This is a genomic window from Occultella gossypii, assembly GCF_019947135.1.
GTDB classification, from domain to species: domain Bacteria; phylum Actinomycetota; class Actinomycetes; order Actinomycetales; family Beutenbergiaceae; genus Occultella; species Occultella gossypii.
This window is the reverse complement of sequence record NZ_JAGSHT010000007.1, coordinates 57672-113821: the sequence shown is the minus strand read 5'-3', so window position 1 is coordinate 113821 and position 56150 is coordinate 57672. Positions and strand designations below refer to the sequence as shown.

49 protein-coding genes (2 of these 49 cut by a window edge) are annotated in these 56150 nt (G+C 71.9%); 34 read left to right on the top strand and 15 right to left on the bottom strand.

Annotated features, from left to right (window positions below; all coding sequences use genetic code 11):
- The 3 genes in view from KCQ71_RS07170 to KCQ71_RS07160 are tightly spaced (at most 36 nt apart) and all read left to right on the top strand, a layout consistent with a single transcriptional unit that may run on beyond the window.
- Positions 1-841, top strand: partial view of a carbohydrate ABC transporter permease gene (locus tag KCQ71_RS07170; protein ID WP_223404326.1) — the 3' portion only. It extends 140 nt beyond the left edge of the window; 841 of the gene's 981 nt are visible here — the last part of the coding sequence; the start codon falls outside the window, past its left edge; the stop codon is at positions 839-841.
- Positions 842-877: 36 nt separating this feature from the next.
- Positions 878-1657, top strand: a complete 780-nt coding sequence (locus KCQ71_RS07165; protein WP_223404324.1) for a ThuA domain-containing protein — start codon at positions 878-880, stop codon at positions 1655-1657.
- The gene (locus tag KCQ71_RS07160; RefSeq protein ID WP_223404322.1) at positions 1654-2802 is read left to right on the top strand and encodes a Gfo/Idh/MocA family protein; all 1149 of its coding nucleotides are present in this window, start codon (positions 1654-1656) and stop codon (positions 2800-2802) included. Before KCQ71_RS07165 ends, KCQ71_RS07160 begins: the two co-directional genes overlap by 4 nt.
- Positions 2803-2953: 151 nt before the next feature.
- On the opposite strand, the gene KCQ71_RS07155 is transcribed toward KCQ71_RS07160, so the two are convergent.
- Entirely contained in the window at positions 2954-3508 is a 555-nt protein-coding gene (locus KCQ71_RS07155) for a GNAT family N-acetyltransferase (RefSeq protein ID WP_223404320.1), read from the bottom strand.
- A gap of 120 nt (positions 3509-3628) precedes the next feature.
- On the opposite strand from KCQ71_RS07155, the gene dapA reads away from it, so the two are divergent.
- On the top strand, positions 3629-4543 hold the full coding sequence (gene dapA / locus KCQ71_RS07150; RefSeq protein WP_223404318.1) for a 4-hydroxy-tetrahydrodipicolinate synthase: 915 nt from the start codon (positions 3629-3631) through the stop codon (positions 4541-4543).
- The gene (locus KCQ71_RS07145) at positions 4540-6225 is read left to right on the top strand and encodes a ribonuclease J (RefSeq protein ID WP_223404316.1); all 1686 of its coding nucleotides are present in this window, start codon (positions 4540-4542) and stop codon (positions 6223-6225) included. Before dapA ends, KCQ71_RS07145 begins: the two co-directional genes overlap by 4 nt.
- A gap of 64 nt (positions 6226-6289) precedes the next feature.
- Here KCQ71_RS07145 and KCQ71_RS07140 read toward each other — a convergent pair whose 3' ends face one another.
- Positions 6290-6856 carry a TetR/AcrR family transcriptional regulator gene (locus KCQ71_RS07140; protein ID WP_223404314.1) on the bottom strand — a complete coding sequence of 189 codons (567 nt, stop codon included), beginning with the start codon at positions 6854-6856 and terminating at the stop codon, positions 6290-6292.
- Between the two features lie 76 nt (positions 6857-6932).
- Here KCQ71_RS07140 and KCQ71_RS07135 point away from each other — a divergent pair, with 76 nt between their 5' ends.
- Positions 6933-7352, top strand: a complete 420-nt coding sequence (locus tag KCQ71_RS07135) for a hypothetical protein (RefSeq protein WP_223404312.1) — start codon at positions 6933-6935, stop codon at positions 7350-7352.
- A gap of 348 nt (positions 7353-7700) precedes the next feature.
- Positions 7701-10253, top strand: a complete 2553-nt coding sequence (locus tag KCQ71_RS07130; protein ID WP_223404621.1) for an FtsK/SpoIIIE family DNA translocase — start codon at positions 7701-7703, stop codon at positions 10251-10253.
- 83 nt (positions 10254-10336) lie between these two features.
- Here KCQ71_RS07130 and KCQ71_RS07125 read toward each other — a convergent pair whose 3' ends face one another.
- A complete protein-coding gene (locus KCQ71_RS07125) occupies positions 10337-11668 on the bottom strand; it encodes a CapA family protein (RefSeq protein ID WP_223404310.1) in 1332 nt (443 codons plus the stop codon).
- Positions 11669-11737: 69 nt separating this feature from the next.
- Between KCQ71_RS07125 and pgsA the strand changes: the two genes are divergently transcribed.
- The 3 genes from pgsA to KCQ71_RS07110 all read left to right on the top strand — a co-directional run bounded on the left by pgsA (position 11738) and on the right by KCQ71_RS07110 (position 13346).
- On the top strand, positions 11738-12370 hold the full coding sequence (gene pgsA, locus KCQ71_RS07120; protein WP_223404308.1) for a CDP-diacylglycerol--glycerol-3-phosphate 3-phosphatidyltransferase: 633 nt from the start codon (positions 11738-11740) through the stop codon (positions 12368-12370).
- 5 nt (positions 12371-12375) lie between these two features.
- Positions 12376-12876, top strand: a complete 501-nt coding sequence (locus tag KCQ71_RS07115) for a CinA family protein (RefSeq protein WP_223404306.1) — start codon at positions 12376-12378, stop codon at positions 12874-12876.
- A 158-nt stretch (positions 12877-13034) separates the two neighbouring features.
- Positions 13035-13346, top strand: coding sequence for a helix-turn-helix domain-containing protein (locus tag KCQ71_RS07110; protein ID WP_154793605.1), 312 nt, complete (start codon positions 13035-13037; stop codon positions 13344-13346).
- A 69-nt stretch (positions 13347-13415) separates the two neighbouring features.
- Here KCQ71_RS07110 and KCQ71_RS07105 read toward each other — a convergent pair whose 3' ends face one another.
- Both KCQ71_RS07105 and KCQ71_RS07100 read right to left on the bottom strand, forming a co-directional pair.
- Positions 13416-17153: a CBM96 family carbohydrate-binding protein gene (locus tag KCQ71_RS07105; protein WP_223404304.1), complete on the bottom strand. Its 3738-nt coding sequence runs from the start codon at positions 17151-17153 to the stop codon at positions 13416-13418.
- A gap of 132 nt (positions 17154-17285) precedes the next feature.
- On the bottom strand, positions 17286-18443 hold the full coding sequence (locus KCQ71_RS07100; RefSeq protein ID WP_223404302.1) for a mandelate racemase/muconate lactonizing enzyme family protein: 1158 nt from the start codon (positions 18441-18443) through the stop codon (positions 17286-17288).
- A gap of 186 nt (positions 18444-18629) precedes the next feature.
- On the opposite strand from KCQ71_RS07100, the gene KCQ71_RS07095 reads away from it, so the two are divergent.
- Positions 18630-19643, top strand: coding sequence for a LacI family DNA-binding transcriptional regulator (locus KCQ71_RS07095; protein WP_223404300.1), 1014 nt, complete (start codon positions 18630-18632; stop codon positions 19641-19643).
- Between the two features lie 7 nt (positions 19644-19650).
- Here KCQ71_RS07095 and KCQ71_RS07090 read toward each other — a convergent pair whose 3' ends face one another.
- A complete protein-coding gene (locus KCQ71_RS07090; protein WP_223404298.1) occupies positions 19651-20436 on the bottom strand; it encodes a DNA-formamidopyrimidine glycosylase family protein in 786 nt (261 codons plus the stop codon).
- Positions 20437-20442: 6 nt separating this feature from the next.
- Complete coding sequence (locus KCQ71_RS07085) at positions 20443-25302, bottom strand: DEAD/DEAH box helicase (RefSeq protein ID WP_372453950.1); 4860 nt, start codon at positions 25300-25302, stop codon at positions 20443-20445.
- Between the two features lie 73 nt (positions 25303-25375).
- On the opposite strand from KCQ71_RS07085, the gene KCQ71_RS07080 reads away from it, so the two are divergent.
- Genes KCQ71_RS07080 through KCQ71_RS07065 form a run of 4 tightly spaced genes read left to right on the top strand, consistent with a single transcriptional unit; the run spans position 25376 to position 28290 of the window.
- Positions 25376-25606, top strand: coding sequence for a DUF3046 domain-containing protein (locus KCQ71_RS07080; RefSeq protein WP_223404294.1), 231 nt, complete (start codon positions 25376-25378; stop codon positions 25604-25606).
- A gap of 45 nt (positions 25607-25651) precedes the next feature.
- On the top strand, positions 25652-26572 hold the full coding sequence (locus KCQ71_RS07075; protein ID WP_223404292.1) for an ABC transporter ATP-binding protein: 921 nt from the start codon (positions 25652-25654) through the stop codon (positions 26570-26572).
- Positions 26569-27477 carry an ABC transporter permease gene (locus KCQ71_RS07070; protein WP_223404290.1) on the top strand — a complete coding sequence of 303 codons (909 nt, stop codon included), beginning with the start codon at positions 26569-26571 and terminating at the stop codon, positions 27475-27477. The genes KCQ71_RS07075 and KCQ71_RS07070 overlap by 4 nt, the downstream gene beginning before the upstream one ends.
- A complete protein-coding gene (locus KCQ71_RS07065; protein WP_223404288.1) occupies positions 27478-28290 on the top strand; it encodes an ABC transporter permease in 813 nt (270 codons plus the stop codon). It begins immediately after the preceding gene.
- A 6-nt stretch (positions 28291-28296) separates the two neighbouring features.
- On the opposite strand, the gene KCQ71_RS07060 is transcribed toward KCQ71_RS07065, so the two are convergent.
- Positions 28297-29142, bottom strand: a complete 846-nt coding sequence (locus tag KCQ71_RS07060) for an NAD-dependent epimerase/dehydratase family protein (protein ID WP_223404286.1) — start codon at positions 29140-29142, stop codon at positions 28297-28299.
- Positions 29143-29184: 42 nt separating this feature from the next.
- On the bottom strand, positions 29185-29709 hold the full coding sequence (locus KCQ71_RS07055; protein ID WP_223404284.1) for a hypothetical protein: 525 nt from the start codon (positions 29707-29709) through the stop codon (positions 29185-29187).
- 69 nt (positions 29710-29778) lie between these two features.
- Here KCQ71_RS07055 and KCQ71_RS07050 point away from each other — a divergent pair, with 69 nt between their 5' ends.
- Entirely contained in the window at positions 29779-30273 is a 495-nt protein-coding gene (locus tag KCQ71_RS07050; RefSeq protein WP_223404282.1) for a MarR family winged helix-turn-helix transcriptional regulator, read from the top strand.
- A gap of 16 nt (positions 30274-30289) precedes the next feature.
- On the opposite strand, the gene KCQ71_RS07045 is transcribed toward KCQ71_RS07050, so the two are convergent.
- Positions 30290-31501 (bottom strand): hypothetical protein, encoded by a 1212-nt coding sequence (locus KCQ71_RS07045; RefSeq protein WP_223404279.1) that lies wholly within the window; start codon positions 31499-31501, stop codon positions 30290-30292.
- A complete protein-coding gene (locus KCQ71_RS07040) occupies positions 31501-31830 on the bottom strand; it encodes a PadR family transcriptional regulator (protein ID WP_156742562.1) in 330 nt (109 codons plus the stop codon). The genes KCQ71_RS07045 and KCQ71_RS07040 overlap by 1 nt, the downstream gene beginning before the upstream one ends.
- Positions 31831-32147: 317 nt before the next feature.
- Between KCQ71_RS07040 and KCQ71_RS07035 the strand changes: the two genes are divergently transcribed.
- The 5 genes from KCQ71_RS07035 to KCQ71_RS07015 all read left to right on the top strand — a co-directional run bounded on the left by KCQ71_RS07035 (position 32148) and on the right by KCQ71_RS07015 (position 35993).
- On the top strand, positions 32148-32897 hold the full coding sequence (locus KCQ71_RS07035; protein ID WP_223404277.1) for an IclR family transcriptional regulator: 750 nt from the start codon (positions 32148-32150) through the stop codon (positions 32895-32897).
- Positions 32898-32975: 78 nt separating this feature from the next.
- Positions 32976-34001 (top strand): thiamine pyrophosphate-dependent dehydrogenase E1 component subunit alpha, encoded by a 1026-nt coding sequence (locus KCQ71_RS07030; RefSeq protein ID WP_223404276.1) that lies wholly within the window; start codon positions 32976-32978, stop codon positions 33999-34001.
- Entirely contained in the window at positions 33998-35038 is a 1041-nt protein-coding gene (locus KCQ71_RS07025; RefSeq protein ID WP_223404274.1) for an alpha-ketoacid dehydrogenase subunit beta, read from the top strand. The genes KCQ71_RS07030 and KCQ71_RS07025 overlap by 4 nt, the downstream gene beginning before the upstream one ends.
- Complete coding sequence (locus tag KCQ71_RS07020; RefSeq protein WP_223404272.1) at positions 35035-35268, top strand: biotin/lipoyl-containing protein; 234 nt, start codon at positions 35035-35037, stop codon at positions 35266-35268. Before KCQ71_RS07025 ends, KCQ71_RS07020 begins: the two co-directional genes overlap by 4 nt.
- 167 nt (positions 35269-35435) lie before the next feature.
- On the top strand, positions 35436-35993 hold the full coding sequence (locus KCQ71_RS07015) for a GNAT family N-acetyltransferase (RefSeq protein ID WP_223404270.1): 558 nt from the start codon (positions 35436-35438) through the stop codon (positions 35991-35993).
- Between the two features lie 6 nt (positions 35994-35999).
- Here the strand turns inward: KCQ71_RS07015 and KCQ71_RS07010 are convergent, their stop codons facing one another.
- On the bottom strand, positions 36000-37454 hold the full coding sequence (locus KCQ71_RS07010; protein ID WP_223404268.1) for a GMC oxidoreductase: 1455 nt from the start codon (positions 37452-37454) through the stop codon (positions 36000-36002).
- A gap of 234 nt (positions 37455-37688) precedes the next feature.
- Here KCQ71_RS07010 and KCQ71_RS07005 point away from each other — a divergent pair, with 234 nt between their 5' ends.
- The 4 genes from KCQ71_RS07005 to KCQ71_RS06990 all read left to right on the top strand — a co-directional run bounded on the left by KCQ71_RS07005 (position 37689) and on the right by KCQ71_RS06990 (position 42265).
- A complete protein-coding gene (locus KCQ71_RS07005; RefSeq protein WP_223404267.1) occupies positions 37689-38870 on the top strand; it encodes a Gfo/Idh/MocA family protein in 1182 nt (393 codons plus the stop codon).
- A gap of 75 nt (positions 38871-38945) precedes the next feature.
- Positions 38946-39950 carry a sugar phosphate isomerase/epimerase family protein gene (locus KCQ71_RS07000; protein WP_223404265.1) on the top strand — a complete coding sequence of 335 codons (1005 nt, stop codon included), beginning with the start codon at positions 38946-38948 and terminating at the stop codon, positions 39948-39950.
- A gap of 225 nt (positions 39951-40175) precedes the next feature.
- Positions 40176-40811, top strand: a complete 636-nt coding sequence (locus KCQ71_RS06995) for a cytidylate kinase-like family protein (protein WP_223404263.1) — start codon at positions 40176-40178, stop codon at positions 40809-40811.
- Positions 40812-40846: 35 nt separating this feature from the next.
- Positions 40847-42265, top strand: a complete 1419-nt coding sequence (locus tag KCQ71_RS06990; protein WP_223404261.1) for a glycoside-pentoside-hexuronide (GPH):cation symporter — start codon at positions 40847-40849, stop codon at positions 42263-42265.
- A gap of 11 nt (positions 42266-42276) precedes the next feature.
- Here the strand turns inward: KCQ71_RS06990 and KCQ71_RS06985 are convergent, their stop codons facing one another.
- Entirely contained in the window at positions 42277-42825 is a 549-nt protein-coding gene (locus tag KCQ71_RS06985; protein WP_223404259.1) for a cob(I)yrinic acid a,c-diamide adenosyltransferase, read from the bottom strand.
- A gap of 298 nt (positions 42826-43123) precedes the next feature.
- Here KCQ71_RS06985 and KCQ71_RS06980 point away from each other — a divergent pair, with 298 nt between their 5' ends.
- From KCQ71_RS06980 to KCQ71_RS06950, 7 genes are all read left to right on the top strand, one after another.
- Positions 43124-43783, top strand: a complete 660-nt coding sequence (locus tag KCQ71_RS06980; protein WP_223404257.1) for a hypothetical protein — start codon at positions 43124-43126, stop codon at positions 43781-43783.
- Positions 43784-43796: 13 nt separating this feature from the next.
- Entirely contained in the window at positions 43797-44918 is a 1122-nt protein-coding gene (locus KCQ71_RS06975; RefSeq protein ID WP_223404256.1) for a CbiQ family ECF transporter T component, read from the top strand.
- A complete protein-coding gene (locus tag KCQ71_RS06970; protein WP_223404254.1) occupies positions 44915-46579 on the top strand; it encodes an ABC transporter ATP-binding protein in 1665 nt (554 codons plus the stop codon). The genes KCQ71_RS06975 and KCQ71_RS06970 overlap by 4 nt, the downstream gene beginning before the upstream one ends.
- On the top strand, positions 46576-47421 hold the full coding sequence (locus KCQ71_RS06965; protein ID WP_223404252.1) for an ECF transporter S component: 846 nt from the start codon (positions 46576-46578) through the stop codon (positions 47419-47421). Before KCQ71_RS06970 ends, KCQ71_RS06965 begins: the two co-directional genes overlap by 4 nt.
- Positions 47422-47489: 68 nt before the next feature.
- Entirely contained in the window at positions 47490-47735 is a 246-nt protein-coding gene (locus KCQ71_RS06960; RefSeq protein ID WP_223404250.1) for an AbrB/MazE/SpoVT family DNA-binding domain-containing protein, read from the top strand.
- A gap of 3 nt (positions 47736-47738) precedes the next feature.
- Entirely contained in the window at positions 47739-48143 is a 405-nt protein-coding gene (locus tag KCQ71_RS06955) for a type II toxin-antitoxin system VapC family toxin (protein WP_223404248.1), read from the top strand.
- Between the two features lie 158 nt (positions 48144-48301).
- Positions 48302-49495, top strand: coding sequence for an MFS transporter (locus KCQ71_RS06950; protein WP_223404246.1), 1194 nt, complete (start codon positions 48302-48304; stop codon positions 49493-49495).
- Between the two features lie 36 nt (positions 49496-49531).
- On the opposite strand, the gene KCQ71_RS06945 is transcribed toward KCQ71_RS06950, so the two are convergent.
- Positions 49532-50473, bottom strand: coding sequence for a helix-turn-helix domain-containing protein (locus KCQ71_RS06945; RefSeq protein ID WP_223404244.1), 942 nt, complete (start codon positions 50471-50473; stop codon positions 49532-49534).
- A gap of 408 nt (positions 50474-50881) precedes the next feature.
- Here KCQ71_RS06945 and KCQ71_RS06940 point away from each other — a divergent pair, with 408 nt between their 5' ends.
- The gene (locus tag KCQ71_RS06940; protein WP_223404242.1) at positions 50882-51532 is read left to right on the top strand and encodes a M15 family metallopeptidase; all 651 of its coding nucleotides are present in this window, start codon (positions 50882-50884) and stop codon (positions 51530-51532) included.
- Between the two features lie 60 nt (positions 51533-51592).
- Here KCQ71_RS06940 and KCQ71_RS27555 read toward each other — a convergent pair whose 3' ends face one another.
- Positions 51593-54169 (bottom strand): winged helix-turn-helix domain-containing protein, encoded by a 2577-nt coding sequence (locus tag KCQ71_RS27555; protein WP_223404240.1) that lies wholly within the window; start codon positions 54167-54169, stop codon positions 51593-51595.
- 383 nt (positions 54170-54552) lie between these two features.
- On the opposite strand from KCQ71_RS27555, the gene KCQ71_RS06930 reads away from it, so the two are divergent.
- On the top strand, positions 54553-56150 hold the 5' portion of the coding sequence (locus KCQ71_RS06930) for an arylsulfatase (protein WP_223404238.1). Its footprint extends 727 nt past the window's final position; the window shows 1598 of its 2325 coding nt (coding positions 1-1598); the start codon lies at positions 54553-54555; its stop codon lies off the right edge, out of view.

Here is a 56150-nt window from a genome sequence, read left to right as displayed (position 1 = left end):
GACGACCGCCCTGACCCTGATCGTGCTGGCCGTGCTCGTGCCGCTGTGGACGGTCGTGGTCACCAGCCTGTCCACCCAGGCGGCGATCAACGACGCCGGCGGCCTGGTCCTGGTGCCCGGTGAACTGACCTTCAAGGCCTACACCGACATCATCGCCGGCGGCGTGGTCACCCGCGCGGTCGGGGTGAGCGTGTTCGTCACCGCGGTCGGGACGGCGCTCAGCCTGGCGGTGGCGATCCTCACCGCCTACGGGCTGTCCCGGCCCGGGTCCCTCGGCCACCGGCCGATCCTGTTCATGCTGCTCATCACCATGTTCTTCGGGGCCGGGATGATCCCGACCTACCTGGTCGTGGCCGGGCTCGGCCTGATCGACTCGCTGTGGGCGCTGATCCTGCCCACCGCCGTCTCCGCGTTCAACATCCTGATCATGCGGAACTTCTTCATGAACATCGACCGGGGCATCCTCGACAGCGCCCGGATCGACGGCGCCAGCGAGTGGCGCATCCTCGGCCAGATCGTGCTGCCGCTGTCCAAGGCCGTGATCGCGGTGGTCGGCCTGTTCTACGGGGTCGCCTACTGGAACGCGTTCTTCAACGCGGTGCTCTACATCAACGACTCGGCCAAGTGGCCGCTGCAGCTGGTGCTGCGCTCCTACGTGCTCCAGGGGCAGGCGGTGCCGGGCACCACGTTCGACCCGTCCAGCCTCGACGGGGGCCAGACGGCCGGCCTCGCGATCCAGATGGCCGTCGTGGTGCTGGCCATGGTGCCGGTGCTGATCGTCTACCCGTTCGTCCAGAGGCACTTCTCCAGCGGCGTCATGATCGGCGCCATCAAGGGCTGAGCACGCTCGCCGGCCCGCAAACCGAAGGGAACACCCATGACCGAATCCGATACCCCGCTCCGCGTGCTCGTCTGGGGCGAGAACCGGCACGAGCAGCTCGAGGAGCATGTGGCCGCGCTCTACCCGGATGGGATGCACGGGGCGATCGCGGCCGGCATCACAGAACAGGCGCAGGTGCCCGTCGAGGTCGGCACCGCCACCCTCGACGACCCGGAGCACGGGCTCACCGAGGAGGTCCTCGCCGCCACCGACGTGCTCACCTGGTGGGGGCACAAGGCGCACCGGGAGGTCTCCGACGAGGTGGTCGACCGGGTCCAGCAGCACGTGCTGGCCGGGATGGGCCTGGTGGTGCTGCACTCCGGGCACTTCTCGAAGATCTTCAAGCGGCTGATGGGCACGACCTGCAGCCTGCGGTGGCGCAACGACGCGGAGCGGGAACTCGTCTGGACCGTCGCACCCGACCACCCGATCGCGGCCGGGGTGCCGCACCCGATCGTCATCGACGCCCAGGAGATGTACGGAGAGTTCTTCGACGTGCCGGTGCCGGACGAGACGGTGTTCCTGAGCACGTTCGCCGGCGGCGAGGTGTTCCGCAGCGGGCTGGTGTACCGCCGCGGGCGTGGGAAGATCTTCTACTTCTCACCCGGCGACCAGGAGTACCCCGTGTACCACCACCGCGACGTCCGCCGCGTGATCGCCAACGCCGTCGACTGGGCCCGCCCGGAGGTGTCGCAGCGAACGTTGCCGGGTCTGGTCCGGGTGGGGGAGCAGCAGGACTGGTCCGCCCTCACGAGCACGCCCGAGCCGGTGCGATGACCGCTACGTCCGAGCGCCGGGTGGTCGTGGCGGGCGCGGGCAACATGGGCCGCAAGTGGATCGACACCATCGCCGCGACCCCGGGCGCCCGCGTCGTCGGCATCCTCGACGTCGACGCGGCGGCCGCGGCCGCTGCGGCCGGGACCCTCGAGGGACCCGGCGTGCTGGTCGGCACCGACATTGCCGGTCTGGCCGACCTGATCGCGGCCACCGGCGCGGACGTGGTGATGGATGCCACCATCCCGGCCGCGCACCACGCCGTCACCGCCACCGCGCTGCGGGCCGGCTGCGCGGTGATCGGGGAGAAGCCGGCGGCGCAGACCCTCGCGCAGGCATTGTCCCTGTGCGCGGGTGCCGAGGTCTATGACCGGCTCGTGCTGGTCAGCCAGTCCCGCCGGTACAACCCGCACGTGGACGCGCTCGCGGCCCACGGCGCGAGCCTCGGCGGGCTCGGGATCGGCCAGACCGACTTCTACCGGGCACCGCACTTCGGCGGCTTCCGGGAGGAGATGGACCACCCCCTGCTGCTGGACATGGCGATCCACCCGTTCGACACCGCTCGCTACGTGCTCGGCGCCGAACCGGTCAGCGTGTACTGCCGCTCGTTCAACCCACCCTGGAGCTGGTACCGCGGGGACGCGGCCGCGGTGGCGACGTTCGAGATGGACTCCGGTGCGCAGTACACCTACAACGCCAGCTGGTGCAGCGACGGCGCCGAGACGTCCTGGAACGGTGCCTGGCGGCTGAACGGCGCCGGCGGCACGGTGCTCTGGGACGGCGAGTCCGAGCCGGTGCTCGACGGGGCTCCGGACCTCGACCCGCGTGCCTCGGCGGCGGGAGCGAGCCGGGCCAGGTCCGGCATCGCCGGCGCCTGGGACGCGTTCCTGTCGGCCCTCGATGCCCCGGCGACCACGCCCCGCCCGCGCGGGCACATCCACGAGAACGTGCTCAGCCTGGCCATGGTCGAGGCCGCGATCTCCTCCGCGCGAGCCGGCCTGCCGGTGGCGATCGACGACCTGCTCGAGCGGGCCCGGGAGCGGGCCCTCGCCGACGAGACCGACCCCGCGGTACGGGAGCGGCTGGCCGGCTGGGGCGCGGTGCGCGACCACCTGCTCGGGGCGGGCCGGACCGCGGCGGTCGGTTAGGTCTCAGGCCCCACGCCCGACGGCGGTCGCCGACTCGGGCGGTCGGTTGAGGCTCCGGCGTCTTGCCCGACGGCGGTCGCTGGCTCCGGCGGTCCGGCGTGGGCCGGTCGGTGGTTTCGTCGGGTGACGCCGGATCGGTTGTTCGGTCGCGTCAGAGCGTCGCGGCCCAGGCCGACTCGGGTACCTGGGTGCCCGCGACCTCGAGCACGCGCCGGACCCCGAGCGGCTCGAACCCGGCGGTGCCCAGGAAGTCCTCCCTGGCGGCGTCGCCCTCGAGCACCCAGGTGCGCACCAGGCTGGCGCTCGTGCTGCCGAGGATGTCGGTGCACGCGGCGAGCAGCCGCGAGCCGTGCCCCTCGCGCACGTGCTCGGGGTCCACGTACAGGGCGACGATCTCACCGGTGTCGTTCGATTCGGGGGCGGGTGCGAGGGCTGCGAAGCCGACCACCTCGGGACCGGCACACGCCGTCAACAACCGGTGCTTCGCCGTCGGCGGGGCAGTGATGGCCGAGCGCCACGCGCCCGCGAACACGTCCGGCTCGAGCCCGGCGAGGACCTCCGCCGGGATGACCGTGGCGTGTGCCGCACGCCACGCCGCGACCTGGATGGCGCCGAGGGTCGCGGCGTCCTCCGCCAGCGAGGGCCGGACCGAGACGTCGGCCGTGAGGCCGTGGGAGTGTCCGCCGTGGGAGCTCTGCGAAGTCATCCACCCAGGCTAGGCGCTACCGGGCGCGGTGGCGTCCAAGGATGCCCAGCAGGCACGGCCGGCGGACCTGATCGGTGGTCCGATACGCCTGCGGAGGCGCGCAAGCGGTACCGTCATCCCATGCCCAGCCTGAGCCCTTCGCGCACGTTCGGGTCCGTCTCGGTGGCGATGGTCACCCCGATGAACTCCGACGGCAGCATCGACATCCCGTCGTCCCGTCGACTCGCCCGGCACCTGGTCAAGTCGGGCTGCGATGCGCTGGTCCTGAACGGGACCACGGGGGAGTCCCCGACGACGCACCAGCCGGAGAAGGACGAGCTGGTCGCCGCGATCGTCGACGAGGTCGGTGCGGAGGCGATGATCATCGCGGGGGCGGGCTCGAACGACACCGCGCACGCGGTCCGGATCGCCGAGGCCGCGCAGCGCACCGGGGCCCACGGCCTGCTCGTGGTGAGCCCCTACTACAACCGGCCCTCGCAGGAGGGCGTCTACCAGCACATCCGAGCCGTGGTCGACTCCGTCGACCTGCCGGTCATGCTCTACGACATCCCAGGCCGTACCGGCGTCGCCATCGGCGACGAGATCCTCGATCGGCTCGCCGAGCACCCCCGGGTGCTGGCCGTCAAGGACGCCACCGGTGACGTCGCCCAGGGGTTCGAGCGGATGCGCCGAACCGGCCTGGAGTTCTACTCCGGCGACGACGCGCTGAACCTGGCCTGGCTGACCCACGGCGCCTCCGGCGTGGTGAGCGTCGTCGGGCACGTCGTCGCCGGCCGTTACGTCGACATGGTCCGCGCCATCGACGCGGGCGACCTCGCAACGGCTCGCGACCTGTCCGCCGGCCTCACGCCGGTCCTGGACGCACTGATGGGCGGCGGCCAGGGGGCCGTGATGGCCAAGGCCGCGCTCGCCCTGCAGGGCATCATTGCCCGCGCCACCGTCCGCTTGCCCCTCGTGGAGCCGAGCGACACCGAGATCTCTGACCTGCGCGCCGTCTTGCGCGCCCACGGACTACTTGAGGAAGTCACTACATGAGCCATCCCCACCCCGACCTTCAGCTCCCCGGGCCGCTCGCGCCCGGCGCACTTCGCATCGTCCCCCTCGGGGGCCTCGGCGAGGTCGGCCGCAACATGACGGTGTTCGAGTACGACGGCAAGCTCCTGATCATCGACTGCGGGGTGCTGTTCCCCGAGGACCACCAGCCCGGCGTGGACCTGATCCTGCCCGACTTCGACTACATCTCCGACCGCATGGACGACATCGAGGCGATCGTGCTCACGCACGGCCACGAGGATCACATCGGCGCGGTGCCCTACCTGCTGCGGCTACGGCGGGACATCCCGCTGGTGGGTTCCCAGCTCACCCTCGCGTTCCTCGAGGCGAAGCTGAAGGAACACCGCATCACCCCGAACCTGCAGACGGTCTCCGAGGGCCAGCGGCGCAAGTTCGGCGCGTTCGACCTTGAGTTCGTGGCCGTGAACCACTCCATCCCGGACGCGCTCGCGGTGGCCGTGCGGACGCCGGCCGGATCGATCCTGCACACGGGCGACTTCAAGATGGACCAGCTGCCCCTCGATGGGCGGATCACGGACCTGCGCGCGTTCGCCCGCCTCGGCGAGGAGGGCATCGACCTGTTCATGGTCGACTCCACCAACGCCGAGGTGCCCGGCTTCACCGTGTCCGAGCGGGACATCGGACCCGTGCTGGACGGGGTCTTCACGCGGGCCGACGGCCGGATCGTGGTGGCCTCGTTCTCCTCGCACGTGCACCGCGTGCAGCAGGTCCTCGATGCCGCGAACGCGCACGGGCGCCGGGTGGCGCTGGTCGGCCGGTCGATGGTGCGGAACATGACCATCGCCGCCGAGCTCGGCTACCTGCACGTTCCCGACGGCGTCCTCATCGACGTGAAGAAGATCGACGACCTGCCCGACGACCGGGTGGTGCTCATGTGCACCGGCTCGCAGGGTGAGCCGATGGCCGCGCTGTCCCGGATCGCGAACCGGGACCACCGCGTCTCGGTCGGCCCGGGGGACACCGTGATCCTCGCGTCCTCGCTGATCCCGGGCAACGAGAACGCCGTGTTCCGGATCATCAACGGCCTGATCCGGCTCGGTGCGAAGGTGATCCACCAGTCCAACGCGCGCGTGCACGTCTCCGGGCACGCCTCCGCCGGCGAACTGCTGTACTGCTACAACATCGTGCGCCCGAAGAACGTGATGCCGGTGCACGGTGAGATCCGCCACCTGGTCGCCAACGGGGCGCTCGCCGTCGCCACCGGGGTGCCGCCGGAGCGGGTCGTGCTCGCCGAGGACGGCGTGGTCGTCGACCTGATCAAGGGCAAGGCGCGCATCGCCGGCGCGGTGCCGTGCGGTTACGTGTACGTGGACGGCTCCTCCGTCGGTGGCGTCACCGAGGCCGAGCTCAAGGACCGCCGGATCCTCGGCGAGGAGGGCTTCATCTCGATCTTCGCGGTGGTGGACTCCTCGACGGGCAAGGTGGTCTCCGGCCCGCAGCTGCACGCCCGCGGGGTGGCCGAGGACGACGCGAAGCTCGCCGAGATCGTCCCCGAGCTGACCAAGGCGCTGTCCGAGGCGACCGCCGGGGGCACCGCGGACGCTCACCAGTTGCAGCAGGTCATCCGCCGGGTCGTGGGTCGCTGGGCCTCGACCCGCCTGCGCCGCCGGCCGATGATCATCCCGGTCGTCGTCGAAGCCTGAGCCTGAGGCGCTGAACGTGTGAGGACCCCGGTACGCGAGTGCCGGGGTTCTCGCCTGCCGGGATTCATCGTGCCGAGGGCCGGAGCGCCCCGGCGTAGCGGTGGGCGTGCTCGCGCTCGTCGCCCGGCAGCAGGCCGGCAAGCTCGAGGCTGACCAGTCCGTGCACGAGGCCCCACAGGCGCAGGGCCATCGGCTCGGGCCCGGCCTCGCCGACCGCGTCAGAAGGAAGCCGGGCGACGGCGTCGCGCAGGACACCGAAGGTCGGCTCGGCCAGGGTGTCCTTGGACCGGCGGACGCCGTCGGCCGCGAACATCACCCGGTAGAAGTGCGGGTCGGCCAACGCGCTCTCGCGGTAGGCCAGCCCGAGTGCGAACAGGTCCGCGCCCGGGTCGCCCGTACGGGGCACGGCCGCCAGGTGCCGGCCGAACCGCTCGAACCCCTCGTCCACGACCGCCGCGATCAGCCCGTCACGCCCACCGAACAGGGTGTAGACGGCGGCCGTTGTGGTGCCGGCGGCGGCGGTCACCGCCCGCAGCGACATGCCGTCCGGTCCCGTGGCCGAGAGCGCCCTGGAGGCGTGCTCGAGCAGGCTCGTGCGGAGGGTCTCGTCATGGGTGCGGGGGCGGGCCATGAGTCGAGTCTAGGGCTTGACACAGGTTTTCTCACAGCGTTAGATAACGATGTTAGTAAACCGGAGCAGAGATCGGATGATCGCCATGATCGAGTTGTCCCAGGCCGCCACGACGACGGCCGGCGTTGCGATCCTCGCCGCCGTGACCGTGACCAGTGGCGGCTACTTCCTGATGAAGGTGGTCACCGGCAAGGTGCCCACCACCGGATTCCAGACCGCGTTCTACCGCGCCGGGCACGCCCACGCCGGCGTCCTCATCGTGTTCGGCCTGGTCTGCCTGCTGCTCACCGAGACGACGGCGCTGGCCGGGTTCTGGCGCTGGCTCGCCGGCACCGGGGTGCTGGTCGCGGCGATCGCCATGCCGGCCGGGTTCTTCTTCTCCGCCATGGGAAAGGGCCGGGAGCGGCCGAGCCGCTGGATCGCGGTCCTCTACCTGGGCGCACTGTCGCTCATCGCCGGGCTCATCACGCTGGGGATCGGCCTCCTCACGGTGTGAGGGCCGGCCCGCGGGCGCCCGTGATCGGCTCGCCGCTCGCGATGGGAGCGTGATCCAGCACACCCGCGCGCCGGGGTCGGTGTGCGTGTCATCCCGGACTCGACGGCGGATCTTTGGTTGAGTAGAGCCGACAGGCTTGTCTCGGCACGCCTGACCCGAGAGGACAACCAACACATCATGGCGACCCGTACGACTTCCCCCGGACGGTCCGCCTCACCTGGACGCAAGAAGAGTTCGCCGGCCGCGAGTCGGGCGGGCTCCACCTCGCGTTCCGGCGGGAGTGGGCGCAAGAGGCCGGCGCAGCAGCAGCAGTCACCGCTGCCCGTGCGCATCGTGCGCGGGATCTGGATGGGACTCGCCCACCTAGTCGGAGGGACGGCGCGCAGCATCGGATCCGGAGCCCGCAACCTCGACCCCGCCCATCGCAGGGACGGCATCGCCTTCCTGCTGCTCGCCCTCGCCGTGATCGTCGCCGTGCGTGAGTGGTTCGGCCTGTCCGGTACCGCCGGGGAGATCGTCCACGCCGCCGCCGCCGGCCTCGTCGGTGTGCTCGCCATCGTGATCCCCGTGATCCTCGTCCTCATCGCCGTGCGCCTGATGCGTCACCCGGAACGCAGGGAGGTCAACGGCCGGGTGTTCATCGGCCTGAGCGCCATCACGGTGGCTGCCTGCGGACTGGTCCAGGTGGCCTCCGGGCTGCCCGCACCTCCCGCCTGGCAGGACGTGTTCGCCGCGGGTGGCCTGATCGGTTTCGTGGCGGCCAACCCGCTCTCGGCCGCCCTGACCATCTGGGTGACGGTGCCCCTGCTGGTGCTGCTGGCGTTCTTCGGCCTGCTCGTGGTGACGGCCACCCCGGTCGCCGCCATCCCGCGCCGGATCCGCCAGGGCGTCGACTGGGTCACCGGCGCCGACATCGACGCCCGCGAGGCCGACGACGCCCAGGGCGCCCCGGACCCCGACGCGACCGAGGAACTCAACGGAAGGCCCCGCCGTCGTAAGCCGAAGGCGAAGGGCGCCCCCGCCGTCGAGCCCGGCGCCTATACCGGTGATGAGGCGTTCGTCCACCCGCACGAGACCGAACCCGGTGACGAGCCCGCCGAGGCTCCCCGCGGCCGCAGCCGCAACACCCGGGCAGGTAAGGCCGCCGCCGCGCCGGAACCGGCCGCCGTCGAGCCGTTCGACGAGCCGGCCGAGGAGCCGGCCGCACCCGAGGATCTGGTCGCGCCGCCCACCCAGGCGCTGCCTGCCCGCGCCGAGCAGCTGGTCCTCGACCCGGGCCTGACCTACACGCTCCCCGGCGACGAGACGCTCGTCCAGGGCGCCCCGCACAAGCTCCGCTCGCCCGCGAACGACCGGGTCGTCGAGGCACTGACCACCGTGCTCACCGACTTCGGCGTGGACGCCCAGGTCACCGGCTTCACCCGGGGCCCGACGGTCACCCGCTACGAGGTCGAGCTCGGCTCCGGGGTGAAGGTCGAGCGGGTCACCGCGCTCAGCAAGAACATCGCCTACGCCGTCGCCAGCGCGGACGTGCGGATCCTGTCCCCGATCCCGGGCAAGAAGGCGATCGGTATCGAGATCCCGAACGCCGACCGCGAGATCGTCGTCCTCGGCGACGTGCTGCGCTCCGCCGTGGCCCGCCGCAACGAGCACCCGATGGTGATCGGCGTCGGCAAGGACGTCGAGGGCGGCTACGTGGTGGCGAACCTCGCGAAGATGCCGCACATCCTCGTCGCGGGCGCCACCGGTGCCGGTAAGTCCTCGTTCGTGAACTCGATGATCACCTCGATCATGATGCGCGCCACCCCCGAGGAGGTGCGGATGGTGCTGGTCGACCCGAAGCGGGTCGAGCTGACCATCTACGAGGGCATCCCGCACCTGATCACGCCGATCATCACGAACCCGAAGAAGGCCGCCGAGGCACTCGAGTGGGTGGTCCGGGAGATGGACGCCCGCTACGACGACCTCGCCGCGTTCGGGTACAAGCACATCGACGACTTCAACGCGGGGGTGCGCGCCGGCAAGGTGAAGCCGCTGCCCGGCAGTGAGCGCAAGATCGCGCCGTACCCGTACCTGCTCGTCGTGGTCGACGAGCTCGCCGACCTGATGATGGTCGCCCCGCGGGACGTGGAGGCCTCCATCCAGCGGATCACCCAGCTCGCCCGCGCCGCCGGCATCCACCTGGTGCTGGCCACCCAGCGCCCGAGCGTGGATGTGGTCACCGGCCTGATCAAGGCCAACGTGCCGTCCCGGCTCGCGTTCGCGACCTCCTCGCTCGCCGACTCCCGCGTGGTCCTGGACCAGCCGGGCGCGGAGAAGCTCATCGGGCAGGGCGATGCGCTGTTCCTGCCGATGGGGGCATCCAAGCCGATGCGGGTCCAGGGGGCCTGGGTCAGCGAGACCGAGGTGCACGCCGTCGTCGAGCACGTGAAGAGCCAGCTCAAGCCGACCTATCGCGAGGACATCGTGGTGTCCGCGGCGAAGAAGCAGGTCGACGAGGATATCGGCGACGACCTCGACCTGCTGCTGCAGGCGGCCGAGCTGGTGGTCACCACGCAGTTCGGGTCCACCTCGATGCTGCAGCGCAAGCTCCGCGTCGGGTTCGCCAAGGCCGGCCGGCTGATGGACCTGCTCGAGTCCCGCGAGATCGTCGGGCCCTCCGAGGGATCCAAGGCCCGCGACGTGCTGGTCCAGCCCGACGACCTGCCCGCCACGCTCGCGATGCTGCGCGGCGACGGTCCCGCACCCGCGGCGGACGTCGACGACGAACCCGCCTACGACGACGGCCCCGCAGACCTCGTGGCCGCAGACCTCGCCGAGCGCGAGCAGGCCGTGGACTACTACGACTCGGACGACGAGGACGGCTCCGAGGACGCCTGGGACCTCACCGACCGGAACTGACTCCGGCGGGCGTGAGGCCTTGCCGCGCTTGGACCTCTTCGGCCTGCGCTCCGGCTGAGGCCGGTGGACGCCCCTGGTTCCACTCAGGAGCGGGGGACCACCGCGGCCTCGTCACCCGTGGGTGTCGGCGGCTCGGTCCGCTCGGCGAACTCGGCGCCGCTCGAGTTCGCCATCACCTGATCCACGAGGGACTGCCGGCTCTCCAGGGTCCCGGAGGACAGCGTGAGACCCGACGGCGTGTCCCCGGCCAGGAGCGCGGGCAGCGGGTAGACCCGCTGGGCGCCGACCCGGTCCACGGTCATCGGGGTCCATTCCAGGCCGGTCACCCGGGCCGGGCCGTCGGCGGGCTTGACCACGGTCGCGGTCAGGAACAGCCCGGTGCCGGTCTGCGGGACGCAGCACAGGTCGTCCTGGTTGGAGATGAAGTTCCCCAGCGAGTAGGCGACCCACATGCCGGAGCCGTCCGGGCCGCCCTCCAGCAGCGCCATCGGCTGGGGCACGTGCGGGTGGTTGCCGATGATGAGGTCCACCTGCCCGGAGGCGGCGAGAGCCTCGGCGACCGCGACCTGATCGTCGGCGGGGGAGTTCTGGTACTCGTAGCCCCAGTGCAGCGTCGCCACGACCAGGTCCGCCCCCGCCTCGCGCGCCGCCGTCGCCTGCGCGATCAGCGCGCCGGCGTCGATGATCGTGACCGCCCAGGGGGCGTCAGCGGGGATCGGCAGGCCGTTGGTGCCGTAGGTCGCACCGATCTGGGCGATCCGGATCGTCTGACCCTCCCGCTCCAGCTCGTAGAACTGCGGCGCGAGCTCCTCCTCGGCGCTCCGGGCCGAGCCGGCGTGGCCGAGGCCCGCCTCGTCGAAGGTGTCGAGCGTGTAGGCGAGGTTGTCGTAGCCGCGGTCGAGGGAGTGGTTCGTGCCGGTGGAGCACCCGTCCCAGCCGAGGTCGGCGAGGTTGCCCGCGATCTGGGTGGGCGCGCCGAACAGGGGATAGCCCGACGGCGTCTCGTCCGGCAGCGAGAGCGGCACCTCCATGTTGCACAGCGCCAGGTCCACGCCCGAGCTCCACGGCCGGGTCGCCTCCAGCATGGGCGTGAAGTCGTATCCGCCGTCGGTCCGGGCGTTGCGGATCACGGTGTCGTGCGGCAGCACGTCGCCGGCGGCGCCGATCGTGAAGACGGCGTCCGCCTGGGGTTCAGGAGTGGTGGCTGACGGCGTCGGCTCGCTCGTGCTGCTCGGCTCGCCGGGCTCGGTGGTCGGCTCGCCGGTAGGGTCGGACGAGCCGCCGGCGTTCCACGGCTGCCAGGCCGCGACCGCGCCACCGACGCCGAGGCTCAGCGCCAGGATCAGCAGGATCGCTGGGAGCGGGAGGCCGCGGCGACGGCGTCGGCGTCGACGCTGGGTGGGGGACTCAGACACCGGAAGAGTGTATGTCCGCGCGGTGCCGCGTCTGTGCCCGGTTCGGCCCCGGTCCCGTACCCTGATCGCGTGACGAGTGAATCCCGGTCCAGCGATGCGGCGACCGCCGAGGTCTGGAACCTGCCCAATGTCTTGACGATGGTGCGGGTCGTCCTCGTCCCGGTCTTCGCGGTCCTGCTCTGGCAGGACTCGACCGCGGCCCGGGTCGCTGCGCTCGTGGTGTTCCTGGTCGCGGCCTACACCGACCGGCTCGACGGCCAGATCGCCCGCAGCCGGGGCATCGTGACGAACTTCGGCAAGATCGCCGACCCGTTCGCGGACAAGCTGCTCACCGGGACCGCGATGGTGATGCTGTCCATCATCGACTCCGGCCTGATGCCGTGGTGGGCCACGATCGCGATCCTGGTCCGCGAGATCGGGATCACGGTGCTGCGGTTCGTGATGGTCCGTCGCGGCGTCGTGATGCCCGCCTCCAAGGGCGGCAAGCTCAAGACCGTCCTGCAGATCGTCTTCATCTCGCTGATGCTGCTCACGGTCGCCCTGGCCGACCTGGCCTTCGGTGACGTCCTGCGGATCATCGCGTTCGTGATCATGCTGGCCGCGCTCGCGGTCACCGTGGTGACCGGCGTGGACTACTGCTGGAAGGCCTGGCAGTCGGCCCGGTCGGGCGGCGCCGCCGCGGCCGCACCGGACGCCCATTGACGCGGATGCCCGCTCACGGCACCGCGGCGATCGTCGCGCGGCTGATCGAAGTAGGCCGCACCGTCGCGGTCGCGGAGTCCCTCACCGGCGGGGCGCTCGCGGCCGAGCTTGTCTCGGTTCCCGGCGTCTCCGCGGTGCTGCGCGGCGGCGTGGTGGCCTACGCGACCGACGTCAAAGCCTCGCTGCTCGGCGTCGACGCGGACCTGCTCGCCACCCACGGACCTGTCCACCCGCAGGTGGCGCTCGAGATGGCCGACGGCGTGCGGGCGGCACTCGGTGCCGAGATCGGGCTGGGCACCACCGGCGTGGCCGGGCCCGGGCCGGCCGACGGGCAGCCGGCCGGCACCGTGTTCGTCGCGTGCACCACGCCGACCTGGCGTGCCGTGCGCGGCTACCACCTCGCGGGCGCCCGTCCCGCGGTCCGGTCCGCCACCGTGGCGCTCGCCCTCGCACTGCTTCGCCAGGCCGGGGAACAAGCGGGGCGGCCGCGGCGTTGGGAAGGGTAATGAAGCACAACATGACGCCAGTGAATGCCCGGCCGGCGACCGGGGCACCGAAGGGGCGACACCCCCATCGTTCGTCCACGGTGCGCAACGCACCCGTCGCACCGTCGGGGTACGGTAGGACTACGGCAAAGGCAACAGCGCGAGAGGAGGGACGCACCATGGTGGTACTACGGCGAGAGATCGGTGATGTCCTTCGGGGCGCACGCCAACGTCAGGGACGAACTCTGCGCGAGGTGTCCTCGGCAGCACGGGTCTCCCTCGGCTACCTCTCGGAGGTCGAGCGGGGCCAGAAGGAGGCCTCCTCGGAGTTGCTCTCCTCGATCTGCACGGCTCTGAACATCCCACTCTCGGTGGTGCTGCGCGAGGTCTCCGACCGCGTCGCACTCGTCGAGGGCATCGCGATCCCGGACACCATTCCCGCGGACTTCGCCTATCAGCTCGGCCGCGACGAGGATCTCGCCACCGTCTGATCCCATTGACGTCTCGAACCGATGGCCCCGGCATTGCGCCGGGGCCATCGGTGTCTTCGCAGGTCCGCGTCAGCAGGTGTTGTTCCTGACCTCGCCGGGCGCGAGCACCAGGGGAGTCGTCGACCTGCAACTGAGCGTGCCGTTGACCGTCATCCCGATGAGGACGACCTCGCCCACGGCGTCGACTAGTTCGACCGGCCCGGTGACGGTGCTGTCCTGCAACCACGCGGTGCCGGTGCCCCCGGTGAGTGTGATCGGTCCCTGTACCTCGGTGTCGAGCAGGTCGATCAGGCCCGCACCGGTGGCGTCGAGTGGTCCGCGTATCGCGGAGTCCTGCGCCCGCAGGGCACCGCCGGCGGCGATGGTGACCGACCCTCGCAGTTGCGCGTCATCCAGGCACAGGACCTCGTCGTCGGCCACCGTGACCGCCCCGGCCACCGGCCCGGTCAGGGTCCGTGTGCAGGGGTTCTCGACGGCCAGCGTGACCGTGAGCACCGGAGCCGTCGCCCCTGACTCCCGGCTCGCGATGGTCGCCCCGGCGCGCTGTGGGTCGGTGGGGGACTGCACGAACGCGAGCCCCAGCTCGTCACCGGCTGCCTGTTCGACGGCGGTGGTCACGTCGACCGTGATCGCTTGCTGGGTCTCGGGTGCCAGGAAGGAGCCGACCGGTTGGGTGCCGATCGGTGGACGCGTGTTCCACGACAGGGTGGACTCCGTCCAGTCGGTCCCCGCGGTCACGACGTCGATCTGCATCGTGCGGTCGGCGGAGACCCCGGCCGTGACGGTCAGCTCTGCCGAGACCACCGACCCGGCCTCGATCGTGGACAGGTCGAACGCGGCGAGGGCCTGCCGGGTGCCGCCCACGGTGCGCGGGTCGTTCTTGACGGTCATCGAGGGCAGCCGACCGTAGCGGCCGTCGGCGTACTCGCCGTCGCGGATGAAGCCGTCCCGGCCGGCGACGATCGTCTGCTGCCCCGGGTCGACGACGCGGACCGCGGCGTGCACGAACGCGAGGTGTCCCGCCTCGTCACGGTGGCGGCCTCGGATCACGGCTTCGCCCGGCGCCAGGGCGACGATTGCGCCGCCGACCACCTCCGCGACGTCCGGCGCAGAACTGACGAGTTCGACGTCGTCGGCCCCGAGTTCGATCGTGCTGCCATCGGAGTAGGTCGCCACCAGGCTCGGTCGTGTCACGGTGCGCAGCGCGAGCTCGCTCGGTATCTCGGCGAGCACCCCGGTCAGCTCGGCCTCGCCGACCGCCGCGCCCGGCCAGTTCTGCCCGTCGGCGACAAGCCGGAAGTCGGCGAGCGAGTTCCACTCGTTGGCGTTGCTGCCGTATCCGGTCAGCCGGACGTACCGTGCGGTGACGGGCGTGAAGGGGTGTGGTTCCGGTTCCGCCGTCGTGCCGGAAGAGGTCGAGGTGAGTGCCTCGGTCCAGGTCACACCGTCCACGGACGTCTCGATCCTGAACGAGTACTCGCGCGCGGCCCCCTGGCTCCACGCCAGTGAGACCCCGTTGACCGTGCGCGCCTCGGGCAGGTTGAGCTGGATCCACTGGCCTCGGCCCTGAGCCGACCAGAACGTCGCCAGATCGTCGTCGATGGCGCGCTCCGCCGGGTTGACGCCGACGACGCTCGCGACGACCGGGGCCTGGAACGGATCGAGCAGGTCGATCGTGTACCTGGCCGAGCACGAAGGCGCGGCGCCGACGCAGATCACTGCGGTGCCGGGCACCTGTGCCGCCTGCTCGACGTGAACGTCCGCTCCGGCCGCGCCGACCGCTTCGATGACCGGCACGCCGCTCGCGGCGGGGCGCTCGATCACGTAGCTGTGGGAGTCTGCGGAGAAGCCGTCGAGCGGCTCGCCGTCGACCGTGACCGATGCCAGGGACGCCGTCGGCGCCGGCGGCACCGTCCAGCCCGCCATCGGCGTGGGCGTGGGGGCGGGTTCAGGATCCGCGCTGGTCGGGAGTGGCTCCAGCAGCACCGAGATCCGGAAGTCGGCGCTCTCCTCGCCGGTGACGACGAGCTTGCGCGTTCCGGCGTTGACGTTCTGGCCGGCAGGGGCGGGCGAGGTCGGCAGCGGCACCGCGTCCATCACGGACAGCTGTGCCCCGGGCGGACCCTCGAGCAGCCGGGCGCTCATCTGGCGGCCGTCGATGGTCAGGATCGCGGACAGGCCATCCGGCGCGACGTCGACCGCGGCGGCGGTGTGCATGAACCACCACGGCTCGACGGGCTCGGTGGCGGTCACCTCGTCCTGGATCAGGAACCGGGAACGGTCGTCGATCAGCGCGACGCCGCGGTCCCAGTTCGTGACGCCGAGGCCGGCGTAGGCCTGGGTGAGGTCGGAGACCACGAAGCTGCCTCCGGGGCTCGAGCCCGTGGCCACGATGGTCCCGGTCGCATCGAGCGCCTGCCCGCCGCCGGAACCAGGATTGAGCACCAGCGTGTTCTGACCCTCGGTGCGGGTGCGGTAGTAGGTCCAGCGCGGCCCGTCCGGACCGGCGGATGAGTACCCGGGTAATCCGTAGTTGTCCGGGCCGAGCTCGCTCGCCCACCGCATCCCCATCGAGTCGATGACGAAGCTGCCGAGGTCGAGGTGGCTGTGGTTGACGCCGTTCTGCCCCGCCTTGAACCCGAAGAAGTTCGCCATCGGGTCCCATCCGCTGCGCGCCAGATAGGTCTGCAGCCGTTCGAACCGGCGATCCAGGGGCGTGCCCGCATCCGCGGGCGAGGTCGAATCCTGCAGGCCCTGCCACAGCAGGTAGAACGGTGGGTAGGTGAGGTTGTTTGTGCGGGCGAGCTCCTCGGCGAGCCACGCGTACACCGGGTCGTCGTAGCGGGCCGCCAGCCAGGCACCGACAGAGCCGCCCTCCGGCGAGCTCGCCGCGGCGTCGTAGTAGTTGAAACCCAGCCCGGTCGGGCCCGTCATGTGGAGCGGGAAGTCGAGGGTGCGGTCCAGCCCGGGGAGCTCGGAGATCCCGAAGTCGTCCCCGACGGCGCTCTCCAGCGAAGCCATCAGAGGCACCAGGTAGCGGGTGGCGTAACCCCAGTACACGATGCCCTCGGTGTACCCGCCGTCCGGGCCGTACTCCGCGAGCGCGACCGGCAGCCGGTCCAGTGCCTGCGCGATCATCGAGTTCGCCAGCTCCGGTTCCTCGTCCGCGATCGCCAAGGACGCGATGACGATCGCGCTGTTGCACACCACGTTCCAGTTGTGCTTCGCCCGGGTCCACGACGTCTCGGCGTCATAGTGGTCCTGGGCGGGGGCCAGCCCGAGCGTGACGATCGCCGTACGCAGGACGGTGCGCTGCTCGGCGTCCATCCACGTGTACAGCCAGTCGTAGGAGACCGCGTACGCGTGCAGCAGTTCCGCCGTCGACAGGAAGCTCACCGGGTTCCAGTCGCTGAAGGCGGCCACCGCGGCGAGCTCGTCGTAGGCACGCTGGGCGTAGGCCTCATCCCCGGTCAGCCGGTAGGCCATCGACAGCACGTAGGAGCGGTGCAGTACCTCCCGCGCGACGAGCAGCAGCGTGCGGCCGTCCGGGAACTCGTAGGTGGACACCGGCTCGGTGAGCAACCCGTCCGCCGCATCGATCAGCTCCTCGTGCAGCCGCTCGGCGAAGGGGTCGGTGCCGATCTCGGCCAGGATGCGCGCCACGTCGGCATCACCGAGCATGAGTCGCGGATGCGCGCCGACGAGCGAGGCGACATCCTCGGGGGCGTCGATCACCGGGATGTCATCGGCGCGCGCCGGGCTCCCGATCCCGATGGCCGAGACAAGGACGAGCGTCGCCGCCGTCATCATCGCCAGGATCGAGGGCCTCCTACGGCGCGCGGGGCGTGGTCGGTTCGGTGTTCGCACGGTGCGTTCAGCTCCATCACTGGTCGTCGGCGGCGGGTGACTGGGCAGCGGTTGCGGCCCGAGGTTTGATTCCTATCGGGACTGTTCGTGGAGCCCGACGGCGTCTTCCGGGCGGATCCGGGTGAGGTCACCGCTGTAGTGGCGCAGGTCGTGGCGCACGTACGGATGCCGGGACATCGCCTCGAGGTCGAGCTCGACGCCCAGGCCCGGCCGGTCGGGGATGGCGGCGCGACCGGCGACGATCGGGGGCTCGTCGATGACGACGTCGCGTCGCCACGGCACATCGGTCGCCATCGTCTCGAGCAGGCCGAAGTTCGGGACGCAGCCCGCCAGCTGGAGCGTTGCCGCGTGCGCGACCGGGCCCGAGGGGTTGTGCGGCATGAACGGGATCTGCCACATCTCCGCGATCGTTGCGACGGCGCGCGCCTCCCAGATCCCGCCGACGTGCGAGACGTCGGGCTGCACCACGTCGGCAGCGTGTCGTTGGAACACCTCCACGAAGTCCCAGCGCGTGTACAGCCGCTCGCCGAGCCCGATCGGGGTTGCGGTCGCGGACCGCAGCTCGGCTGCGTTCGCGAGGTTCCCGGGGATCAGCGGCTCCTCGAGCCACAGCAGGTCGAAGGGTTCCAGTGCCCGCGCCACCCGCAGCGCCGTGGGCATCTCGAACCTGCCGTGCGCCTCGACGATCAGTGACGCATCGTGGCCGACCTCCGTCGCGACCGCCTCCACCACTGCGAGGGCGTCGCGCAGCTCCGCACGGTCGAGGCTGCGGAAGGCCGATCCGAACGGGTCCCACTTCAAGGCTCGGTAGCCCCAGTCGACGGCGGTGCGTGCCCGCTGCGCGAACTCGGCGGGCGTGGTCGCACCGGCGAACCAGGCGTTGGCGTAGCACTCGACGTCCTGGCGGACCGCCCCGCCGAGGAGCTGGTGCACCGGGACGCCGAGCGCCTTGCCCTTGAGGTCCCAGAGCGCCATCTCGACCGCGGAGAGTGCGCTCGTCAGGACCGCGCCGCCGCGCCAGTACGCGTCGCGGTAGGCGCGCTGCCACCACGCTTGGATGTCCTGCAGTTCGACATCCGCGAGCCCGGCCTCGAGGTAGCGGATCGCTTCCTCCACGACGTGCTCGCGGTACTCCAGGGTCGCCTCACCCCAGCCGTAGCGGCCGTCGTCGGTCTCGAGCCGTACGAACACCCAGTTGGTGCGGTACGCGTCGCAGATGTAGGTGGTCATCGAGCGCAGCCTCACCGCATCCTCACCGTCGAGTCGAGTCTGTTAACCGGTTGACACGGTGCAATTGAGCCATGCACGACTGGTCCTGTCAAGACTTTCCGACCGGCCGGCCGTGACGTACGCTCGAGCCGACCGCGGTGGATCAGCACCGGGCGGGAGCCGTCGCGACGACCACCGGGAGGCCAGATGCCGAGGACGCCGAACGACGCTGCGACGCCCCGTCGTCGGACCACGATCTATGACATCGCCAGGACCGCGGGCGTCAGCGCGGCCGCCGTCTCGCTCGCCCTGAACCAGCCCGGGCGACTGAGCGCGGACAGCGAGCGCCGCATCCTGGCCGTCGCGGACGAGCTGGGCTATCGCGCCAACCCGTTCGCACGAGCCGTGGCGACCGGCACGACGCAACTGATCGGGCTGCTCGTCCACGACAGCGCGAACCCGGTCTTCGCCGGCGCCGTCCGCGGCGTCACGGACGCCGCCGCGAAGGTCGGCTACACCGTCGTCGTCTCCGACACCCATGATCTCGCGACACCGGTCACGACCATTCTCGAGCGACTGCTGCCGCTCGTCGACGGCGCGGTCTCCTGCTCGGCTCGGGTGACCCCCGAGGCGCTGGCCACCGTGGGTGGGACGCCGATCGTCCTGGTCAATCGTGAGGTAGCCGGCCGGGACTCGGTGATTCCCGACGTCAGGGCCGCGACCCGCGCCGCGATCGAGCTGCTCGTCGGTCGGGGACATCGGGACCTCGGCTTCATCGCCGGCCCGCAGGACTCGTGGCTGAGCGGATATCGGCTCGCCCTGCTCGAGCGGGAGGTGGCTGCGAGCGCCGCGCGGCTGCAGGTCGTGGCCTCGGTCGAGCCGACGATCGACGGCGGCCGGGAGGCGCTCGCGCAACTGGAGGGCCGCTGCACCGCGGTGCTGACGTTCAATGACCTGATCGCCTTCGGCGTGCTGTTGGAGGCGCGCGATCGTGGGCTCCGGGTGCCGGAGGACCTGAGTGTGGTCGGGTTCGACGACACGTTCGCGGCCGTGCTGGTCACCCCCGCACTCACCACGATCAGCACCGAGCTCGAACAGGCGAGCAGGCTCGCGACGGTGCGCCTCCTTGCCGGTCTCGGCCACCCGAACTCGGATCCGGATGCGCGGATCGAAGGCCGGCTGACCGTTCGCGACTCGGTCGGCGCGGGGCCGCATCGCTGAGGCAGGCTCAGTCCGGTTGGCAGGTGGGGCAGTAGTAGGCCGGCCTGGTCATCGGTTCCACGCCGATCGGGGCGACCACGATCAGGGTCCGGCAGCGCCGGCAGCCCCGGCCTTCGCGCCCGTGCACGTGGGTGGTGTGTCCGGCGCGGGTGTCCCCGGTGGCGGTCAGGGACGGGCCGTCCGCCGAGCGACGCATCAGCCGGTGCGCCGTCTCGAAGAGCTCGCGCGGCCTGTTCACGCCCGAGACGGCGCGCCACGGGTTGACCCGGTGCGCCCAGAGAGTCTCGGCCAGGTAGATCGTCCCGATTCCCGCCGCCACGGACTGGTCCAGAAGTGCTTCACCGATCGGCCGTTCCGGCGCGGCGCGGAGGTTGATGACGGCGCGCTCGAAGTCGGGTTCGTCGGCCATCAGGTCCGGGCCGAGCTGCCGCAGCAGCGAGCTCTCGTCGCGGGTGCGGACCAGGTCCATCATGCCCAGTTGCAGGCCGACGCAGGTCCACTGGTCCGTGCCGAGCACGGCGCGGACGTTCGGTCGCCGCAGTGGCTCGGGTGGGTCGGCCGTGTGCCGGACCTGCCAGGAACCGTCCATGCGCAGGTGGGTGTGCAGCGTGCGGCCGTCGTCCAGCCGGGTGAGCAGGTGCTTGCCGTAGGAGACGGTGCCCACCGAACGCAGGCCGGTCAGGTCGTGACCGGCGAGGCTGGGCCAGCGCAGTTCGCCGCGCACCAGTGGCCGTTCGCCCAGCGCGAGGCTGAGTCGCCGTGCGACCCGCAACAAGACATCGCCCTCAGGCATCGAAGATCAACCCCTGTCCTGGCGCAACCTTAACCCGCGGGGCGTAGCGATGAAGCCGGCTTCGGCCAGGGCGATGACCAGCGGTGAGCGTTCGGAGAGCGCCGGAGCGCCGTCCGCCCGGTGCACCGTGAACCGCCCGAGGGCACCGGTCCGGGCGACCCGGGCCAGTTCCAGGGTGGCCGGGCCGAGGGCCGCCGGGTCCCGGGTGAAGGACAGCAGGGTCTTCGCGCCGCGTTCGAGGTAGAGCACGAGCTCACCACCGACGAGGATGACGCTGGCGCCGACCTTGCGGCCGGGCCGGTGCCCGCTGGTCTGCTCCACCATGCCCACCGGCTCCGGCCAGCCGAGCGCGGCGCCGTAGGGGTTCGCCGGGTCCGTGGCCGCCAGCAGCAGGGCGCCGACGCCGGCGCGGGCGTCCGAGCGGAGCCGGTCCACGCTCTCGGGCAGGGCGAACTGTGCGGCGCCGAGACCCTCGACGAAGTAGCCGCGACGCACCTGGCCGGTCTCCTCCAGGCCGGCCAGGACCCGGTACACGCTCGAGAACCCGCCGACGAACCTGTCGCCCACGGTGCCGCGGGTCAGCAGCCCGTCCCGCTCGAGCAGCGCGACGGCTGCGGCGGTGGCCCGGCGTGCCTCGTCCGAGCGGGCCGGGACGCAGGACCAGCGCCCGACGGCGTCGTCGGGCGTCGCAGGTCCGAGCGGGTTGGCGCCCGGCCGGCGCAGGGCGACGGCGCGCAGCGACCGTCCGCGAGGGCGGGCACGGTGGGTGCTGCGGGTGCCGGCCCGCGGCTTCGCGCCGAGACGAGCCCGCAGCGGCGTGAGCGTGTCGTTGGTGGCGACGCCGTCCCAGGCCGCCTCCCAGAGTGCGTCGAGGACCTCGGAGGCCTCCGGCGGGGTGTCGGAGTCGGTCCACTCGAGGCGGACCTGGGCGACGATGTCCCGGAAGAACCGGCCACCGCCGTCGCCGAGCACCTCGCGCACCACCCGGCCCACCGCCGTCGGGGGGTCGGCGGCGACCGGAGGGGCGAGGTCGGCCACCGCGTCCGCGGTGAGCAGCGCGACCATGCCGTCGGTGCCGGGCCCGCCACCCGCGCCCACCCAGGCGACCTCGCCGGCGGAGGTGAGCTCGTCGAGCATCTCCGGTGCGTAGTCGACCACCCGGGCGGGCAGGACGAGCGACTCGAGCGCCGAGGCGGCCACGGGCGTGCCGGCGAGCTGGTCGATGGCGGTGAGCAGTCCGTCCACGCCGCGCAGCTGGCGGACCTGGTGCCACCGGGGCAGGAACACCCCGAGCGCCTCGGGCGGCACCGCCTCCACCTCCGCGCGCAGCACGGCGAGCGAGCGTCTGCGGATCCGGCGCAGCACGTCGGCGTCGCAGTAGTCGGGGCCGGGCAGGGCGAGGGTCTGCGCGGTGTGCGAGTCGGCGGGGCGCAGGGTCCCGGACTCGAGCAGGCCGCGGTCGGTCAGGTCCCGCAGCACCGGGGCCAGGGCGGCGGTGCCGAGTCCGAACCGGGTCGCGACCTGCCCGGCGCGGAACGGGCCGTGGGTGCGGGCGTGCCGGCGGACCAGATCCGTGAGCGCAGTCGGGACCGCGCCGGTCATGGCCTCTGGCAGGCCCACCGGGAGGGCGACCCCGAGCGCGTCCCGCAGCCGGCCGGCATCCTCGACCACGCACCACTGCGCCTGCCCGGCCACCCGGACGCTGAGGATCCGGCGGGACGCGGCGAGCTCCGTGAGCCAGCCGTCCAACAGTTCCGGGGTGCGCACCCGCGTGGCCAGCTCGGCGTCGGTGATCGGCCCGAGCCGGCGGATGTGGTCGAGCGCGGCCTCTGCGCTGCCCGCGAGGGAGTTCTCGGTGCGCAGCCCGACCTCGGCCTCGACGGACGCGAGCGCGCCGGGGTCGAGCAGTTCGGCGACGTCCGCGCCCTCGCCGAGCAGCTCGGCGAGCAGCGTCGGGTCGAGGGTGAGTGCGGCGGCCCGGCGCTCGGCCAGCGGCGCGTCGCCCTCGTACAGGAACTGGGCGACGTACCCGAACATGAGGGACTGCGCGAACGGGGACGGGTGCTGGGTATGCACCTCGACGACCCGGATCCGCCGGCCCTGGACCGCCCTCATCAGGTCGGTCAGCGCTGGTACGTCGAAGTCGTCCTGGAGACACTCGCGCACGGCCTCCAGCACTACCGGGAAGTCCGGGTACTCGGCCGCCACGGAGAGCAGCTGGGCGCTGCGCTGTCGCTGCTGCCAGAGCGGCTGGCGCTTGTCCGGGCGCCGCCGAGGCAGCAGCAGGGACCGGGCCGCGGCCTCCCGGAACCGCGCCGCGAAGTGGGCCGAGCCGGACAGCGCCGCGACCACCTCGCGCGAGGTCGCGTCCGGTTCCAGGAGCAGATCCTCCAGCGGCACTTCGCCGGCGCCGACGGTGCTGCCGGGCCGGGCCGCGTCGGTGCCGGCCGTGTCGGTGCCCGGCACACCGGCCTCCCAGTCGGCGTCCCAGACGTCGGCGGTGTCCGGCAGGCGCAGCACGATCCCGTCGTCGGAGTGCATCGCCGCCACGTCCATGCCGAACCGGCGGCGCAGGTTCGCCGCGAGTACGAGCGCCCACGGGGCGTGCACCTTCGCGCCGTAGGGGGAGTGGATCACCACCCGCCAGTCCCCGAGCTCGTCCCGGAACCGCTCGACCACGATCGTCCGGTCGGTGCTCAGCCGCCCGGTCGCGGCCTCCTGGTCGCGCAGGTAGGCGAGCAGGTTGTCTCGGGCCCAGTCGTCCAGGCCCCAGTCCTCGAGCGACTCCGGCGCGAAGGAGGCCGCGCCGATCTCCCGGATCATCGCGCCGATGGCCCGGCCGAGCTCCGCGGGCCGGCCCGGGGCGTCACCCTTCCAGAACGGTAGCCGCCCGGGCAGCCCCGGCGCGGGGGAGACGAGCACCCGGTCCGGAGTGATGTCCTCGATCCGCCACGTGCTCGAGCCGAGGGTGAAGGTGTCGCCCACCCGGGACTCGTAGACCATCTCCTCGTCGAGCTCGCCGACCCGTTTGCCGCCGCGTGCACTCGTCTCCTGCCCCACCACGTAGACGCCGTACAGGCCGCGGTCCGGGATGGTGCCGCCGCTGGTGGCGGCCAGCCGCAGCGCGCCCGGGCGACCGGCCAGGGTGCCGGCGATCCGGTCCCAGACGATCCGTGGGCGCAGTTCGGCGAAGTCCTCGCTGGGGTAGCGCCCGGCGAGCATGTCCAGCACGGCGGCGAGGACCCCGGGCCCGAGGTCCGCGAACGGCGCGGCCCGGCGCACCAGCGTGGTCAGCTCGCCGACGTCCCAGACGTCCAACGCCGTCATCGCGACGATCTGTTGGGCCAGCACGTCCAGCGGGTTCGCCGGCACCGTGACCGCCTCGATCTGGCCCTCACGTGCCCGCACCGATGTGGTCGCGGCGGCGAGCAGGTCGCCCCGGTGGGTGGGCAGGACGACCCCGTGGGACAGCGCGCCCACCTGGTGCCCGGCCCGGCCGATCCGCTGCAACGCGCTCGCCACCGACGGCGGCGCACCCACCTGCACCACGAGGTCCACCGCACCCATGTCGATGCCGAGCTCGAGCGAGCTCGTGGCCACCACGGCGGGCAGCACCCCGGACTTCAATGCGGACTCGATCGAGGTCCGCTCGTCACGGCTCATCGACCCGTGGTGGGCGCGGGCGATGATCGCGTCGGCCGGCAGAGCGAGCCCGGTCCCGGACTGGGCCGGCGTCTGCGCGGCCTGGGCAGCGCCCGCGTCGACGTCCGGAACGAGCCCGAGCCGCTCCGCCTGGACCTCGTTGATACGGGCCGTGAGCCGCTCCGCGCCGCGGCGGGAGTTCGTGAAGACGATCGTGGACCGGTGCGAGGTGATCAGGTCGACGACCCGCTCGGTGACGTGCGGCCAGATCGACCCGCCGGACGGCGGTCGTGCCTGCGGTGCGACGCCCGCGGCGTCACCGGACAGATCGAGGTGAGCCCCGCCGTCGGGCGCGGCGTCGCCGGAGGCGACCCCGAGCGGATCGAACGCCTCCGTGCCGGTACTGCCCGGGCCGCGGGACGCCGTCGGGGTTCCGGCCACGTCCGCCAGGTCCGGGACCGGCACCACCACGTCGATCCGCAGCTCCTTGTCGACGCGCGGCTGCACGATCCGGGTGGTGCGACCACCGTCGGCAAGGGAGCGGGCGCCGGCCAGGTACCCGGCCACGGTGTCCACCGGCTGCACGGTCGCGGACAGCCCGATCCGTTGCGCCGGGGCGTCCAGCAGGGCGTCCAACCGCTCGAGCGACAGGGCCAGGTGGGCGCCACGCTTGTTCCCGGCGAGCGCGTGCACCTCGTCCAGGATCACGTACTCCACCCCACGCAGCCCCTCACGCGCGGCCGACGTCAGCACCAGGAACAGCGACTCCGGCGTGGTGATGAGGATGTCCGGCGGCTTCGTCCCGAACGAGCGGCGCTCCGAGGCGGGTGTGTCCCCGGTCCGCACGCCGACCCGCACGTCGTTGACCGGCTCGCCCAGACCGGTGGCCAGTCGCGTGATGCCCACCAGCGGCGAGCGCAGGTTCCGTTCGACGTCCGCGGCCAGTGCCTTCAGCGGCGAGACGTACAGCACCCGGCAGCGCCGCTCCCGCTGCGCCGGCGGCGGCGCGAGGAGCAGGTGGTCCAGCGCCCACAGGAACGCGGCGAGCGTCTTGCCGGAGCCGGTCGGGGCGACCACGAGCGCGTGGTGCCCGGACGAGATCGCCTCCCAGGCCCCGGCCTGCGCCGAGGTGGGGGCGTCGAACGCGCCCGAGAACCAGGCCCGGGTCGGCGCGCTGAAGCTCGCCAGCACGCGCTCGCTCGCCTCGGTGGTCACCTGGGTCATTCTGCCCCGGGCCGCCGACATCGGACCGCCCGGAGCGCACGCGTTGTCACCGCGGTGACCTACGCTGGCCCGCGTGAAGCACTCCGAGTTCTGGGCCGCCATGGAGGACACGTTCGGTCGCTACGGCGCCTCCCTGGCGCAGGACCTCGTCCTCGCGCCGCTGAACGGACGCACCGCGAACGAGGCACTCGCGGACGGGGAGAGCCCGCAGCGGGTGTGGGAGGCGATCTGCACCGTCAACGAACTCCCGGAATCGGTGCGCTGGCACCACCGCACCGGCGACCACAGGTCCAAGAGTCGTTAGGGTGTTAGATTGCTAGCAATCCAACCGAGGTGGTGACATAGAGCCATGTCCCTGATCCGCGGCACCGGTCTGCGCAAGACGTTCGGTGACTTCGTCGCCGTCGACGGCATCGACGTCGAGGTCGCCGCGGGGGAGTCGTTCGGCTTCCTCGGCCCGAACGGCGCCGGCAAGACCTCCACGATGCGCATGATCGGCGCCACCTCCCCGGTCTCCGGCGGTCAGTTGCGGGTGTTCGGCATGGATCCCGCCACGCATGCGCCGGCGATCAAGGCGCGCCTGGGCGTGGTTCCGCAGACCGACGCCCTCGACGAGGAGCTGCGGGTGCGCGAGAACCTCCTCGTCTACGGCCGCTACTTCGGTCTCTCCCGCGAGCAGGTGCGTGCCCGCACCGGACCCCTGCTCGAGTTCGCGCAGCTGACCGAGAAAACGGACGCCGTCGTCGAATCGCTGTCCGGCGGGATGAAACGCCGGCTGACCATCGCTCGCGCGCTCATCAACGAGCCGAGCCTGCTGCTCCTGGACGAGCCGACCACCGGCCTGGACCCGCAGGCCCGGCACGTCCTGTGGGACCGGCTGTTCCGGCTCAAGCGGGACGGCGTCACGCTCGTGCTGACCACGCACTACATGGACGAGGCGGAGCAGCTCTGCGACCGGCTCGTGGTGATGGACCGCGGCCGGATCGTCGCGGAGGGTTCGCCCCGGTCTTTGATCGCCCAGCACGCCTCGCGTGAGGTCCTCGAACTGCGCTTCGACGCCGCCGATCACGCCGAGCGGGTCGCGGACGTCGCCGGCATCGCCGAGCGGGTCGAGGTCCTCGCCGACCGGCTCCTGCTCTACGTCCATGACGGCGACGGTGCCCTCGAGACGGTCGCCGCGCGCGGCGTCCACCCGCTCTCGGCGCTGGTGCGCCGCGCGTCGCTCGAGGACGTGTTCCTGCGGCTGACCGGGCGGAGCCTGGTCGAATGAGCCGGGCGGACAAGCAGAGCCCGACGGCGCGGCCCGGCTCCCCGGGTGAGGTCGCCCTAGGAGGAGGTTCCGCCGTCGAGGATCCCGAGCGCGAGGTGGGTCCGGCGCCGCGCCCTCCCGGGGGCGGCTGGCGGGCCGTGTTCGGTTACTGGTTCGCCGTCTACAAGCGGATCTGGCGCTCCACGGTGATCTCCTCGTTCCTGGCCCCGCTGCTCTACCTCGCCGGGATGGGCTACGGGCTCGGCGCGCTCATCGACTCAGGGGACCGCACGGCCGTGCCCGGGGTGCCGTACGTGGCCTTCGTCGCGACCGGGCTGGTGGCCGCACAGGCGATGATGACGGCGTCCGCGGAGACCACCTACAACGTGTTCGGCGCGATCAAGTGGCTGCACACCTACGACGCGATGCTGGTGACGCCGCTGCGCGTGGTGGACCTGGTCCGTGGCCACCTCGTCTACGTGTTGATGCGCCTGACCCTCGTCGCCGGGGTGTTCGTGGGCGTCGCGCTGGCCCTGCGGGCCATGGACTCTGCCCTCGCCCTGGTCGCGGTGCCCGCCGCGGTGCTCGGCGGGCTCGCGTTCGCGACCCCGATCTACGCGTTCTCGGCGACCATCGACAGCGAGCAGGGCTTCAACGTGCTCCAGCGGTTCATCATCATGCCGTTGTTCCTGTTCTCCGGGACGTTCTTCCCGCTCACTCAGCTGCCGGTCGGGCTGCAGGTGTTCGGGTGGGTCTCGCCGCTGACCCACACGGTCGCGCTCACCCGGGCGCTCGGCCTGGGCCCGGACTCGGCGCTCTGGCTCGAGCCGTGGCGGTTCGCCGTGCACGTCGCCTACCTCGCGCTCTGGGCCGGCGTCGGGTACCTGCTCGCGGTGCGCGCGCTACGGCGCCGGATGGTGGTCTGAGTGGCCACGACCAGCGCCGCCCCGTCCCGCCGGGCACTGCCGTTCCCGGTGGCGCTGGCCCGCCCCGCGGCGCTCGTGGAGCGCAACCTGCGCGCCGCCAGGCACTACTGGCTCACCTTCGTCTCCGGATTCTTCGAGCCGGTGTTCTACCTGTTCGCGATGGGCGTGGGCATCGGGGCGCTGGTCGGCTCGGTCGAGGTCGACGGCCGCGAGATCCCGTACGCGGTGTTCGTCGCGCCGGCGATGATGGCCACGTCGGCCATGAACGGCGCCGTGTACGACTCCACCGGGAACGTCTTCTACAAGCTCAAGCACTCCAAGCTCTACCGGTCGGTGCTGTCCACCCCGCTTCGGCCGTGGGACATCGCGGCGGGGGAGATCTCCTGGGCCCTGCTGCGCGGCCTGATCTACTCGGCGGCGTTCCTGCTCGTCGCGGCCGTGGCCGGGTTCGTCCCGTCCTGGTGGGCGCTGCTCGCGATCCCCGCGTGCACGTTGATCGGGCTCGGCTTCGCCGCCGTCGGCATGGCGGCCACCACCTACATGCGGTCGTGGAACGACATGGACTACGTGCAGCTCGCGATCCTGCCGATGTTCCTGTTCTCGGCGACGTTCTACCCGCTCGCCACCTACCCGCCGGTGCTGCAGTGGGTGGTGCAGGCGACGCCGCTCTATCACGGGGTCGACCTGGTCCGCGCTCTGACCATGGGGGACCTGCACGCGGGCCTGCTGGTCCACGTCGCCTACCTGGCGGTGTTCTCCGCCTTCGGCCTCTGGGCCACCACTCGCCGGATCGGGAAGCTGCTGCTCACCTGAGTGCCGTCAGCGTCGACCGTCCCGCCACGAGTGCAGCGGCGCATAGCCGAGGACACGGCGGGCCTTGTCGATCGAGAGCATGGTGTCGTGTTCGCCCAGGTCGCGCGTTATCGGCACGTCCGGGAAGACCTCGGCCACGAGGTCGGCGTTCGGGCGCGTCGTCACCGTGTCCGGGGAGGCGATGATGAACCGGTCGAACCCGGCCGCCTCGAGCTCGAGTGCGCGCAGCACGGCCTGCGCGCCGTCGCGCGCATCGATGTAGGACCACAGGTTCCACTTGCGCGCGAGCGGGTCCGCGTCGAACGGGAACGCCTCATAGTCCTCGGGGTACATCACGTTGGAGAACCGCAGTGCGATGATCTTCAGTGCCGGGTCCCAGCGGGTCAGTTCGATCGCCATCGTCTCCTCGAGGTGCTTCACGAGGGAGTAGGTCGACTCGGGCCGCGCCGGGTACTCCTCGTCCACCGGGAGGTACGGGGGCGGCGTGTCGAACGGGAGTCCGAGCACGGTCTCGCTGGAGGCGTACGCGATATTGGCGATCCCGAGACGCCTGGCGGCCTGGAACACGTGGAACGTGGACAGGATGTTGTTCTCGAACGTGGCGACGTCGCTGGCCAGGCCGGGCGCCGGGATCGCTGCGAGGTGCACGAGGGCATCCAGTCCGTCGTGGGTGTCGTCGATGCCGGCCAACGCATCCACCACCTGCCCGTGGTCGGTCAGGTCCACCCGCGTGAAGCCGGGCCCGCGCTCGCCGTACCGATCCAGGGCGACGACGGCGTGCCCCGCCTCCCGCAGGTACGTCACCACAACCCGACCCAGCTTGCCGGACGCCCCGGTCACCGCGATGTGCATGCGCCGAGACTACGCCCGCCGTCAGATGGCCGACAGGGCCGCTCACCCGGCCGGGACCGCCGTCGGGACCGGCACCGTGAGCGCGTGCCGCGCCAGCATCGTCAACCAGACCATCGTGAACGGGATGACCGTCACGTTCTTGATCGCCAGCTCCCAGGACTGGTAGGTCGCCCGCGCAGAGGTGTCCAGGCCCGTTCCGATGGCGTCGGGGATCACCTTCGCGACGATGGTCAGGGCCACCAGGAGCGCGGCGCTGGCGAGCAGCACGCCGGTGCGACCGTCGACGAACCGGCTCAGCCGGGCGCCCACCTCCGACCACGGCACGTCGGTGTCCGCGAACGCGCGCCGGATCACCCAGACCAGGAACAGCACCCGCACCCCCGCCGTCACCACCTCGCCGCCGACGCCGCCCGCCCACGCGAACCGCTCGCCCCCACCGACGGCGAGGAACCGCTGCACCGACGCCACCGCCCCGAACGCGAACACGATCGGGTAGTGCCGGACGAAGAATCCGCCGGCCGTCCCGAAGATCCCGATCGCTTCGCTCCAAGCACCGCTCCACCGCATCTCGCTAGCCTTTCAGTCGTCTAAATGGTTGAGTAGACTAAAAGATATCAGAAGGTGGAGGATGTGACCATGCCCGACGTGAAGAACGACGCACTGCCCGGCCAGAGGCCCGACCAGATGCCCGAGCCGGACCGGCTCGGGGCGGAGCTGAGCGACGCCGTCGTCCTCTTCCACGAGGCGATCGGCTCCCTGATGGGGCTGTCCGCCGCGGACCACAAGGCGCTCGGCATCCTGGGCCGGGAGGGGCCGATGTCCGCAGGCGAACTGGCCGAGCGCACCGCCCTCACGGCCGGCGCGGTGACCGGGCTCGTGGACCGCCTCGAGCGCGCCGGGCTGGCCGGCCGCGAGCGGGACCCGGGGGACCGGCGCCGCCTCGTGGTCACGGCGTCGCGGCCCGGCGACCCCCGGGTGGCCGAGGCGTTCGCGGGCCTCGGTGCGGCCATGGCCGAGGTGACCGCGCACTTCTCTCCGGATCAGCTCGCCGCGATCGCCGAGTGGGTCGCTCTCACGAGTGAGGCGCTGCGCGCCCAGGCCGCGGCGATCGCGGCTCGGCGCGAGGCGTAGGGCCGGCGCCCGTCCGTCACGGAGTGCCCGACGGCGACGCCTCCTCGCCGGATGCGCTCGGCTCCGCGGTGGGGGCCTCGGGCGTCGCGGTGGCATCGTCGACCGGATCGGTCGGCTCCGCCGCACCGTCGGTCGGCGTCGCCTCCGGATCGGTGGCCGGGTCGCCGGTCGTCGCGCTCTCGAGCGGGAACAGGGACGCCGCCGGCCAGGCCGGTTCGATCACGAGGGTGTCGGGGGCGGGCTCAAGGAGCCCGTCGTCGTTCGGCTCGAAGTCGTCCAACGCGTAGAAGCTGTACGGGAATGTGTTCAGCGGGACCTGGGGGTCGGTCGCCCCGAGCGGCACGTCGCCCCAGGTCCACTCGCCGTCCCACTGCGTCCACGGTCGGCCCATCTCGGGCTCGGTGAGCACCACGGGATTCCCGTCCTGGTCGACGATGCGCGCGTCGGCGATCGGCAGGCCGTCCGGGCCGTAGACGAACAGGTTCGTTGCCTCCACGCCGCCGACCCGCACCCCGTCGTTCGTGGCTGACGCGACGCCGCTGCGATACCCGTCGTCCCACCCCGAGTGGTAGCCGCCGTTGCCGCCCTGGGCGATGTGCGAGGCGGAGGCCGCGAAGACCGGCAGCGCGGCGATCGCGCAGATGGTGCTGCCGGTCAGCAGGAGCGCATGGACCCGGCGGCCCTGCCCGAAGGCACCCCGGCCCCACTGCACGCTCGCCACCACGAGTGCGATCAGGAACAGCCAGGCCCCGAGCGAATGCGGCACCGGTCCCGAGCCCACCATGGCGCCCAGGATCACGAAGACCACCCAGGCGCGCAGCAGCCACCACACCGGACGCAACGACGCGACGAACCCGGCGACGGCCCGCACCCAGCGGTTCTCGGCGGCCAAGCGGCGCCAGTCGGTCGCCAACTCGGTGCCCGCGTCGGCGAACACCTGGCCGAGCGTGCGGCGCGGGCGTGGCCCGGCGGGCGGCAGTTCGATCCCGGCGGCCTCGCGCAGCTCCTCGGCATACGTGCCCGGATCCCCGAACCGGGCGGCCAGGGCCGAGGCATCTAGCCCCGCCAGCGCGGTGGGGCCGGCGACCTGGTCGAGGAGGGCGTCGGTGAGGTCCGCCTCAAGTCCGCCGGTGAGCTCGTCCAGGGTCTCCGCGTCGAGCGCGGCCAGGTGGTCCCGGACGGCGGCGGCGTAGGCGGCCACGGCGTCCGATTGCGTCAGGGTGGACATCAGTGTGCCTCCGCCAGGTCGAGAAGATCGGTCATGGTGTGCGCGAACTCGTGCCACTGCTTGGTCTGCAGGTCCAGGGAGGCCCGGCCCTGCGGGGTGATGCCGTAGTACTTGCGGTGCGGCCCCTCGTCCGAGGGCACCACGTAACTGGTGAGCGCACCGGCGGCGTACAGGCGCCGCAGGGTGCCGTATACCGAGGCGTCGCCCACGTCGGTCAGTCCGGCGCCGCGCAGCCGCCGGACCACGTCGTAGCCGTAGCCGTCCTCGGCCCTGACCACGGCGAGCACGGCCAGGTCGAGCACGCCCTTGAGCATCTGAGTCGTGTCCATCGCCACTCCTTGATCGAGCGGGCGACCCTCGGCCGCCCAATGCACTGCACACTACTGCGGGATGCGCGGTACTGCGCGGTGCGCCGTCGGCGTGTCGAATCGCTCGGCCGGCCCACCGAACGTGCGATCGTGCGGCGGAACCGGCTCGTGAGCGGCACAACCGCACCCTCGCCGGCGGGAGCCGGGCCGAGAGTGCGATCGTGCGGCGCATTCGCGGCGATGGGCCGCACGATGACACGTTGGCGGCACCGAGGGCCGGCCCGATCGGGCTGCCCGCCGGGCGCACGCGGGCTACGCTCCCGTCAAAGGAGGTCCTCGTGGCGGAGCCGACCATCATCCACTCGGTAGTGCGAGCCCTGCGGCTGCTCGATGAGGTGGCCGAGTCGGACGTGCCGGTCACCGCCAAGCAGCTCGCGAGCCGAACCGGCACGGCGCTGCCGACCGTCTACCACCTGCTCCGCACGCTCGTGCACGAGGACTACCTGACCCGCACCGCCGAGGGGTACGTGATCGGCGACCACGTGGACCGGCTCCGCGGCACGAAGGTGGGCGGCCTGCGCACCGACCGGGCGCACGAGATCCTCAGCGGACTGCACGCCGACCTCGGCGCCGCGGCCTACCTGTCCGTGCTCGTGGACGGCGAGATCCAGCTCCGGGACATCGTCGACAGCCCGACGGCCCCGCGGGCGGACCTGTGGGTGGGCTTCCACGACGCCGCTCACGCCACGGCGCTCGGCAAGGCGGTGCTCTCGGTGCTGCCCGACGACGCCCGACGGGACTACCTCGAGTCCCACTCGCTCGAGGACCTCACGCCGCGTACCCTCACCGACCGGCGCGCGCTGCTGCGCCAGCTCGGCACGGAGTCGCGGTTCCGGCTGGACCGGGAGGAGTACTCGCTCGGCACCGTCTGCATCGCCGCGCCGGTGCCGTCGGCGACGACGGTGGCCGCCGTCGCGGTGTCCGTGCCCGCGCACCGCGGCGCCGACGTGCTCGCCCGCGCCGCGCGGCTGACCCGTGCCGCCACCCTGATCGCGCTGAGCACCGACGAGGGCGCTATCACCATCTGAAATAACGCACGTTGCCACCCGCGAGGCGCGCAGTGAGGCTGGATGCCCAGAGGGGAACGACCAGCCAACGGAGGCAACATGTCGACGACCACACCTGCGCCGGCGGTGCCGGAGCTCAGCGCCGAGGCCCGCCTCGGGATGTACTCCTCGATGGTGCTCGTGCGCACCTTCGAGGAAGCGATCCTGCGTGAGTACCACGCAGACAAGGGACCGGGCTTCGACATCGGCAAGGGGCTCATCCCCGGCGAGATGCACCTGGCCGCCGGGCAGGAGCCCGTCTCCGCCGGTGTCTGCGCACACCTCACCGCCGACGACGCGGTGACGGCCACCCACCGCCCGCACCACTTCGCCATCGCCCACGGCATGGCGCTGCGCCCCATGGCTGCGGAGATCTTCGGCCGCACCACCGGGCTCGGCCGCGGGCGCGGCGGGCACATGCACCTGTTCGACCCGGACACCCACTTCTCCTGCTCCGGGATCATCGCCGAGGGTTACCCGCCTGCGCTCGGCATGGCGTTCGCGTTCCGAAGCCGCGGCACTGACGCGATCGCGGTCGCCGTCACGGGGGAGGGCGCGGCGAACCAGGGCGCCTTCCACGAGTCCCTGAACCTCGCGGCGCTATGGAACCTGCCCGTCGTGTTCGTCGTCGAGGACAACGACTGGGGCATCTCGGTGCCTCGCTCGGCGTCCACGTCGATCCCGAACAACGCCGACCGGGCGGCCGCGTACGGCATCCCCGGGCACCGGGTCGAGGGCAACGACGTCGAGGCCGTCCACGAGGCCGCCGGACGTGCCGTGGCGCGGGCCCGCGCCGGGAGCGGGCCGAGCCTGATCGAGGTGCACACCCTGAGGATGTGGGGCCATTTCGAGGGCGACGCCCAGGGCTACCGGCCCGACCTCGCCGACGTCGCCGGCCACGACCCGATCCCCGCGTACGAGGACCGGCTCAGGTCCGCGGGGGTGCTGGACGACGCCACCGTCACCCGGGTCCGCGCGCAGGCGAGCGAGCAGGTCGAGGACGCCATCGCGTTCGCCAAGGACAGCCCCGAGCCCGATCCGGCCGACGTCGCTCTGTACGTGTTCGCCGAGGAGGCGCGGTCATGACTCTCACCGACACCGAGCAGGCGCCGCAGGCCCAGGGCGGGCGGCGGCTGAGCACCTCCAAGGCGATGGTCGAGGCCATCGCGCAGGAGATGGAACGCGACGAGTCCGTCTTCTATCTCGGCGAGGACGTCGGCGCCTACGGAGGCATCTTCTCCTCGACCACCGGCCTGCTGGAGCAGTTCGGCCCGAAACGGATCATCGACACCCCGATCTCGGAGACCGGGTTCATCGGCCTCGCCGTCGGCGCCGCGACCGAGGGCATGCGGCCGATCGCCGAGCTCATGTTCGCCGACTTCATGGGCGTGTGCCTGGACCAGATCTACAACCACATGGCCAAGATCGGCTACTTCTCCGGCGGCCGCGTGAAGGTCCCGATGGTGCTCACCACGGCCGTCGGTGGCGGCTACTCCGACGGTGGGCAGCACTCCCAGACCCTCTGGGGCACGTTCGCCCACCTACCCGGGATGAAGGTGGTCGTCCCGTCCAACCCGGCGGACGCGAAGGGCCTGATGACCTCCGCCATCCGCGACGACTCACCCGTGGTCTACATGTTCCACAAGGGCATCATGGGCCTGCCGTGGATGGCCAAGAACCGGCGGTCCATCGACCTGGTTCCCGAGGGTGAGTACACGGTCCCGATCGGGAAGGCCGCCGTCGCTCGGGCCGGGTCCGACGTCACCGTGGTCACCCTCTCGCTCTCGGTGCACCATGCACTCGATGTCGCGGACACGCTCGCCGGCGAGGGCGTCGACGTGGAGGTCCTGGACCTGCGCTCCCTGGTCCCGCTGGACCGGGAGGCGATCCTGGCGTCGGTGGCCAAGACCCGCCGGCTCGTCGTCGTCGACGAGGACTACCTCTCGTTCGGACTGTCCGGGGAGGTCGTGGCCGGTGTGGTCGAGACCGACCCGACGCTACTCACCGCGGTGCGGCGGGTTGCCGTCCCGGATGTACCGATCCCGTACGCCCGATCCCTCGAGTACGCCGTCCTGCCCCGCCACGACCGCATCGAGGCGGCCATCCGGAGCGTCCTGTCATGACCGACGTCGTCTTTCCCGTCCTGGACCAGACCAAACCCGAGACCGAGGGGGTGCTGGCCACCTGGTTCGTCGCCGATGGCGACACCGTGGCCTCCGGTCAACTGCTCGGCGAGGTCCAGGTGGACAAGGTCGACGCCGAGGTGACCGCCCCCGTCGCGGGCACCGTCCGCCTGCTCGTGGCCGAGGACGAGGCCGTCGTCCAGGGCGCGCCCATCGCGCGCGTCGAGTAGGAACAGGCCACGGGGCGCCGGGAATCCACCAAGGACCCGGCGCCCCGTGCTCCATCGTCGATGCCCGATGGCGGAGGTGCTTGGGGACTGCCGCTCACCGTGGCTGCTGTCCCCCGTGCGGGAAAAGGCCTTGTTCCCGCGTTCCGCGGGCACCTACCGTGCCGCGGGTGGAACCGAACGAACCGACCGAGATCCGCCGCGAGCGCCCAGGCGAGCGGGACGCCGTCGGGCAGGTGATCCGGGCCGCCTTCGGCGGCGAGGGGGAGCGGGTCGCCGCCCTCGAGAGCGCGCTGCGCGCCGGCCGGTGCGGGCGTGACGGGCTCGCGTTCGTCGCGGAGGCCGCCGGCGTCGTCGTCGGGCAGGTGCTGGTCACGCGGTCCTGGCTGGACGCACCACGCGAGCTCGTGGAGGTCGGCGTGCTGAGCCCGCTCTCGGTCGCGCCGTCCCACCAGGGGCGGCGGGTCGGGTCCGCCCTGGTGCGGGCGGCGCTCTCGGCGGCGGCCGACGTCGGGTTGCCGGCGGTCTTCCTCGAGGGCGATCCCGGGTACTACCCGCGGCTCGGGTTCGTCCCCGGTGCCACCCGAGGCAACACGGCGCCCTCGGTGCGGATCCCGCCGGCCGCGTTCCAGGTGGTGACGCTGCCGGCACACCGGGACTGGATGACCGGGGCGCTCGTGTACGCGGACGTGTTCTGGCAGCACGACTGCGTCGGCCTGCGCGGCTGACGAACCTCAGCCCGGCCAGTGCGCCACGAGATGCTCGGCCACCCGGAACGCGTTCGCCATGATCGTCAGCGTCGGGTTCACGGAGCCGTTCGTGGGGTGCAGCGAGGAGTCGCAGACGACCACCCGGCGCGCCCCGTGCAGGCGACCGTAGGGATCGGTCGCGGACGTCTGCGGCGAGGTGCCCATCCGCGCGGTGCCGCACGAGTGCTCGCCCGCCGCCGACGCCGTCGCGGTCCCGACCAGCCGGCGCACGCCCGCCGCACCGGCCGCGCTCAGCCACGTCGCGCCCTCGCGGGCCATGCCGTCGTCGATCTCCAGCGAGGCCGGGTGGACGTCCTTGCGCAGGGTCGCGCCCGGGCGTCCCCACCGGTCCCGGACCCGGGGGCTCAGGCCGACCCGGGACGTGGCGACCGGGATCTCCTGGCCCATCCCGAACACCCCGAACACGTGCGCCCTGCCCGTCCGCATCCACTCCTTGTGAGCGGCACCCCACTCGGGCACGCCCGGCGCGGGCGAACCCGCGGAGGTCAGCGGCAGCAGGCTCATCAGGTCCACGAGGACGCCGCCACCCCATGGGACGGTGGCCGCGTGCACGTGGTCGAGGGTGGCGATGCTGTGGCCGGGGCCGACGTAGGGCTTGACCGGCTCGTCGACGGTGCCGAGGATGCTCACGAACCGGTGGTCGTGCAGGTGCCGGCCGAGCTGGTCGTTGCCCAGGCCGGAGGCGAGCAGCAGTCGGGGGGTCTCCACCGCGCCCGCGGAGACCACCACCACGTCCGCGGCCACGTCGAGTGCGACCGGCGCTGGTCCCGACGCCCCGACCATCACGGTGACCCCGGCGGCGCCGTGCCCGTCGCGGACCTCGATGACCTCGGCGTCCTGGAGCAGGTCGCAGCGGCCGGTGGCGAGCGCGAGCGGGATGACCGTGTTGTGCGCCCCGTTCTTCGCGTCGACAGGACAGGCGTGACCCACGCACTGCGCGCACCGCACGCAGGCCGGGCGGCCGGCGTGCGGGACGCTGTTCAGGGCGAGCGGGATCGGACCCCAGCCCCACCCGAGGCCCTCCGCCGCCCGGGCGAGGAGTTCGCGGGCCGGCTCGCTGCCCATGGCCGGCATCGGGTAGCCGCCCGAGCGCGGCGTCCGCGCGGTGAGTGAGCCCTCGGCGCCACTGACGCCCAGCTCGGCCTCGGCCCGCGTGTAGTAGGGCTCCAGCTCGGCGTAGTCCACCGGCCAGTCCGCCAGGCTCGCGCCCTCGGGATTGCCGTAGACCTGCCGCATCCGGAAGTCCTCCGGCAGGAACCGCCACGCCATGCCCTGCCAGACCCGGGTGCCGCCACCGAGGACGTCGGCGTTCAGCCCGTACAGGCCGGCGTCGGTCGCCGCGTCGACCTCGATCGGGCCGGCGGCGGTATCCAGTTCCCGCGGGTACCCGGGACCGGGCCCGACCGTCGGGGAGTACACGGCGTTCCGTTTGCCGCGCAGGTGATCGCCGCGCAGCTCGGCGTTGCGGCGGGCCGGCGCCCCGCCCGCGCGGACGCCGGGGGGGGCCCCCCCCGCGGGCGCCCCGGGGGGGGGGTGGGGGGGGTGGGGGGGGGGGGGGGGGGGGCCGGGGGGGGGGGGGGGGGGGGCGGCCCCCCCCCCCCCCCCCCCCCGCCCCCACCGCATGAGAGAACACCACCGAGGAGAGAGAATTCGATGACCGCCAGTCCACCCTTGAACGTCGCGATGATCGGGTACGCCTTCATGGGCGCCGCACATTCGCAGGCGTGGCGCAACGCGCCCCGCTTCTTCGATCTGCCGCTCACGCCGATCCAGCAGGTCATCTGTGGGCGGAACCCGGAGGCGTTGGCCGCGGCGGCGGCGAAGCTGGACTGGCGGGACACCGAGACGGACTGGCGCACTGCGATCACCCGCGACGACGTGGACCTGGTGGACGTGTGCACCCCGGGTGACACCCACGCCGAGATCGCGATCGCCGCGCTCGACGCCGGCAAGCACGTGCTCTGCGAGAAGCCGCTCGCGAACACCGTCGCCGAGGCCGAGCAGATGGCCGCGGCCGCGGAGGCGGCCCGGGCCAACGGTGTGCTCGCGATGGTGGGCTTCACCTACCGCCGGGTCCCCGCCGTCCAACTCGCCCGCCAGCTCATCGCCGAGGGCCGCCTCGGCACCATCCGGCAGGTGCGGGCCCAGTATCTCCAGGACTGGATCGCGGACTCCAGCGCCCCGCTGTCCTGGCGCCTGGACAAGACCAAGGCGGGGTCGGGCGCACTCGGGGACATCGGCGCCCACATCACCGACCTGATCCAGTTCGTGACGGGCCAGGCGATCACCGGCGTCGTGGGGCTCACCGAGACGTTCGTGAAGGAGCGGCCGGTCGCCACCGAGTTCGCCGGCCTGGCCGGCACCGGGGGAGCCGAGCTCGGGCCGGTGACGGTCGATGACGCGGCCATCTGGCTGGCCCGGCTCGCCGGCGGCGCGATCGGGACGTTCGAGGCCACCCGGTTCGCGTGGGGCCGCAAGAACGGACTGCGGTTCGAGATCAACGGTTCGGCAGGATCCCTCGCGTTCGACCTCGAGGACCTGAACGTCCTCGAGTACTTCGACGCCGGCGAGGACGCGCGCACCGCCGGCTACCGCCGGATCCTCGTCACCGAGCCGGAGCACCCGTTCATCTCCGCCTGGTGGCCGGCCGGCCACGGGCTCGGTTACGAGCACGCCTTCACCCATCAGGTCGTGGACCTGGTCACCGCGGTCTCCGCCGGCGAGCAGCCCGAACCGTCCTTCGCCGACGGGCTCGCCGTGCAGCGGGTCCTTGCCGCAGTCGAGGAGAGCGCCCAGGGTGGGAGCACCTGGTTGGACATCCCGACCGCCGGCTGACCCGACCTGACCTGGCCGACCACGGACCAGCACGAACCGACCGAAGAGAACCCCGCAGCGAGGAGCAGAATTCCCATGGCACGACCGATCACCCTGTTCACCGGACAGTGGGCGGACCTCCCCTTCGAGGAGGTGGCCCGGCTCGCCAGCGAGTGGGGCTACGACGGACTTGAGATCGCCTGTTGGGGCGATCACCTCGACCCGAACCGCGCCGCGACCGACGACGACTACGTCCAGGAGAAGCTGGACCTGCTGGCCCGGTACGACCTGAAGGTCTGGGCAATCTCCAACCACCTCAAGGGCCAGGCCGTCTGCGACGACCCCATCGATATCCGGCACCGTGAGATGCTCCCCGATTCCATCTGGGGCGACGGCGACGCCGAGGGCGTCCGGCAACGGGCCGCCGAGGAGATGAAGAACACCGCCCGCGCCGCCGCCCGGCTCGGCGTCAAGACGGTGGTCGGGTTCACCGGCTCGGCGATCTGGAAGTACGTGGCGATGTTCCCGCCGGTGCGCGACGAGATCATCGAGGCCGGCTACCAGGACTTCGCGGACCGGTGGAACCCGATCCTGGACGTGTTCGACGAGGTCGGTGTCCGGTTCGCCCACGAGGTCCACCCCAGCGAGATCGCGTACGACTACTGGTCCACGGTGCGCACCCTCGAGGCCATCGGCCACCGGGACGCGTTCGGTCTGAACTGGGACCCGAGCCACATGGTCTGGCAGCAGATCGACCCCGTCTCCTTCCTCGTCGACTTCGCGGACCGGATCTACCACGTGGACTGCAAGGACACGAAGCTGCGCATGACGAACGGGCGTAACGGCCGGCTGTCCTCGCACCTGCCCTGGTCGGACCCCCGCCGTGGCTGGGACTTCGTCTCGACCGGGCACGGCGACGTGCCATGGGAGGACGCCTTCCGGGCCCTCAACCACATCGGCTACGACGGACCGATCTCGGTGGAGTGGGAGGACGCCGGGATGGACCGTCTGGTGGGCGCCCCGGAGGCCCTCGAGTTCGTGAAGAAGTTCGCGTTCGACGCGCCCGAGGCTGCGTTCGACGCCGCGTTCAGCACCCGCTGAGCCACGCCGCAGGGGCGTCCTCCGGTCACCGCCGGAGGACGCCCCTCGTCATGTCCGACGGGCACCGGCGACCCGCCGTTGGTCCGCTCGCCGGCGTGCGGAGGTTCCCGTAGCCTTCACGAACCGGACACATTTCGGAGCCGGTTCCGGCATGCTGGTACCGAGGTCTCGACGACGAGCGGCGCCGGTGGCAAGGTCGCCACCGGCACGGGAGGGGTGAGCGCGATGGAGGCCGATCGGCAACCGGCCGGCAAGCCGGTGGTCACGCTGTTCGAGCACTACGGCGCTGGTGCGCAGGCCGTGGGGACGAAGGTCGCCGAGGCTCTGGGACTGCCGTTCCACGGCCAGGCGTTCAGTTCCGAGGACATCGAGGGCGGCGGCCCGGACAGGCTTGCGCAGAACGCCACGCTGGCCACCGTCTACGCCGCGATGGGCGGCGCCTACGGTGGCTTCGACGGGCGGGACGTGGTGGCCACCCAGCAGGACAAGTACGACCTGGTCATGGACAACAACCGGACGGTCCGGAGTTACGCCGAGTCCGGCGGCGTCATCGTCGGCCGGAACGCCACCGTGATCCTCGCCGACCGCCCGAACACGGTGCACGTGCTGCTCACCGGTGCCCTCGTGGACCGGGTCGCCCGCGCCGCTCAGCAGGCGGAAATCCCGCTCGACCGGGCGGCCGCCCGCCAGCAGCGCGAGGACGACGTGCGCGGCGAGATGTCCAAGGTCCTCTACGGCTGGGACCCGCGTCTGCCGGACCGGTACGACATGGTGTTCAACACCAGCAGGGTGCCCATCGACGGTGTGGTCCGGGCCATCGTCGAAACAGTCCGCGCGCTCGCCGGACCCGCTCAGGTCTGAGGAGGACCGGTTCCGACTTCGTCGAAGGAGACGACATGACTGGAGCAATGCCCGCCGAGGCCGGTCCGCGGGCGATGACCCTGAAGAACTACCTCGGCTACGCGGCCGGGGATGCGGCCAACAACCTGAGTTTCACCATGGCCGGGATGTTCCTCATCCTGTACTACACGAACGTCGTGGGCGTCGAGGGTGCGGTGATCGGGACAATGTTCCTGGTGGTCCGCTTCGTCGACGCGTTCACCGACCTCGGCGCAGGCCGCCTCATCGACGGGCGCACGCCCGGAAAGATGGGCAAGTTCCGCCCCTTCATCCTGATCTTCTCGCTGCCGCTGCTGGTCTCGAGCTGGGCGATCTACTCGGCGAAGATCGTGTTCCCGGACATCGCCGGCACCGCGGCGATCGTCTACATGTACGTGACGTACCTGCTGATGGGTTCGATCTTCTACACGCTGGTGAACATCGCGTACGGGTCGATGGCACCGTCGCTCACCCAGGTGCCCACCGAGCGGGCCAAGCTGGCCGTGTTCCGTGGGTACGGCGCCGCACTGGCGGTGCTCGCGCTGGCTTTCGTGATCGCGCCGCAGATCTCGGGGAACGCCGAGGATCCGGGTGCGCTCCAGCAGTCCCTGTTCCTGACCACGGGCATCTTCGTGGCGGTCGGCATGGTCCTGTACCTGTTCCTCGTCTTCTCGAACCGCGAGCAGGTCACCCGGCCGGGCGTCACCGTCGGCTTCCTCGACAGCATGAGGACGCTCGGCGGCAACAAGCCGTTGCTGTGGCTCTCCGGTGGCGCGGTGCTGTTCCTCACCGGCCTGACGGCGATGAGCACCCTCGGCTCCTACATCGCCATCTACGTGCAGGGCAACGCGACGTACATCGCGTTCAACACACTGGCCCAGGTGCTCCCGCTGTTCTTCGTGGGCCCGCTGATCCCGCGGGTGGTGCGAACGGTGGGCAAGCGCACCGGCTACGTCACGTTCGGAGCGGTCGGCATCATGGGGGCCGTGGTGCTCGCCTTCGGGCCGCTGGACACCACGCCGTGGGTGGGGCTGATCGCGTTCTTCCTCATGGGTACCGCTGTCAACGGCGTGAACACCCTCATGTGGGCCCTCGAGGCGGACACCGTCGAGTACGGCGAGTGGCGCTCGGGGAACCGGACCGAGGGCACCACCTATGCCGCGTTCTCGTTCACCCGGAAGATGGGGCAGGCACTCGGTGGGTTCGTCGGCGGGTTCGCACTCACCTGGGCCGGGTTCAGCGCCGCGTCCGCGGCGGCCGGCGAGGCCCAGGCCGACGGGGTGTCGCAGAACATCCAGCTATGGGCGGGCGGGCTGGTCGGTGGCTTCCTGCTGCTCTCCGTGACGGTGATGTTCTTCTACCCGCTCACCGAGGAGCGGTTCCGGGAGATCACCGCCGAGATCGCGGCACGGCGGGCGGCCAGGACGGATAACTGAGCTGATCGTGATCAGTCGTGGCTGGCCGGCTCGTCCTCGCCGCCGGCGTGCCGGGCCAGGACGAAGAGCAGGTCCGAGAACCGGTTCAGATACGTGGACAGCTGGTGGTTCACCTCGACGCCCGACGCGCGCGCGGCCACCACGTGCCGCTCCGCCCGGCGTGCCACAGTGCGGGCGTGATCGAGGGCCGCGCTGACCTGATTCGAGCCCGGCACGATGAACACCGGTCGTAGCGGGCGCTGCTCGAGGAGATCGTCCATGAGGGTCTCCAAGGCGGTCACCATCTCCGACGTCACCAGGGAGACTCCCGGTTCGAGCCGGTCCCGGTGGAACGGATTCGTGGACAGGTCGGCGCCGCAGACGAAGAGTTCGCGCTGCAACCGCAGCACGAGTGCGGCGAGTTCGGTGTCGTGGCAGCAGGCTCGAGCGACCCCGAGCACGGCGATGGTCTCGTCGAGGTCGCCGCCGGCCTCCACCTGGGCGTCCCGCTTGGACACCCGGCCACCGAGGAACAGTCCGGTGGTGCCGTCGTCCCCGGTGCCGGTCGAGATGCTGGCCATGCCCCAGCATGACACCGCCGCCACACCCGCGCACGGTTGTCGCCACGCGGCCGTAGACTCCAGCCAACACAATCAGTCGACCCGAGATCAGGGGAAGCCGGTCCGAAACCGGCGCTGTCCCGCAACCGTGGGTCGCCCGCAGCACCGATGCGGGCGACGAGCCGGATCACCTGCTCGGGATCGAAGGCTCGACCCGTCGTGGACTGCGGGAGGAGCCCGAGTCCTCATCCCGCGCGCTCATGCCCGGGACCCGGGGGAGCGGGCCCACCCCGCGGGCACCCTCCCGGAAGGCTCCACCATGAGACACCCCAAGATCTCCACGACCGGCTGCGCGGCCGCGATCGCACTCGGCCTGCTCACCCTGTTGCCGACCGCCGCGAGCGCGGAAGCCGGCCAGGCCCCCACGGGCGGCTGCCTGACCGCGGACGACGGCGTCACCGTCGTGGTCGACTTCACCGACGTCGGCGGTGCGGTCGAGGTCGGCTGCGCCGAGGGTGACCCGGCGTCGGGCCGGGAGGCGCTGGAACTGGCCGGATTCACCCTCGCGGAGGACAGCGCCGGCCTGATCTGTGCCGTCAACGCCCAACCGGACCCATGCCCCACGGTGTTCGAGGGCAGCTTCTGGTCCTATTGGACGGCGGAGCCGGGGGCCGAGTGGGTCAGCTCCACGGTCGGCGCGGACCTGGCGGACCCGGTCGTCGGCAGCTACGAGGGCTGGCGCTACTTCGACGGCAGCGCCGGGCCCACCGTGACCGCCGCCGACGTGGCTGCGGGTGCCGAGGGTGCTGGCGAGACCATGGACGGATCGGCAGAGCCGGCCGAGTCCACGACCGACGCCGAGACCGAGCAGGGCTCCGGTGCCCCCGTCGGGGTGATCGCCGGGCTCGCCGGGGTCGTCGTCGTCGGCCTGGCGGCCGTCCTGGTGGCTCGCCGCCGCACGGCCCAGCGGGAGGACTGAGCGCCGACCGGCCATGACCACCTTCCAGCGCAGTCCCGGTCCACCGCCGGTCCCGGGCCCGCCCGTGACCGAGCGGACGGACCGGGTGTCCCTGCACCCTCTGGCCTGGTGGGCGTGGGGTGCGGGTATCGCGGTGGCGCTGACCCGCACCCAGAATCCGCTGGTCATCGCCCTGCTGCTCGCCGCCGTGACCCTGGTCGTGGTGACCCGGCGGGACGACTCACCGTGGGCCCGCGCGTTCGGTGCCTACCTGTGGCTCGGCCTGGTGGTGATCGCCGTGCGGGTGGCCTTCTACGTTCTCGTCGGGCTGCCCGATGGCAGCCCCGTGCTGGTCGACCTGCCCCGGATCCCGCTGCCCGGCTGGGTGGACAGCATCGAGCTGCTCGGTCCGGTGCACGCCGCCGGGCTGCTCGGTGCGGTCTACGCCGGCCTGCGCCTGGCCGCCCTGATCATCACGTTCGGCGCCGCGAACGCGCTGGCCAACCCGAAGCGGGCCCTGCGCTGCCTGCCGGCGTCCCTGCATCACCTCGGCACCGCCGTCGTGATCGCGGTGAGTGTGACCCCACAGCTGTTCTCCGCCGCCGCCCGGGTGCGCCGGGCGCAGCTGTTGCGCGGCCTGGACGGGCGCGGGCCGCGCGCGTTCGCCGGCCGGCTCATCCCGGTGCTGCAGGACGCCCTCGATCAGGCGCTCGCCCTCGCCGCCTCGATGGACTCCCGCGGTTACGCCCGTGGCCACCGGCCCGGCGGTGACCGCCGGGTCGGGGCGCTGCTGCTGGTGGCGCTCCTGGCCGGGCTGATCGGCACCTACGGCCTGCTCGATGGCACCGCGCCGGACTGGCTCGGCCCGCCGCTGCTGGCGGCAGGCGCTGCGGTCGCCGTGGTGGCCTCCGTGCTGGCCGGACGGCAGGTGCGCCGGACGCGCTACCGGCCCGACCCGTGGGGGTTACCGGAGAACCTCGTTGCCGCCTGTGGGGTGGCGGTGGCCGCGGCGATCGGTCTCGGAGCCGCCCTCGAACCCGACTCGGTCTCGGCGTCGCTGAGCCCGCTGACCTGGCCCACGCTGCCACTGAGCGGCGTGATCGCGGCCGGCGCCGCCGCGCTCCCGGCCGTGCTACCCGGGCGGAGCACCCGATGATCGAATTCCAGGACGTCTCCGTCAGCTACGACGGCACGCCGGCGTTGCGTGCGGCCAGCTTCACCGTGGGCGAGGGCGAGCTGTGCCTGGTCGTGGGGCCCACGGGATCGGGCAAGTCCACGGTGCTCGGGGCGGCCTGTGCCCGAGTGCCGCATTTCAGTGGCGGTCTGCTCTCCGGCACCGTGCTGGTGGCCGGCCGGGACACCCGCGACCACCTGCCCCGCGATCTGGCGGACGTGCTGGGGGTGGTGGGTCAGGACCCGCTCGCCTCGTTCGTGACCGATTCGGTGGAGGAGGAGCTCGCGTTCGCGATGGAGCAGCTCGGGGTGGCCCCGGCGCTGATGCGCAAACGCGTGGAGGAGGTGCTCGACCTGCTCGGCCTGGCACCGCTGCGCGGCCGCGCCCTCGCGGACCTCTCCGGCGGGGAGCAGCAACGCGTCGCGATCGCTGCGGTGCTCACCGCCCAGCCGCGGATCCTGGTCCTGGACGAACCCACCTCCGCGCTCGATCCGGGCGCCGCGGAGGACGTGCTCGCCGCGCTCACCCGGCTGGTCCACGACTCCGGCATCACCGTGCTGCTCGCCGAGCACCGGCTCGAACGCGTGGTCCAGTTCGCCGATTCGGTCATCTCGTTGACGCCCGACGGCGTGGCCACGGCAGGTGCGCCGGCGGCGGTTCTCGCGCACTCGGCTGTGGCCCCACCGGTGGTGGAACTAGGTCTGTTGGCGCAGTGGGACCCGCTGCCGCTCTCGGTGCGTGATGCCCGTCGGGTGGCCGGGCCGCTACGAGAGCGGGTCCGCACGGGCCTGGCCGCGGCGGTGGGAACCACCCGCACGGGTGCGCCGAATGACCGGGCCGACCGGACGCCGTCGGGCTCTGCGGCATTGCTGGCGGCCCGCGGGCTGCACGTGCGGTACGGCGCCGCACACGCCGTGCGTGGTGTGGACCTCGAACTGCCCGCGGGCGAGGTGGTGGCCCTGATGGGGCGCAACGGGTCCGGGAAGTCCTCCCTGCTCTGGGCGCTGTCCGGGCGCGGTCGGCGGTCGGGTGGCACCGCGACCCTGGCCGATGGCACCGACCCGGCGGACCTCATCCCCGCGGTGGCGCGCCGCGAGGTGGCCCTGGTGCCGCAAGCACCATCGGACCTGCTCTACCTGCCCACCGTGGCGGCCGAGTGCGCCGCCGCCGATGAGCAGGCCACGGCCGCGGCCGGGACCACTGCCTCGATCCTCGACTCGCTGACACCGGGCATCGACGCCGCACGGCACCCGCGTGATCTCTCCGAGGGGCAGCGGCTCGCCCTCGCGGTCGCCGTCCAGCTGGCGGCGACGCCACGGGTGCTGCTGCTGGACGAACCGACCCGCGGCCTGGACTACACCGCGAAGGCTCACCTGGTCGCGGCACTCGGTGAGTTGCGCGCCGGCGGGCACACGATCCTCGTGGCCAGCCATGACGTCGAGTTCGTGGCGCGGGTGGCCGGTCGGGTGGTGCTGCTCGCCGAGGGGGAGGTGGTCGCCGACGCTCCGGCCGAAGAGGTCCTGCGGGACTCGCCCACGTTCGCCCCGCAGGTCGCCAAGATCCTCGCCCCGGTCGGCGTGCTCACGGTCGCGGACGTGCGCGAGGCGCTGGCCGCGGGCGCGGCCGCCGAGGGACCGCCATGAGGCGGGATGCCGGCCCCGGCGCCGACGTGACCGCGGTCCCGATCGGGCGCCGGTTGGGCCTCACGCTCGCGCTCGCCTCCGCGCTCGGGGTGCTGGCGTTCGGTTGGCCGCTGCTGGTCGATGCCGGCGCCACGCTCGACGATGCCACCTCCGCCCCCGTGGTACTCGCCCTGGTGGTGGCCGCCGGGCTCGCGGTGCTCTTGGTGGGGGTCAACGACGGCGGCCTGGACGTGAAGGCGATCGCGGTGCTCGGGCTCCTCAGCGCCGTCGGAGCCATCCTGCGTCCGCTCGCGGCGGGCACCGGCGGGGTCGAGACCGTGTTCATCCTCGTCGTGCTCGGCGGGCGGGTGTTCGGCCCCGGGTTCGGCTTCCTGCTCGGCTCCACCACGATCTTCGCCTCGGCCCTGCTGACCGGCGGCGTGGGACCGTGGCTGCCGTTCCAGATGCTGGCGGCCTCGTGGGTGGGGCTGGGCGCCGGGCTGCTGCCGGGCCGGCTCCGGGGCCGATGGGAGATCGCGCTCCTGGCCGGGTACGGAGCCCTGGCCGCCGTACTGTTCGGGACGGCGCTGAACCTCTCGTTCTGGCCGTTCCTGATCGGCAGCGGCACCGAGATCTCGTTCGTGGCGGGCGCCCCGATGGGGGAGAACCTGCACCGGTTCCTGCTCTACAGCCTGGCCACCTCCCTGCCCTGGGACCTGGGACGGGCGATCACCACAGCCGTGGGGATCGCGGTCGCCGGGTATCCGGTGCTGGCCACGCTGCGTCGGGCGGCCCGGCGCGCCGCGTTCGGGTCCGGCGTCGAGACCAGGGCCGGCGTCGCGGTTCGCGGCGAGAGCCGGTAGCCGACGCCTCTCGCGTTCGCCACGGCTGCGGCGGTGGCATGATGGCGGGAAAATGGTAGATTTATGGCATGAGAACGACCATTGATTCAGCCGGCAGGATTGTCGTCCCGAAGGCACTGCGGGATGCGATGGATCTTGCGCCGGGGCGCGCGATCGAGATCATCTACGCGGATGGTCGCCTCGAGATCGAGGTGATCGCCACCGACGTCGAGGTGGAGCGCGTCGATGGGCTTCCGATCGCTGTCCCCGCCGATGACCTGCCTGCGCTCACAGTCGAGACCGTCCGGGCGACACTCGAAGAAGCCCGGCGGTAGGCAGTGGGCGGCGAGACGTGCGATACCAGTGTCCTCGTGCCGGCGGTGCTGCGGTGGCATGAGTTCCACACACCGGCGCGAGCCGCGCTGTCGGAGATCGTCGCCGTGCCGGCTCACGTGATCGTCGAGGCCTACAGCGTGTTGACCAGACTGCCGGCGCCGCACCGTCTCAGCGCGCGCAGCGCGAGTGAGCTCCTCGGGGCGTTGCCGTTCCCGATCGTGGGCCTCGCACCCGAACGGCATCAGTCCTTGGTCGCGGAGCTCGCGTCCCGCGGAGTCAAGGGTGGTGCGGTGTACGACGGTGTGGTGGCGGCGACGGCGGCCGAACACGGACTACGGCTGGTGAGCCTCGATCGACGTGCCTCGAGCACCTATGACGCCGTGGGCGTTCAGGTTCGCCGACTCTGAAGCCCGGCACGGTGCGGCACGGCCCGGTGGCCGAACCGTGCACTGCCGAGCCGCCGCCTGCGCACAACCACGGACGAACGGTCGGCTGCCGGCGAGGAACGGTCGGGTGCGCGCCGCGGCCACCGGCGAGGCTGGGTCTCCCAGACAGAAGGAGACCCATGTCCACCGGTACCTCGCTCGGCACCGCCGCGGCCACCACACCGAGCAGCACCCGTCCCGCCTCCTGGTGGGCCGTGGTCACCCTCGGCCTCGGCATCTTCACGCTCGTCGCGAGCGAGTTCCTCCCGGCCAGCCTGCTCACCCCGATCGCCGCCGGCCTCGGCGTCAGCGAGGGTGTCGCCGGGCAGCTGGTGACCGCCACCGCGGTGGCCGGGATCCTGGCCGGGCCGGCGATCGTGGCACTCCTGCCGCCGATCGACCGGCGCTGGGTGATGATCGCCCTGACCGGCCTGTCGATCGCCTCGAACGTGCTCGTCGCGCTGGTGCCGAACCTGGCCCTGATGCTCCTCGGTCGAGCCCTCCTGGGCATCTCCCTCTCCGGCTTCTGGGCGCTGTCGCTGGCCGTGGTCTCGCAGCTGGTGCCGCCGCAGCGGCTGGGCCGGGCGATGATGATCGTGAACACCGGCGTCTCGCTCGCCACGGTCGCGGCCGTGCCGATCGGCGCCTACCTCGGCGCGCAGCTCGGCTGGCAGGCTGTGTTCCTCGGCGCAGCCCTCGCCGGTGCGCTGACGCTGATCCTGCAGCTCACCGCGCTCCCGCGGATGGAGGCGGGCGAGCGTTCCGGGCTCCGGCCGCTGCTGGCCACACTGTCCACGCCGATCATCGCCGTCGGGTTCGCCGCGCTCGCGCTGCTGGTGACCGGGCACTTCGCGGCGTTCACCTACGTGCGTCCGATGCTTGACGAGGTGGACGGGATCACCACCGGCCTGCTCGCGGTGCTGCTCGCGAGTTACGGGGTAGCGAGCTTCGTCGGCAACCTGGTCGCCGGGCTGCTCGCCGACCGGCACCTGCGACCACTGCTCGTGGTCGTGCCGATCATGGTGGCCGCGGGCACCGTGGCGCTCGCCGTGGCGGGCACCAGCCTGCCGGTCACGATCGTCGCGATCGCGGCCTGGGGGACCGGCTTCGGTGCCGTCCCCACCATGGTGCAGACCTGGTTGGGCCACGTGGCGCCGGACCGGCTGGAGAGCGGGGGAGCGCTCACCGTCACCACGTTCCAGACCTCGATCGCACTCGGCGCCGCGTTCGGTGGTCTGCTGTTCGACACCCTCGACGTGGGCGCGGTGTTCCTGGCCGCGGCCATCGCGGCGGCCCTCGGCACGCTCATCTTCTCCCGGGTGCGCACCAGCTGAGCACGAACGCCCGACGGCGGCGGGCGCCTCGAGCGGTCAGGCCGAGGTGAGGACCGCGTCGGTCGCGGCGCGCCGATGGGAGCGGCGCCAGTCGCTGGGGGCGCTGCCGCTGTGCCGGCGGAACGCCCGACTGAAGCCCTCGTCCGAGTCGTAACCGAGCCCGAACGCGATCTCGCTGACGGGCCGGCCGGCCAGCAGCAATTCCTCGGCCCGGCGCATCCGGACGCCTGTGACGTACCGGGCCGGGGACTCACCGACACTGATCCGGAAGCGTTCCGAGAACTGTGAGCGGGACGCGTTCGCGACCCGGGCCAGGGCGGTCACCGTCCAGGGTGAGCCCGGCTCGGCGTGGATGGCCTCGAGGGCGCGGCGCAGCTGGGGATCGCGCAGCTGGGTGAGCCAGGTCCGCGCACTCGCACAGCCACGTTCCAACCAGGCTCGCAGCGCCGCGGAGACCACCAGGTCGATCAGCCGGTCGAGCACGGCCGGGCCACCGGGGCGGGCGCGGGCGAGCTCGGCGTCGATCATGCCCAGCAGGCCGCCGTAGGCCGGTTCGGCCAGCCGGAACCCGCAGCTGAACAGCACCGCCGGCATCAGGTCGGTGATGCGTTCGAACGGTGCCGCGGCCAGCGCGAGCGTGCCGGTGACCAGGCTCGCCCCGGCCGCGGCCGGCTCGGTGCGCACCTCGTACGCGCCGCCACGGGGCAGGAGCACGAAGTCACCCGGCTGCACCCGGACATCCCCGGTGGTCGCGATCGCGGACCCGGCAGCGGCCTCGACGGGCAGCCCGGGCAGCACGGCGGTGCCGGAGACCACGTACACGAACCGGACGCCCGCGCCGCGTACCCGGCGGGCGTGCCCGGGCATCAGCTGCAGCCGTTCGATCCCGCCCGCGGACCACCGCATCCGGCCCAGCAGTTCGTCGATGGCGGCCGCCTCGTCGGTGGAGATCGCGGCCGATGCCGGAGGTAGGCGCATATATCTGACAAGAAGGGTGTGGCGTGAATCATTCCCTCGGGTGGGCGTGACAGCCGACGTCGGGACCCGGCTCCGCCGCGATCAACCCCTGGTCTGATGCCGGCCCGGTCGGCCGCTGCCTATCCTGTGGCCATGGTGGACGGCGCAGGCCCGCAGACCGGGCCCCGTCCGGTACGCCCGAGGGCTCGATCGCGCTCCGGCTCGGCGCACGTGGTGCCGTTGCCACGTGCCGACACGGGTGGGTCCACCCGTGCCACGCGCCGCCCGGGCGAACAGGTCACGGCCCGGCGCGCGAGTACGGTCAGGGCGCAGTCGCCGACCCGGCCTGCGGCGTCCTCACGCGCACCTGCACCCGGGCGTGGCACGCAGCCGCGGCGCCCGCCCGCCGGCCGAGGGCACCGACCGGTCGTGGCAGCACGAACCGGCCGCGGAACTACGGCGGGGCGGACGGCGTCCCGCGCAGGCCGGCGCACTCATCGCCGCGTCCTGGCGGTACTGGGCGGCCTCGTGGTGCTCGCCATGGTGCTGGCCGGCGCGTACACGTTGCTGGCGAAGGGCTCCACGCCGGCACCGAACGGCCAGGCGGACGGCGCCGCGCAGGAGCAGTGGCCTGCGGACGGCGAACCGGCTCAGCAGGAGGACGCGCAGTCACAGTCGCAGGGCGAGCCTGCGGCGTCGGCCGCGGATTCCGACAACGGCCGGCTGGACCCGGCCACGCTCGTCCCGATCGACAGCGGCCAGGGCACCTACCTGCTCGTGGCCGAAGCGGCTGCCGCGTTCGAACAGGTTCGTGCCGCCGCGCTCGCCGCAGGGGTCGTGTTCGAGATCAACTCCGCGTACCGCACCTACGACGAGCAGGTCGCGCTGGCCGAACAACTCGGCACCCTCGACGAGGGCGGCACGGCCGCGGAGCCAGGGCTGAGCGAGCACGGCTGGGGCATCAGCGTGGACCTGACCCTCGATTTCGAGGAGCTGGGCTGGATGCGCGCGAATGCCGGCGACTTCGGCTTCACCGAGACGGTGGCCGCGGAGCCGTGGCACTGGACCTACACCGGCTGACGACGCAGCCGATGTGGGTCCTGGGTGGCCACGGCCGGACCGTGGCCCAAGACGACGCGGTCACAACAGTCCGCGGTCACGCCCCGCCCGGATCGCGGCGAACCGACCCGAGACGCCGAGCTTGCGGTACACGGAGCTGAGGTGCGTCTTGGTGGTGTTGATGCTGACCCCGCGGGCCGCAGCGATGTCCCTGATCGACAGTGGCGAAGGGAGATCGCGCAGCAGTTCGAGTTCTCGAGGGCTGAGGGTGTTGCTCGTAGCGGCACCGTCCTCTCCGACGCCGCGTAGCCGCGCGGTGTCGAGCAGGGCGGAGACGAAGGTGTCATCGTGGGCGAATCGCCCCTGGTGCTTGCGCAGCAAGGGCTCCATGTCTCCCCAGAGGTCGATGAACGGACGTCTGAAGTTCCGCGGCGCGGCGAGGGCGACGGCGCGCTCCAGGGCCTCGAACGCGAGGGCGTCGTTCCCCTGCCCCTCCTCCACCACCGCGGCCAGCACGTTGACCGAGACCCTGGTCGCCTCCTGATGCACCACGTGATCGTCGCGGAGCGCCACGGTGAGCAGACGGCGGGCCTCGGTCGACCGGCCACGTGCATGCCAGAGCTGCGCTCTCATGGCGAGCGCCTCGAGGCTGTTCGGCAGGAGCCTGTTGACCCGCTCCACGGCGTCGTCCGCCCAGTCGTGTTCGCCCACTGCGAGCGCGAGCCGTATCTCCTGGGGCGTGGCGTAGCCGATCAGTCCGGGGGAGACCTGCTCCGCATGCGGGCTCTCCCAGATCTCCCGGAACGTCGCGACCGCCCGGTGTCGGTCGGTGCCGGTCGTGGCCTCGAACGTGGCCAGTGCATGCATGCTCCGGACGCCGACCTCCACCTCCACATTGCCATGCTCCTCGAGCGCCCGGATCGCTTTGTCGGCGTACTCGCCGGCGCGCTCGTCCCCGACCTGGAACGCCGTCCACCCTGCGAGCAGGTAGGCGTAGGCGAGTCTGGGGGAATCGGCCCAGCCGCGAGGGACGGCATACTCGATCGCCTTGCCGGTCCACGACTGCGTCGCGGGGAAGTCGCACGCGGCCCCGGTGATCCCGGCCAACTGCGACAGCGTGGTGAGGACGACCTGGTCGTGGCCACCGGCGCGAGCCAGTTCCAGGGCCCGTTCGAGGTCGGCGGTGGCGCCCGCGTAGTCGCCGGTGCGCATCCGTGCGGGGCCACGCTGCACCAGGACGGTGAGGTCGATATCGGCGTCGCCGGAGAGTGGGCGCTCGAGGATGCCCGTGGCACGCAGCGCACGAGGCACGTCGCCGCCGAGCAGCGCACGATTGACGACGGCGGCCGCTCGTAGCGCCGCCTGCTGTGCGTCGTGCGGCGGGCCGAGTCCGGCTAGGGCGGCCAGTTGCTCGTCGGCGGCCGCGGCGTCGGACAGCTCGAGGGCGGCCAGCGCGGCGATCGTGACGACACCGGGGTCGTGGCGGACGGCCGGCGCGGAATGCGCGATCGTGTCCCTGACCGTGGGTGCGTGTCCGGAGAGGATCAAACGCACCCCACGGCTGCGGATCAGACCGGCGAGGAGGTCCGGGTCACGGGCACGCAGCGCGTGCTCGAACGCGACGACCGGTTCGTCGTGGTGATCGAACCACCGGGCGGCTGCCGCATGTTGACGCTGCGGCGCGTCAACGTCGCCCCGGGCCAAGGCGGCCGACAGGTAGTCACGCATGAGGCTGTGGTACCGGTACCAGGACGAGTCGCCCGACTGGACCACCAGAGCGTTCAGCCGGCAGAGGCGGTCGAGGATCCTGCCGGCGTCGGCGCGACCGGAGAGTTCGGCGGCCAGTTCGACCGACAGCTGCTCGGGCGCGCACGTGGCGAGGAGGAAGCTGAGAGTGTCGTCGGGCAGGTGTTGCACGACCTCCGTGAACAGGTAGTCGGCAACCTCGCGTCGATCGCCCTCGAACTGCGCGAGGAGCAGGCTCGGATCCGACGCCCCGGCGAGTGAGACCGCCGCCAGCCGGAGCCCGGCCGCCCAGCCCTCGGTGCGGGCGACCACGCGCGCGACGTCCAGCGGCGAGAGTGTGCTGCCCACCCGTTCGAACAGGTCGGACGCCTCGGACTCGGTGAAGGCGAGGTCCTCCGCACGCACGTCGTGGATCGCACCGGACAACCGGAGCCGGTGGAGGTTCAGGTCCGGCTCGTAGCGGCTGATCAGGACGACACCCAGGCCAGGCGGGAGGTCCGCGAGCAGCGCGTCCAGCCCGACCAGCACGTCCGGCGAGCGCAGCCGGTGCACATCGTCGAGGACCAGCCATCGGACCGGCTGACTCGAATCGAGCACCTCGGTCAGCGCAGTGATGAAGCGTGGCTCCACGCGTCCCCGAGGCGGGCTGAGCTGATCGAGCTCTTCGGCTGCGTCGGTGGGCGCGGCCTCGATCAGAGCGTCGATGAGCGCCGACCAGAACTCGTAGGGCCGGTCGTCGCTCTCGTCGAGGGCGAGCCAGGCGACCGCCTCGCCGCGATCCGATGCCCGGTGCGCCCAATCGACCACGAGCATGGTCTTCCCCGACCCGGCGGGGGCGCTGACGAGGGAAACCGCGCGCCTGCCGAGGTCCGTGGCTGCCAGGCGTTCCCGCGGGACGAAGGCGTCAGACACCCGGGGGACCCGGACCCGGGTCCGGGAGACGTACGCCCTGGCACCGGCCACCCCCTGCGCCGCGTGGCCAGGTGGCATTGCCCGCCGTGCGTCGCGCGAGCGCCGCAGTGGGCGCGCGCCAATGCTCCCAGCCTGCATGCTGGGAGCCTAGCGTCACGGCCGAATCTCGCGCCGATCCTGCGGTCGCGAGCCGAGCGTGTCATTGGGGCCCTGGTCACCGGCTCATCCAGATGGGGTGACGATCGCACCCAGGTCGAGGCAGACGATGGGCAGGACAGACGCCGTCCGGTCGGTTCCGATCGGTCCGATCGATGCGTGCAATGCCATCCGGGCGGCCCATGGTTCGGCGACGCGCTCGTCTCGGAGAGGGAAGGCCATCGGACATGGCAGCCAAGGAGTTCAACGGGGTCATCAACCTCGACGTCAGGGATTCGGTACCCGACTGGTCCCCGTACGAGTTGCCCAAGGCGCCGGACGGTGCCCCGAACGTACTGGTCGTGCTCTACGACGACACCGGGATGGCGTCGTGGACGCCCTACGGTGGCCGCATCGCCATGCCGACACTGGAGCGGCTCGCCGAGAACGGCCTGATCTACACCCAGTGGCACACGACGGCGCTGTGCTCGCCGACCCGTTCCTGCTTCCTGACCGGGCGCAACCACACCAGGAACGGGATCGCCTCGCTGATGGAATCCACCAACGGATTCCCCGGAAACTCGGGCCGCATCCCGGAGGACTGTGCGACCATCGGGCACATCCTGCAGGACAATGGCTACAGCACCTTCTGGCTGGGCAAGGACCACAACGTGCCCGAGCAGGACAACGCCGCCGGTGGCAGCCGCCGGCAGTGGCCGCTCCAGCTCGGCTTCGACCGCTTCTACGGCTTTCTCGGCGGCGAGACCAACCAGTGGTACCCGGACCTGTGCGAGGACAACCACTACATCGAGCAGCCCTACACTCCGGAGGAGGGGTACCACCTCTCCAAGGACCTCGCCGACCGGGCGATCAAGATGGTCCGGGACCAGCAGGCGTCGAACCCGTCCAAGCCCTGGTACATGTGGTTCTGCCCCGGGGCCAACCACGCGCCGCACCATGCTCCCCAGGAGTACATCGACAAGTACAAGGGCGCTTTCGACGACGGCTACGACGCCTACCGCGAGTGGGTGCTGGCGCGGATGGTGGAGAAGGGCGTCCTGCCGGCGGGCACCGAGCTGACCCCGTTCAACCCGATCGGCGCCGACCAGGCCAACCCAGCCGACTACGTCAAGCCGTGGGACTCGCTCCGCGCTGACGAGAAACGGCTGTTCGCCCGGATGGCGGAGGTGTTCGCCGGCTTCAGCGAGTACACCGACGCCCAGGTGGGCCGTGTCATCGACTACCTGGAGGAGACCGGTCAACTCGACAACACGATCGTCTTCTACTGTGCCGACAACGGCGCGTCCGGCGAGGGTTCACCGGACGGATCGGTGAACGAGAACAAGTTCTTCAACAACTATCCCGACGATCTCGCCGAGAACCTGACCCAGCTGGAGAACCTCGGTGGCCCGGAGACCTACAACCACTACCCGACGGGTTGGGCGGCCGCATTCAGTACACCGTTCCAGATGTTCAAGCGGTACAGCCAGTACTCCGGCGGTACCTGCGACCCGCTGGTGATCCACTGGCCGAAGGGCATCAAGGCGCGTGGCGAGATCCGGCATCAGTACCACCACGTCACCGACATCGTGCCGACGATCCTCGACCTGGCCGGGCTGGAGATGCCGGACGTGTATCGGGGTGTGGCACAGGCTCCGCTGGCCGGTGTGTCGATGCGCTACAGCTTCGACGACGCGGACGCTCCGACCCGGAAGAAGCGCCAGTTCTACTCCATGATCGGAACCCGCGGGCTGTGGGAGGACGGCTGGAAGGTCGCGGCCACCCATGCGCCGATCACCGGCAAGGGACACTTCGAGGACGACGAGTGGGAGCTCTACCACGTCGA

Bases quoted from the DNA above. Each gene is read 5' to 3' on its own strand.
- KCQ71_RS07000 (WP_223404265.1), top strand. From the start codon at position 38,946: ATGGCACGACCGATCACCCTGTTCACCGGACAGTGGGCGGACCTCCCC.
- KCQ71_RS07165 (WP_223404324.1), top strand. From the start codon at position 878: ATGACCGAATCCGATACCCCGCTCCGCGTGCTCGTCTGGGGCGAGAAC.
- KCQ71_RS07155 (WP_223404320.1), bottom strand. From the start codon at position 3,508: ATGACTTCGCAGAGCTCCCACGGCGGACACTCCCACGGCCTCACGGCC.
- KCQ71_RS07135 (WP_223404312.1), top strand. From the start codon at position 6,933: ATGATCGCCATGATCGAGTTGTCCCAGGCCGCCACGACGACGGCCGGC.
- KCQ71_RS07110 (WP_154793605.1), top strand. From the start codon at position 13,035: ATGGTGGTACTACGGCGAGAGATCGGTGATGTCCTTCGGGGCGCACGC.
- KCQ71_RS06965 (WP_223404252.1), top strand. From the start codon at position 46,576: ATGAGGCGGGATGCCGGCCCCGGCGCCGACGTGACCGCGGTCCCGATC.
- KCQ71_RS06985 (WP_223404259.1), bottom strand. From the start codon at position 42,825: ATGGCCAGCATCTCGACCGGCACCGGGGACGACGGCACCACCGGACTG.
- KCQ71_RS07070 (WP_223404290.1), top strand. From the start codon at position 26,569: ATGAGCCGGGCGGACAAGCAGAGCCCGACGGCGCGGCCCGGCTCCCCG.
- KCQ71_RS07130 (WP_223404621.1), top strand. From the start codon at position 7,701: ATGGGACTCGCCCACCTAGTCGGAGGGACGGCGCGCAGCATCGGATCC.
- KCQ71_RS06995 (WP_223404263.1), top strand. From the start codon at position 40,176: ATGGAGGCCGATCGGCAACCGGCCGGCAAGCCGGTGGTCACGCTGTTC.
- KCQ71_RS06950 (WP_223404246.1), top strand. From the start codon at position 48,302: ATGTCCACCGGTACCTCGCTCGGCACCGCCGCGGCCACCACACCGAGC.
- KCQ71_RS07060 (WP_223404286.1), bottom strand. From the start codon at position 29,142: ATGCACATCGCGGTGACCGGGGCGTCCGGCAAGCTGGGTCGGGTTGTG.
- KCQ71_RS07115 (WP_223404306.1), top strand. From the start codon at position 12,376: ATGCCCGCTCACGGCACCGCGGCGATCGTCGCGCGGCTGATCGAAGTA.
- KCQ71_RS06970 (WP_223404254.1), top strand. From the start codon at position 44,915: ATGATCGAATTCCAGGACGTCTCCGTCAGCTACGACGGCACGCCGGCG.
- KCQ71_RS07030 (WP_223404276.1), top strand. From the start codon at position 32,976: ATGTCGACGACCACACCTGCGCCGGCGGTGCCGGAGCTCAGCGCCGAG.
- KCQ71_RS07105 (WP_223404304.1), bottom strand. From the start codon at position 17,153: ATGACGGCGGCGACGCTCGTCCTTGTCTCGGCCATCGGGATCGGGAGC.
- KCQ71_RS06975 (WP_223404256.1), top strand. From the start codon at position 43,797: ATGACCACCTTCCAGCGCAGTCCCGGTCCACCGCCGGTCCCGGGCCCG.
- KCQ71_RS07005 (WP_223404267.1), top strand. From the start codon at position 37,689: ATGACCGCCAGTCCACCCTTGAACGTCGCGATGATCGGGTACGCCTTC.
- KCQ71_RS07095 (WP_223404300.1), top strand. From the start codon at position 18,630: ATGCCGAGGACGCCGAACGACGCTGCGACGCCCCGTCGTCGGACCACG.
- KCQ71_RS07045 (WP_223404279.1), bottom strand. From the start codon at position 31,501: ATGTCCACCCTGACGCAATCGGACGCCGTGGCCGCCTACGCCGCCGCC.
- KCQ71_RS07145 (WP_223404316.1), top strand. From the start codon at position 4,540: ATGAGCCATCCCCACCCCGACCTTCAGCTCCCCGGGCCGCTCGCGCCC.
- KCQ71_RS07075 (WP_223404292.1), top strand. From the start codon at position 25,652: ATGTCCCTGATCCGCGGCACCGGTCTGCGCAAGACGTTCGGTGACTTC.
- dapA (WP_223404318.1), top strand. From the start codon at position 3,629: ATGCCCAGCCTGAGCCCTTCGCGCACGTTCGGGTCCGTCTCGGTGGCG.
- KCQ71_RS07100 (WP_223404302.1), bottom strand. From the start codon at position 18,443: ATGACCACCTACATCTGCGACGCGTACCGCACCAACTGGGTGTTCGTA.
- KCQ71_RS07040 (WP_156742562.1), bottom strand. From the start codon at position 31,830: ATGGACACGACTCAGATGCTCAAGGGCGTGCTCGACCTGGCCGTGCTC.
- KCQ71_RS07160 (WP_223404322.1), top strand. From the start codon at position 1,654: ATGACCGCTACGTCCGAGCGCCGGGTGGTCGTGGCGGGCGCGGGCAAC.
- KCQ71_RS07025 (WP_223404274.1), top strand. From the start codon at position 33,998: ATGACTCTCACCGACACCGAGCAGGCGCCGCAGGCCCAGGGCGGGCGG.
- KCQ71_RS07050 (WP_223404282.1), top strand. From the start codon at position 29,779: ATGCCCGACGTGAAGAACGACGCACTGCCCGGCCAGAGGCCCGACCAG.
- KCQ71_RS06960 (WP_223404250.1), top strand. From the start codon at position 47,490: ATGAGAACGACCATTGATTCAGCCGGCAGGATTGTCGTCCCGAAGGCA.
- KCQ71_RS07020 (WP_223404272.1), top strand. From the start codon at position 35,035: ATGACCGACGTCGTCTTTCCCGTCCTGGACCAGACCAAACCCGAGACC.
- KCQ71_RS06990 (WP_223404261.1), top strand. From the start codon at position 40,847: ATGACTGGAGCAATGCCCGCCGAGGCCGGTCCGCGGGCGATGACCCTG.
- KCQ71_RS07090 (WP_223404298.1), bottom strand. From the start codon at position 20,436: ATGCCTGAGGGCGATGTCTTGTTGCGGGTCGCACGGCGACTCAGCCTC.
- KCQ71_RS07140 (WP_223404314.1), bottom strand. From the start codon at position 6,856: ATGGCCCGCCCCCGCACCCATGACGAGACCCTCCGCACGAGCCTGCTC.
- KCQ71_RS06945 (WP_223404244.1), bottom strand. From the start codon at position 50,473: ATGCGCCTACCTCCGGCATCGGCCGCGATCTCCACCGACGAGGCGGCC.
- KCQ71_RS07085 (WP_372453950.1), bottom strand. From the start codon at position 25,302: ATGACCCAGGTGACCACCGAGGCGAGCGAGCGCGTGCTGGCGAGCTTC.
- KCQ71_RS07055 (WP_223404284.1), bottom strand. From the start codon at position 29,709: ATGCGGTGGAGCGGTGCTTGGAGCGAAGCGATCGGGATCTTCGGGACG.
- KCQ71_RS06980 (WP_223404257.1), top strand. From the start codon at position 43,124: ATGAGACACCCCAAGATCTCCACGACCGGCTGCGCGGCCGCGATCGCA.